Genomic DNA, 57,671 nt, shown 5'->3' on the forward strand with positions numbered 1-57,671 from the left:
CAGTCCTCCGATAAGACGTTTAATCAGGGCGTCTGCACTTTCTTGATTCGTATAATTTCTGTCAGGGAAAGCCGTCCTTATTTCTTCAATTGTCATTCCTTCTGCGTCACCAAAGGACTTTTCCTTAAAATCGTCCATCACAACTAAAGGAACATTTATATAAGTCTTGATAATTTCCGCTGTCTTTTTTGCTCGTTGTAATGGACTGGTTATAATAACATCCCATTGTGAATTTTTTAGGTATTCTCCACTTTCCTCGGCCTGCTTGATTCCTTTCGCGTTTAAGGGGATATCCGATCTTCCTTGTAGTCTTCCTATAGCGTTCCATTCAGTTTCCCCGTGTCGTACGATGCAAATCTTTGTAATGTTAATCCTCACCTTTCAATCATTAATGGGAACTCTTGCTTTAAGCGGCCACTTCTTTAATCCATTCATTTGTTTATTTATATATAGTTTAAAAATCAATTGCTTATACAATTTAACCTTCCAAACTTAGCCACCGCAATCTAATTATATTTTCCTTCAAATTTTTATAATTGTAAATTTCCTTAAGTTATTCAAATGTAAATTGGACTGCTTTTTTACCAATTATAAATACACCTCAAGTCTTAGTTGAAAATAAACCCCTGGTACATCGTGGAAAATCAAAGGATTTCTTATGCTATATATAGAAGATGTATGAAAGATAAGGGGATGGAAATGATGAAGAGAATTTTAATACTACTATTGGTTATAACCGGCTTATATATTGTTTTTAACCAATCCTACACATTCGATGTATTTGGTTCAGGTAAAAATGATGGGCAAGTTGCCATTACCAATGATACGAAGGTGATCAATGTAGATGTGGGCAGTGTCAAGACAACCATTATTCCTGAAGACCGGAAAGATTTAAAGGCGGTTTATGAAGGCAAACAAAAGCTGACTGTTAAGGACAATGGGGATGCTGTAGAGGTTTCGCTAAAGAGCAAATGGTTTACATGGTTCAATTGGGGAAATAACAAAAGCAATCTAAAAATCTACATTCCGGAGGAATACAATAGAGATATGACCATTGATCTTGGATCCGGATATTTAACTTTTTCCGGGGAATCCAAAACTAAACCAATGCAATTACAAAAATTAACTGTTGATATCGGATCTGGATATATAAAGCTTAACAATCTCGATGTGAAAGAGCTTAATCAGAGCGTATCATCAGGAAAGGCAGACATCAATTTTGTTAAAGCTGATAAAGGTATATTTGATCTCAGTTCTGGAGTTCTCGACATTAAGCATTATTCTGGTGCATTAGCTGCCGACGTCAGCTCGGGGAAGTTGGCGGTTCAAGTTGATGAATTAAGGGATTCCGTCAAAATGGATGTCAGCTCAGGTTTAGTTAATCTTGACCTGCCCGATGATGCTGATTTTAAATTAGATGGCGCGTTTAGCAGCGGTTTGATTAAATGCGACTTGCCATTGCAAGAAAAAGTCCAGGATAAAGACAGCATCAATGGTACACATGGGTCTGGAAAGCATGCTGTTGATTTTGATGTTTCAAGCGGGATCATTCATATTTATTAATCACTCTATGTATATGGTTTCCTAACCTTCTAAAAAAGCGGCGCTTGTTAATGAGTGCCGCTTTTTGAATGGTAGTATTCTGCAGCAACCTTCCAATCCTCCAAAAACACTGACCAAAGATTAGGACGGCGCCTGACTGCTAAGGGATGATAGCCGACGGCAGTAGGGTAACCCTTAATTTCATGAATGGCACCACGAAGCAATTTTACCTCTGCTTCCGAATTGCCGAAAAAGGATTGAACCGCTACGTTTCCAAAGCAAAGAATCAGCTTAGGCTGCTTTTCCTCCAGCTGCTGCTTTAGATGAATCATGCATGTTTCACGCGTATGTTCTTTGTCATAGGCTCTTACCGGTTTTCTTTTTAAAATAAAGGTCACGTACAAATCGTCCATGGTGAAACCAACATGATGGGCAGCCTTTTGAAGAGTTTGCCTAGTCCCACATACGAATGGATTTCCTTCCCTGTCCTCGCGGGCTCCCGGGTTATCAAGAATTATCATAATCGGGGCTTCCGGGTTCCCCTCTCCCCAAACCATCCGTGAACCATGCTTATCTAAGCCGCACTCACTGCAGTTTTTTAAGTCTTCCGGAGTTGGCTCTTCCGGCCACAATATTGGACAAAAGTCTGACATGTTATCCCTCCAGCCATTTTAAAAACTAATGGTAGTTTAACCTTTTTCCATTTATATAAATACGAAAAATAGCGAGTGGGTTTCCCCACTCGCTTTTGTTTAATTCGTAAACACAAACTCCGTCCGACTCCCGGCTTGCCCCGCGATAACCTCAAGTCTTGCATCAATTCGTTCCTTTAATTCCGGAACGTGCGAAATGATTCCGACCAAGCGCCCGCTGCTTTGGATATCCATTAACGCTTCAATCGCCTGTTCAAGTGATTCAGGGTCTAGTGTACCGAATCCTTCATCGATAAACATGGTTTCGAGCGAAACCCCGCCGGCATAGTTTTGTACCACATCTGCCAGACCAAGCGCAAGTGACAAGGAAGCCTTAAAGCTTTCTCCGCCTGATAATGTTTTAACGTGGCGTTCCTGGCCTGTGTATTGGTCAAATACCAGCAATTCCAAGCCGCTTTGGGCATTCCCTTTAGCACGGTCTGTTTTTCGCAGCAACTGGAAACGGCCTGACGTCATTTTCTTCAATCTGTGATTAGCTTCTTGTAAAATATCATCCAAGAAAGCTGCCAACACATACCGTTCAAAGGTAATCCGGAAGCTGTTCTGGCCCTTCGTAATCTCGTAAAGATGTCCAATCAGCTTATACCGTTCCTCAAGGACCTTCATTTTTTCATTTAATTTTTCCACACGGTTGAAGATTTCTTCGTTATCCCGTTTTTTCACAAAAAGGTCCGTATAATTGCGGTTTAACGCCGCTATTTCACTGTCAATGGTCGCAAGCTCATTTTTAAGCCCGTCCACATCTGGAGTTTTCACATTCATTAGTTTTTCCGTTAATTCATTCAATCGGTCGGAAACAGAACGTAATTCCTCCCTAAACCCGCGAATCTCTGCTTCGAGGCCGCGAATCACAGCTTCAGAAAGTTTTGACGCATGATAGACATTATAGTTTTCGAAGCCCTGTTCCACCAATTTATTCTTGAAAATCTCACGTTCAGTGGTTAATTCCTGCTGTTTCGAATCAAAGTGCTTCTCGGCGTCCTGCAATCTTGCAGATTCGGCAGCAAGCTTTGCATTTACGGATTGCAAATGCCGTTGTGCCTCTTCTAACTGTTTAATTAGCGCATCATAGCGGTTTTTAGAGATGGTGAGTGCTTTTTCATATGCTGATTCAGAACGGAGATTCTCCGGAATTGTATTCATCATTCTAGTCAGAATTGTCTTCTTCTCAGTATATTGAACTGTCAGTTCCGAAACTTCTTGTCCTAATAGTTGAATCGCCTTTTGCAGCTTTTGTTTTTCTAATTCCTGATTCCCCAGTTCCCTCTTAACCAAATCGAGCTTATTCATTTTTTCCGCTAATTTTCGTTGCGTTTCCTGCAGACTATTTTTCTCAGCAAGAAGCTCCGATTTCAGAAGTGGTAAATCAGGTTCGGAGAACTCAGCACGGTAACCGCGAATTTCCTTTAGGACTTCCTCTACTGTTTCCCTTTGTGTATTTTCTGCAGACTGGCACTGGTAAAGCTTTGCTTCATCAAGAGATTTATCTTTTTCCCATTTAGACGCTTGTACTTTCGCTGCCTTCATGTCTTCTTCACTTGGAACACTTCCATCGTGCAGGACGGCTTTAGCAGGGTGATGTTCAGAACCGCAAACTGGGCAAGCTTCCCCCTCGTGCAATTGTGCGGCTAAAAGAGAAGCCTGTCCATGCAGCCATTTTTGCTCCAGTTCTTCCACAAGGGCCTTTGCATCTTGAAATCTGGCAGCCGTATTTTCATATCGCCCTGTAATTATTTGCAGTTCCTGTTTAGCCTTGTGATGGCGGCCAAGCAAGTTTTCAAATTTGTCAAGACGCTCAAGCTCTGACTGCAGTTTTTCAATCAGCTGTTTATTTTCAACAAATGCCAGCTGGCCTTTTTCAATTTCCTCTTTTTGCTGTTGAAGGAGTTTTAACTGTTGTTCTGTTAATTCAAGATTACGTTCCGTTTTCACCTGGTTGTTTCTTGAGGTTTGCAAGGAGGTTTCTACCTTACCAACCTCTTTCATTAAAGATGCAAATGAATAAACATCCTCTTTCATGTTAACTAACCGGTTTATTTCCTCTTGTGCTGTTTGCCGGTCTGCTTCTCTTTCGAGTTCCATCTGGAGGCTTATTTCTGACTGTGCCTTGAGGCTAGTTAAATTTCCTACCTCCGTTTTTAGTGTAGCAACATTAGCATTTAATCGATCCAATTCGCTCTTCAAACGATGGCATAACTCTTCCTGTTTGGCTAAAAGGGCCGCTTTTTGGGCACGCTGAACCTGTCTTTCTTTTTCCAAGAACAAATCAACCTGAGATTCCAAAAGAACCTTCTTTTCCTTCAGTTCTTCCTTCTTTTGCAGCTGTTTAAGCGTCTCTTCTGCTTCAAACAACATGCCTTTAAGAGCATCCTGCTGCTTTACCTTTTCCTTTAACTCTTCAGACAACTGCCCCAATAATTCCCCCATACCGGCAATTTCAGCTGTCAATAACGGCATTATGATGGTGTCATTGTCACTTCCGGCTGCTACATATTCCCGAAGTTCATCATTGGTCACTGCTTGAATCCGACGAATGGCTTCGTTCCTAGCCTGTACTTGGTCTTCAACGGACTTTTTCAGTTCATTCGCTTCCTCTTTCAGCTTATCCTCAACCATTTTATAAAGCTGCGTATGGAACAGCCGCTGCAATATGACTTCCTTATCTTTACTGTCTGATGTTAGCAGCTTGCGGAATTCGCCTTGAGGTATCATTAAGATCTGCCGGAATTGATTGGAATCAATCAGCATGATTTCTTTAATTTTTTCCTCTACATCGTTGATTTTGGAGGCTAACAGCTTTTTCTCCCCTTCGGCGTCCCACATATATAATTCGGCTTTTGCACCAATTGAAGTGTAGCCGTCACCTTTTTCCTTTGGTTTCAACTGCTGAGGCGAGCGGGTAATGGAATAGACCTTGCCCCTTAATGAAAAATCCAGAGAAACCTCGGTCAGCAAATCATCCTTGGCAAATTGACTCCGGAGTTCGGGACCGTTACGATCCTCGCCGCTTGCCTTACCGTAAATGGCATAGCTAATCGCATCGAAAATCGTCGTTTTTCCAGCACCCGTTTTTCCAGATATGACGAACATCGTCCGATTGCCCAGTTCCGTAAAGTCAATCACTTCCGTTTCAGCATAAGGGCCAAATGCTTTAATCGTTAGTTTTAACGGTCTCATCTTGAGCCTGCCCCCTTCAACACTTTATCGATGATTTCTGACATGGCATCTTTTTTATCCACTGTAAATTCAGACGTTGTCATCTCATTGTAAAATTGTTCAAACAAATCGATTTCCGACTTTTTCTCACTTCGAAGGGCATTGAAGGATTGTTTTTTCTTTAAATCGGTCATCTCAATTTTCCGCTCTAAATGAAGCACGTTCGGGTATACTTGGCGCAGCTTATTAATTGGGTCAATAAGAGCTCCTTCATCTAATAGGTTAATTTTTAAATAGTCTTGAGTCCGTTCTTTTTCATAAAATTGCGGGTCCAGCAGTTGTTCAAGATATCCCTCCATCTCGCGCATATCATGTGATGGAGTAAGAGAACGGTAACGGTGTTCAAAGTTTCCCTTCTCATCCATTTCAATGATGGAAATAGACTTTCTTTGTTTGGCTTCGGAAAAAGAATATTTTAACAGAGAGCCAGAATATTTAACCTTTTCGTGGGTAATCGCATCAGGGCTGTGAAGGTGGCCCAATGCCGTATAAGAAAATGGCTCAAACAATTCTGCGCCGACGCATCCTGAGCCGCCAACGGATAAGATTCGTTCAGAATCGGATTGAACTCCGCCTAATACAAAGGCATGTCCAACCAAAACATTCGGTTCATTCGGGTTTAAAGTTTCTTCGATTTTGCCAATCATCCTCTTCATCGCTTCTTGATGGGAGTGGATGGAGTCATCCTCTAAAAGCTGGCGTACGACCCCAGGCTCTGCGTACGGTACGAGATAAAAGTTTACCCCGTTAATCCGAACTGGATCAAAGCTGTTCGTGAGTTTGCCTGATAAATAAAATTGGCTGTGCTTGTACCATGAACTGCCAAACGAAAGGCGCTCCGCGCTGTCATGATTTCCGGCAATGGCTACAATCGGGGTTTTTAATTCAACATTTATTTTAAAAAGGATTTCGTCAAGAAGTTCAACGGCATCGGTAGGAGGAACAGAACGGTCGTAAAGATCACCGGCAATGACAACTGCATCTGGTTTCTCCTCCCCAACTACGTCCACGAATTGGTATAGGACTTCGCGTTGATTTTCCGTCATGTAAACGCCGTGTACCAATTTTCCTAAATGCCAATCAGCGGTATGGATAAATTTCATCTGCATCACTCCATGTTTTAAATACGTTTATACAATACTATTATTATAGCAAAATATATAGCAGGCTTGCCTTGGAAATGGGTTATGTTTTTTGGAAGATGGGGGGATAATATCCATTGTGTGGGGAGACAATAAAAAACAGTCCGGTACAAGTACCAGACTGTTATAGTTAGTTTGATAAAATTACTTCTTAGTTACGTTAGCAGCTTGTGGTCCACGAGCTCCTTCAACTACTTCGAAAGAAACTTCTTGGCCTTCTTCTAAAGTTTTGAAACCTTCAGTTTGGATTGCAGAGTAATGTACGAATACGTCGTTTCCGTCTTCTCCTTCGATGAATCCGAAACCTTTTTCTGAGTTAAACCATTTTACTTTACCGTTTTTCATAAAAAAAAATCCTCCTATTGGCTTGAAAAAAGCCATGTGTAAAATTCACCAAATTACAACGCAGATAGCTTTACTCATTACTTCATCCAAACTTCGGTCAAAACCTTGATCAAGCATATTACATAAATCTAATCTCGTGCAACGGCTGTTTACAATTTATCATTATTTAGTAGGAAAGTCAAGGAAGGGCAAGACGACATAAACCGACATGATTATTGCCAATCCCATGATTTTTTATTATTCTAACAATAATAATTTACTTTTAATCTATCAGATGAGGAAGAAAACAAGAATCATATGTCGTTTTTTGAAGAAAAATATTTAGGCTTTCCTTTCGGAAAAGTCGTGACTGGTTAACTATTTAAATAGGAAAACCGAAGAATTCAATTCTTCGGCGTAACTGCTGGTACTTCTTCCTCTTCTTTAAACTTATCCAATATGGTGATGGTATCGACCAAATGATTGTTGAAAATCTGTCTTGCTACTGCTAACAGGTCGATAATCATAGGATCCTTTAACGTGTAGATAACTTTGTTTCCATCCTTGGTGCCCGATACGATATTTTTCGCTCTTAGTACCTGCAGCTGCTGTGAAACAGCCGAGCCTTCACTGCCCGCAAGTGTCTGTATTTCATTGACACTTTTTTCTCCCTCGGCGAGAATTTCTAAAATACGAATTCTTAATGGATGAGCCAAAGCTTTAAAAAACTCTGCTTTAAATCGCTGCATTTCTAAATTCAATTCATCATCACCTTTACTGTAAAACTAGAAGGTAGCCGTTAATTTCTGTCTGCTTCCCTCTTTTGCCTCTGTACCGGAAAGCTTCTTACATTCTCTAAATGCAAAATGCTTACAGCCTAGGCATTTATTTTGATTTATTTCCTTCAAAGCATATTGAATGGCTTCACCGGTATGAGCAAAGAAATGTTGTTCACCAACAACCTCGTATAACCCCGTCTTTTTCAATACACTTTCCGGCTGCGGATTTATTCCTGATATTAATACTATACCATTTTTGGAAAAGTGGCGTACAATACTTGCCAAATTCGCTTCCCCTGTTGTGTCCATAAATGGAACCCTGCCCATCCGCAGCAACAGAATCTTGGGACGATAATTGATGGTATTCATGATCGTTTCTTCAAATGTAAGGGCTGCACCAAAGAACAGCGGTCCTTCAATATTAAAGATGCTAACCTGCGGACAGTCGTGTGTGTCGGTCACCATCCCAGTTTCCACCTTGGCCCGATTGGTTTGCGGGTTGGGCAGCGCTTTAGCCGTAATCATGACGTCGCTCATCCGTTTGACAAACAGAATGGCTGACATGACCAAACCTACCTCCACCGCCACGGTCAAGTTCACAAAGACTGTTAATACAAATGTGACGACAAGAACAAGAGAGTCCGTTGATTTTGTTTTAAAAATATGGGCAAAAACTTTTTGCTCGCTCATATTCCAAGCAACGACCATTAATATCGGCGCCATGCTGGCAAGTGGAATAAACGAAGCATATGGTGCAAAAAAGATTAACACAAGCAGTACCACAATTCCATGAAAAATCCCTGATAACGGTGAAACTGCTCCATTTTTTATATTTGTTGCTGTCCGGGCAATGGCACCTGTCGCCGGAATCCCACCAAATAATGGCGTAATCATATTGGCAATACCCTGCCCGACAAGCTCTTTATTGCTGTTGTGACGACCGCCCGTCATCCCATCTGCGACCACGGCAGAAAGAAGCGATTCAATCCCGCCAAGCATGGCTATAATAAAGGCCGGCCTGATCAATTCTAGGATGATATCCATATTTAACTCAGGCACATGCAGAGCGGGCAGCGTACTAGGAATTTGACCATAGGCCGTTCCAATGGTTGCTACCGCACCATGATAAAACAATGAAGCAGCGGCCGTTGATACGACTAAACCGATTAAAGGCCCCGGAACCTTTGGCGCGATTTTTGGTGTTATGATAATCGTTGCCAAACAGATCACTGCTGTTAAAATACTGAAAATATTCGTAGATCCAAGGTGCACAACAATTTCCTTAATGTTTAAAATAAATTCCTCATGCTTTTTGATGCCCTCTAAACCTAGGAAACTAGCAATCTGTCCTGTAAAAATGGTTACCGCAATACCTGCGGTAAAGCCGATGGTAACAGGCCTTGGGATATATTTAATCAGCGAACCAAGCTTAAATATCCCCATTAAGACAAGGATTACTCCAGCCATAAAACCCGCAATCAGCAGGTTTTCATAGCCATACGTCATGACGATTCCGAACAAAATCGGAATAAACGCACCTGTTGGACCGCCAATTTGATACTTGGAGCCGCCGAATAAGGAGATAAGAATCCCGGCAACAATGGTCGTATAGATTCCATACTCTGGCTTCACTCCGGAAGCAATGGCAAAGGCCATACCAAGGGGGATCGCAATCACCCCGACAATCAACCCTGAGAGCAGATCCTTTGGTACACTCTTTAAAGAATAATGATGGAATCTTTTGTCTGTAAACATACTCACCCTTCTTATCACCTATTTTTGTATATCTGATTATTTGAATATATAATAATAGATAAAAATAATCAATAGTAATTGTTAAATGAAAACTCGTCGATTGGCGAGTCCGATAGGACGAAGACAGAGACGTAGTTGAATTTATGCGTTAAGTATAAAAATTGGAAAAATTTTATACTTATTATCTAAAAAATATACAATTGTTTTCTTTTTTTGTTTATGGTACAATAGCATAGCGATGAGCTGAATTGCATAAGACGAGAAAACATTCCTTTTAGGAGCGCACAATGTGGAGTGTGGTTTTTTCGCCGCAATACGCAAAGACGCCTGAATTTTTCAGGCGTCTTTTTTATTTTGTTTTTATTAAAATTAGCACTTTTTTCCTAATTCCTTTAAAATATATTTGGGAATTTATTTTTATAAGTGGAGGAATCCGTTATGAATAACCACGAAATAGATTACAAAATTTACGGCGATGATATGCAGTTTGTGGAGGTGGAGCTGGACCCGCAGGAAACAGTTGTCGCAGAAGCGGGAAGTTTCATGATGATGGATGACGATATTCAGATGGAGACCATTTTTGGTGATGGTTCTGGAGGTAGTGGCAGCGGCCTAATGGGCAAGCTGTTTTCAGCGGGAAAACGCGTGTTAACAGGTGAAAGCTTATTTATGACAACCTTCACGAATGCAGGTGCAGGTAAACGCCATGTATCCTTCGCTTCCCCTTACCCTGGAAAAATCATTCCGATGGATTTAAGTCAGTTTAACGGCAAAATTGTCTGTCAAAAGGATGCATTTCTCGCAGCGGCAAAAGGAGTTCAGGTCGGCATTGAGTTCCAGCGAAAAATTGGCGTTGGCTTCTTCGGCGGCGAGGGCTTTATCATGCAGAAGCTTGAAGGCGACGGAATGGCGTTTGTTCACGCAGGTGGAACGATCATTAAAAAGGATCTTCTTCCTGGTCAAAGTTTGCGTGTTGACACAGGTTGTTTGGTAGCAATGACTCGTGATGTCCATTATGATATTGAGTTTGTAAAAGGCGTTAAAACGGCATTGTTCGGCGGCGAGGGCTTATTCTTTGCAACATTGCGTGGTCCTGGCTCAGTTTGGATTCAGTCGCTGCCATTCAGCAGGCTGGCAAGCCGGGTATTTGCTGCAGCACCATCACGAGGCGGCGGCAAGGATGAAGGCAGCATCGCCCGCGGTCTTTTTGATATGTTTAATGGCGATTAATTAATCAGTGGAATTGCCTTAATTCAGCAGAAAACGAAAATAAACCGGGCCGCCCAGCCCGGTTTTTGTATTGTATTATTTAACATGAAGCTTTCTCAGCTCCATAAATGCCTGCTCTCTTTTTAAATTATAGGACTGCCATGATCTATCCTTTGTTAGGGCCTCCTTCTGCCTGACTTCTAAAATTTGCGTCAAACCTTCAATATTCTTATCTTTTTCGTAAAGGTCGATTAACCCCAGAACGCCAGTATAGGACAGGCTGTCAAAGTGGTGAACATCAATTTTCCCTGCTAATTCATAGCGGTCGAGGTTCTTACTTACGACAATTTGATTAGGATCGATGACAGTCATGACTGTGTAATAAAGCAAGGATGAAATAAAGAAAAAATGAAATAACGACAGCCGCTCTATCCAAACTTTCACCAATGTATAGGTAAAAATAAACACTAAAAATATCATAAACGAGTGTGCCATGACTCTTATAAAGGTAAACCCATAAGCAGCTTCATACATACTTAACCTGATAAAAGCCGAGCATAGCATCACAGCACTTGAAAACACCAAAAGTGTCAGCAGGATTTGCGTAAATCTTTTTATAAAATGAGATGTCAAGCCCACGAAAGTCAACACAACCACAATGATCGATAAATTAATGATGGTGACGAATAACAGTTCAAAAAAGCCCTTCCTAGCGTACTCCGCATAGGTATAATCACCCTGAAGGGTTCCACTGAAGAAATATTTAAACTGAACTACGGTAAATAATAGATAAACGATATTTATTAAACAAAGAACCGTTATGGTGATAATCGCATCCACTTTCAATCCCTGTTGGAACTCAGGCTGCTTGATCACCTCAATTTGCTTTTTAATCAAGATTTGCATAAACCCAAAGAATGCTGCCGTAAAAATAAGAATGACAATTAACCTTATTATGCCTTCCGCATCTAATACCTCGAACCAATTCGGAATTCCTCCCATAATCCGTTCAAACTGAGTATCCGCCGACATAAGAAGACTTAAAACCACAAATAGGACTGGGATTGAGATTAGAATACCGATGAAAACCTTTTTCCAGATGATAAATTTATCTTCATCCACACCACGTTTTACACCGCTTCCAATCAACTTAGTCATTGCCGCATTATACTTGATTGCATCTAACAGTCTAAAAAACAAATAAGGTATAAACCAGATTTTATTCCACTGCATACTTTTCGGACTTGTTACAATGACTATATGAAAAACAACTAGCACAGGTATCACTAAAATGTTTAATACATTAAAAAATTTATTATCATTTAGAAAGTAGCTTGCGGCCAGAAGCCAGATGCAGCATAGAACCAGGTAACCGAAACGTTGGTGGGTAAACGTAAAGCGTCGGTACCGCCAAAAAAATACTCCATAAAAAGCCATCAGAAACACCAAATATGAAATCCCTACTTGCCCACGAAAAAATGATTCTTCAGCTAAAATCCCTAGCAACAAGCACAAACCTAAAAACAGCCAATCCGTTTTTTCCATTTTGCTTTCCATATTCATCCCTCATTTACATTGTTTTTCTATATACATCGTATTACTAGGTAATATCGCAAAAAAAACTGCTTATATCGACGCTTTCCTCCCCCAGCGATAGCCAAGCATACTTATTGGGTACAGAAATATCGTAAAAATGATACAAGCAATAATAAATGTTTTTGTTAACAAAGGAGCAAACCATGAATGTGGTATGATTTCGAAAACAGTTAACGTCATTAAAATTAAGTTAGGTATGAGCGATAAAAGAAATGTTTTTCTAAGCAGCTTTCGGCCGCCATGTCCAAAGCCTTTGCCGATTTCATACCCCAATAACGCCCAAAAAAACATATACAAGAAGGCAATTAAAGTGGGAATGGATGTTAGATGATTCCAAATTGATGTCAGCCACGACCATTGGTACAAATTATGTATAAGCGTAAGAAAACTGCCTCCTGCAAAAAAAATAATATTGAGGAGAATAAACAGCCATTTCATATTGCTAGGAGTGACGGAAAGTTCTTCCTTCCAAGCGGCAGCTAGTTCTTCCGGTCTGCCGAGCCTTGCAAATAAAAGGTCCTCAAGCTTCCCATGAGCGGTATCTTCAAAGGATTCCAAGATGATTTCATCAATATGGGTCTCGTATTCGCGAAGAATATTTTCTTTATCTTTGTGAGTACCGAGTTCTTGGGACAGTTCATTAAGAAACTTATTCTTCAGCTGTTCCATGCTTCGATCTCCCAATAACTTTATTCATTACTTTTACAAAGTCCTGCCATTCTTGTGTTTTTTCTGCGAGCACTTCTTTTCCAGCGTCAGTGATGCAATAATACTTACGGGCCGGTCCCTTCTCCTGCTCCTGCCAATAGCATTCAATGTATTCCTGCTTTTCAAGCTTATGGAGAGCGGGATATAATGTCCCTTCCTTTACACTTAAACCATTTTCACTGCGCTGCTCTAATTCCTTTACCAGCTCGTAGCCATACATGTCACGCTCGTTTAATAATTGTAATAAGATTAACGATGTGCTTCCCTTTACCAGTTCGCGGTTAAACATTTTTTTCACCTACCTAGATTTATTAGGTATATAGAAATTCTACAAGACAATTTTTGCCTTGTAAAGGGTTTTTACATAAAAAGTGGCGATTTTTAAAAAAAATCGCCACCCCCTTGAGTCTTTTTATTTCATTTTGAAATCATCCTGCTGACGCTCAATATACTCATCACGTTCGCCGCCATCAGACAATTCCTCGGAAAATCCATAACCCGTGTCACTCTGCACCAAGTTGCTTGTCCTGATTGTTTTTGGATGTAAATTGTTATTAGGTGCAGCCTGCTTATTCCACTTTCCCATCGATATCACCTCATTTTTATTATTTGGTGATTTTAAAAGATTATCCACGAAAAAAACGCTTGGATGCCCAAGCGTTTTTGAAAATTAAATAACCATTTTTTTATCATTTTGAAGTTGTAGTTCTTGTTCTTCTGTTCCGTCCTGCTCGCGGTTCTTTTTAATTTTAAAATGATAAATCAAGTAGCAGGCGATAACAAATGGAACACCAAGATACAATGCCAAGCGCTGCTCTGAGTCAAATGCCAAGCTGGACAATACCACAATGTTTAGGGTTAATCCAATAATTGGCAGGATTGGAAATAGTGGTGTTTTAAATTTCAAATCCTCCACTTTACCGCCCTCACGGATAAATTTACGACGGAAGGCAATTTGTGAAGCAGTGATGGAAATCCAGCCCACCTGTGCTCCTAATCCAGCTACTGACAAAAGCCAAACAAAGACAGTTTTTTCAGCAAAAAAGCCTGATAATAAAGATAGGAGTGCAATCCCAAGTGTTAACAGAAGCGCATTAAATGGAACACCATTCTTGGTTACTTTTGTTAAAGCAGGGCTGGCCATCTTTTCCTTGGACATTGCATACAACATCCGAGTTGCAGCGTAAAGACCTGAGTTTGCTACAGAAAGTAAAGCTGTTAGGATTACAAAGTTCATAATATCAGCAGCATATGGAATACCGATGCTGTCAAATACCACAACAAACGGACTTTCCACGACACCTGCTTTTTCCATTGGAATTAAACCGGCCACGACAAAGATTGCTAACACGAAGAAGAATAGAGTACGCCAAACTGTTTGTTTAATCGATTTTGGAATGGTTTTCTCCGGCTCTTCACTTTCTCCGGCAGCAATCCCGATTAATTCGGTTCCCTGGAACGAGAAGTTAACTGCAATCATGGTAATGATTAAAGCAGTAAAGCCGTGCGGCATGATACCATGAGCTGTAAAGTTCGATAAGAATGGGGCAGCATGTCCGCCTTTCATATGAATCAGGCCAAACATGGCAGCGCCGCCTAGTGCGATAAACATGATAATAGCTAAAATTTTTATACTTGAGAACCAAAATTCTGCTTCACCAAAAGCTTTAGCAGATAAAGCATTTAGAGCAAATAATACGATGGCAAAAATTGCACTCCATACCCAAACATCTACATGCGGAAACCAACGCTGCATCAGCTGTCCTGCTGATAGTAGTTCAAGAGCAACAGTAACAGCCCAGCCTAACCAATATAACCAACCAAGAGCAAATCCTGTCCCAGGTCCAATAAATTTAGTAGTATAAGTTTGGAACGATCCCGATACTGGCATGGCGACAGATAATTCACCAAGACAAAGCATTGTTAAAAACATTATGAAACCGCCGACGATATACGAAAGAATTGCTCCTGTCGGCCCTGCCTGGCTGATCGTATAACCAGATCCTAAGAACAAACCTGAACCGATGACTCCGCCCAGCGAAATCATGAACAGATGGCGGGACTTCATCGTTCTTTGCAGTTCATGGGTTTGATTGTTTTCAGGTAATTGCATGAAATTTCCCCTCTTTCCCATTGAAGTATACGCTTTCAAATTAATGGTGATTGTAAAAATAGGAGAAAATGTGACTGGCTAGCTGCCTTCACTTTTCTGTCACACAAGAAAGAATAAACGAATTTTAAATTTTATACAACCGGCAAATCTTTCTAAAATTATCACTATTTTTACGTTATATTTATTTGCAATTTTCATGCCAAAATAAAAAGCTTAAATTTTGAACATTTTTCGAAATTATAGCGCAAAAATTTTTGGCATAATATTAAATATTTTGCGCTCCATATGCAAAAATACTCTTCCCAGCAAAATGGGAAGAGTATTAAATGGATGTAAAATGAACTATTTTTATTAATCGCAGCCGGTAATTTGTAAATCATCTTGGATGATTCCTAACTTGGTTTGCGGATCGACCTTTTGTCCCTTCTTTACATAAATGGATCTTACATAGCCGCTTATACCGAACGAAATCTCTACAATGGCACCGTTCTCTGCTCTTACTAGAAATAGTTTCTCCCATTCATACACGTGGCTGTTTTCTTTTGTGACAATTTTTTCAACAGTGCCAGAACAAGGACTATAAATAGTTTCATCCTTAAAAATCAATTTTGTTCTCTCCTTATCTAAGATTTCGTCCGATTTTGAAAGCTTCTTACACCCAGCCGCGGAATTGTGCTGCTTCCGCCATTTTTCTAATACCTGTCATGTAGGCGGCCAAACGCATGTCAACTTGATATTCATGCGCTGTCCGATAGATTTTTTCGAAAGAGTCAACCATTACTTTTTTAAGTTTCTCGGCTACTTCCTCTTCAGTCCAATAATAGCCTTGATTATTTTGCACCCATTCAAAATAGGAAACTGTTACACCGCCTGCACTTGCCAAAATATCAGGGACAAGCAGGACTCCGCGTTCAGTCAGAATATTCGTTGCTTCAAGAGTTGTCGGACCATTGGCAGCCTCCACTACGATTGCTGCTTTAATATTGGCTGCGTTTTCCGCAGTGATTTGATTTGAAATGGCAGCAGGAACAAGGATGTCACACTCTAATTCAAGCAGTTCTTTATTGGTAATTGTCTCCTTAAAGAGCTGTGAGAACGTACCAAAACTATCCCTTCTATCAAGCAAGTAGTCAATGTCAAGACCATTTGGGTCATGGACTCCGCCATAAACATCGGAAACAGCAATAACCTTTGCACCGGCATCATGCATGAATTTAGCTAAATAGCTGCCCGCGTTTCCGAAACCTTGGATAACTACCCGAGCACCTTGCAGTTCAATACCTTTTTTCTTGACCGCTTCTTCGATGCAAATGGTTACGCCGCGTGCCGTTGCTGTTTCACGTCCTTGGGAACCGCCCAATACGATTGGTTTACCGGTAATAAATCCTGGTGAGTCGAACTCGCGAAGACGGCTGTATTCATCCATCATCCACGCCATAATTTGGGAGTTCGTATAAACATCTGGCGCCGGAATGTCTTTTGTCGGACCAACAATCTGACTAATCGCACGAACATAGCCGCGGCTCAATCTTTCAAGCTCTCTAAAAGACATCTTCCGCGGGTCGCAGATGATGCCGCCTTTACCGCCGCCATAAGGAAGATTGGTGATCCCGCACTTTAAGCTCATCCAGATGGACAATGCTTTTACTTCTTCTTCATTCACTTCCGGATGGAAGCGAACGCCGCCCTTTGTTGGACCAACCGCATCATTATGCTGGGAGCGGTAACCGGTAAACACTTTAACAGAACCGTCATCCATTCTGACTGGAATACGGACTGTCAACATTCTTAATGGTTCTTTTAATAAGTCAAACATCTCGTTTTGGTAACCCAATTTTGCCAAAGCCTTTTGTATTACTGTTTGTGTAGAGTAAAACAAATTTAATGACTCCTGCTCCTTTTGCTGCTCTTTTTTCATTTCATTTACCACTGCATTAACAGACATGGAAGACACCTCGTCAAATTTTTAAAATATTAATATTAATTAACCTAAAATCTTTTGAATTTTTGCAACTGCCCAATCAATTTCTTCTTTGGAAATGATCAGCGGCGGTGCAAAACGAATAACTGTATCATGCGTTTCTTTACATAACAAGCCTTCTTCTTTCAACTGTTCACAATATGGTCTTGCTTCCTCTGTTAGTTCCACCCCGATAAACAATCCTTTACCGCGGACTTCCTTAATCATCGGATTGCTGATTGTCTTCAATTGATCTAGGAAATATTTTCCTAATTCAAGTGAACGTTCAGGCAGTTTTTCCTCTTCGATGACATCAAGTGCTGCAAGGGACACGGCACAAGCAAGCGGATTCCCGCCAAAAGTGGAACCGTGCGATCCTGGATTAAATACACCTAAAACATCGGAATTGGCAACCACGCAGGAAATTGGGAATACCCCGCCGCCTAATGCCTTACCTAAAATAAGCATATCTGGTTCAACTTCTTCCCAATCGCAGGCAAACATTTTACCAGTACGGGCTAAGCCAACTTGAATTTCATCAGCAATAAATAAGACATTGTTTTCTTTACATAGTTCAGAAGCAGCCTTTAAAAATCCGTCAGGAGGTAAAATGATTCCTGCCTCACCTTGAATCGGTTCCATTAAGAATGCTGCAGTATTTGGAGTAATAGCTGCCTTTAACGCCTCAAGGTCACCGTAAGGAATTAATTTAATGCCAGGAAGCATCGGGCCAAAACCGCGCTTATATTCTGGGTCGGAAGATAAGGAAACCGCACCCATGGTCCGGCCATGGAAATTGCCTGTGCATGCAATGATTTCTGCCTGATTTTCTGCAATGCCTTTCACATCATAACCCCAGCGGCGTGCAGCTTTTAACGCTGTTTCAACTGCTTCTGCACCAGTGTTCATTGGAAGCGCCATGTTCTTGTTGGTCAGTTTGCAGATTCTTTCATACCAAGGGCCGAGCTGGTCGTTATGGAATGCGCGTGATGTTAGAGTTACGCGGTCTGCCTGGTCTTTCAAAGCTTGAATGATTTTTGGATGACGATGGCCCTGGTTTACTGCGGAATACGCACTAAGCATATCCATGTAGCGTGTTCCTTCAGGATTTTCCACCCAAACCCCTTCTGCCTTGGAAATGACGATTGGCAGCGGATGATAGTTATTGGCTCCAAATTTATGTGTTTTTTCAATAATTTCAGTAGATTTAGTTGATGTCATAGTCATTTTATGTCCTCCCTTTATAGTTGCAAGAGAGCTTGTGAGCCCCCTTGCTATCCTCTTAAAATTACAGCGTTTCTGAAGTCGTTTTTGCTTGCATATGAAGAATTAAATAATCAGGGCCGCCTGCCTTGGAGTCCGTTCCTGACATATTAAATCCGCCAAATGGCTGATAGCCAACAATGGCACCTGTACAGCCCCGGTTGAAATAGAGATTACCTACATGGAATTCGCGGCGCGCTCTTTCAATATGCTCGCGATTATTGGAAACCAATGCACCAGTTAAGCCATAATCGGTGTTATTGGCAATCTGCATCATATGGTCAAAATCACGTGCTTTAGCGATAGCCAATACCGGCCCAAAAATTTCCTCAAGCATAATGCGGGCATTCTCATCAACATCCGCAAAAATGGTCGGCTGAATGAAGTAGCCCTTAGAATCGTCCCCTTCACCGCCGGTCATAAGTCTGCCTTCTTGTTTGCCAATTTCAATATAGCTCATGATTTTTTTGAAGGATCTTTCATCAATGACAGGTCCCATATAAGTATCGGCTGATTCAGGGCTTCCAAGCGTTAAAGTCTTGGTAAGGGCAACCACTTTTTCAAGAACTTCATCATAAACATCTTGGTGAATAACAGCACGTGATCCTGCGGAACATTTTTGACCAGAGAATCCGAAAGCTGAGTAAACGATAGAAGACACGGCTAAATCTAAATCTGCATCTTTATCGACAACAACTGTATCTTTACCGCCCATTTCGGCTATTACACGCTTCAGCCAAATTTGGCCTGGGTTAACTTTAGCTGCGCGTTCGTAAATGCGGCAGCCCACTTCACGGGAACCTGTGAAGGATACGAAACGTGTTTTTGGATGGTCAACAAGATAATCCCCAATTTCAGCCCCGCTGCCTGGAACATAGTTCAATACTCCATTAGGAAGTCCAGCTTCATGCATCAGCTCTACAAATTTTGCAGCAATGATTGGCGTTGAGTTTGCCGGCTTTAAAAGCACAGTGTTTCCGGCAACAATCGCAGCAACTGTAGTTCCGGCCATGATCGCCAATGGGAAGTTAAATGGTGAAATGATAATACCCACTCCAAGCGGAATATAACCGAACTGATTAAATTCACCGGGACGGCTGTATACTTGAACACCGTCTTTGATTTTCAGCATTTGACGGCCATAGAATTCTAAAAAGTCAATCGCTTCTGCAGTATCAGCATCTGCTTCCTTCCATGGCTTCCCTGCTTCCTTCACCATGTAGCTGGAAAATTCATGCTTGCGGCGGCGCAGAATGGCTGCAGCGCGGAATATAATGTTGGCACGATGTTCAGGGGCCCAGTTTTTCCATGTTTCAAACGTAGTTAATGCTGTTTGCATAGCACTTTCAGCTAATTCTAGGTCAACCATCGATACGGTACCGATAACTTCTTCCTTATTTGCTGGATTGATAGACGCAATCTTTTTGTCAGTTGTAATTAGCTCTCCGCCAATGACGACTGGATAGTGCTTGCCAAGTTGTGATTGAACAAAGTCAAGTGCATCTTGAAATGCTTTTTTATTTTTTTCTTCAGAAAAATTCGTAAGTGGTTCGTGTGTATACGGTTGCATGTAATTAAGCCTCCTTTGTTTGTAACACACTTTTAATATGCAAGTTCCGTGCCAACTGTTTTTTTGCAGTTTAACAACGTTTCAATATAAAAAACACGCCAATTTTTTTTGCTATTTTGCATATATTTAAGAATTTACGCAAAATTATTTTGCATTACAGTCTGATTTTTGATTAAATTAGTGCATAAGGGATTTGCAAGGAGAGAAAACGTCATGGAAAATACAAAAAGAACAATCCAACAGCTGCAATATATAAACAGTATGTACAAAAGGATATTGGACGAGGTCGACGTAGGTGTCCACGCCGTCGATAATACGGGGAAAACAATCGTTTACAATAAAAAAATGATGCAAATAGAGTCGATGGATATTCAGGAAGTAATCAATAAGAATTTGCTGGATGTCTTTAAATTTAAAGATAATCAATCTAGTACACTAGTAAAAGCTCTACAGGATGGGAAAGAAACCAGCAATGTCAAGCAAACCTATTTTAATAATAAGGGCCGCGAAATTACGACCATCAATAATACGATCCCGATTTATCAAAATGAAAATCTGCAAGGTGCAGTAGAAATTGCCAATGACGTGACGAAACTCGAACGCCTGATAAAAGGAAATACCAATAAAAGCGGCACCAGATATACGTTTGATAATATTATCGGGAATAGCCCTGCCCTTAAAGAAGTGATCGAGGCAGCGAAACGTGCGAGCCGGACTGCATCCTATGTATTAATCGTTGGGGAAACAGGTACAGGGAAAGAGCTTTTTGCACAGAGTATTCATAATGCCAGCACTCGGCTTGCCAGTCCATTTATTTCGCAAAACTGTGCTGCCTTGCCTGATAATTTAATCGAAAGCCTTCTTTTCGGAACGAAACGCGGAGCTTTTACGGGCTCTGTTGATTCACCGGGATTATTTGAACAGGCTGAAGGCGGCACACTGTTACTTGATGAAATTAACTCTTTAAATTTGAATCTTCAGGCAAAGCTGCTTCGGGTTCTACAGGAACGAATGATCCGTAGAATCGGCGATACAAAGGATACACCTGTTGATGTCAGGGTGATCGCCAATATCAACGAGGATCCGATTGATGCCGTCGCCAATAACAATCTTCGAAAGGATTTATATTATCGGCTGGGGGTGGTAACAATTTTCATCCCGCCATTAAGAGAAAGAAAAGAAGATATTCCATTATTGGTGGAGCACTTTATCGAAAAATATAATGAACGTTTTCAAATGAATGTAAAAGGATTATCTGATGAGGTTAAGCAATCATTTTTTGAATATGATTGGCACGGTAACATCCGCGAGCTTGAACATATCATTGAAGCTGCGATGAACATCATGATGGATGAAGAAATCATCAAGTACTCCCATTTACCGTATCAATACCGCAATAAAATGCAATTGAAGGAAAGAATGCTGCCGCTTTCCACAGTTGATACCTATATTAATGAACAGGCAGATATTGCGATACCACTTAAGGAGCAACTGGAGCTATTTGAAAAATCCTACATCGAGCATGTGTTGAAAAAGAATAATAACAATATTTCAAAGAGTGCCAAATTGCTAGGACTAAGCCGGCAAAGCCTGCAATATCGGATAAAAAAACTAAATCTCAGCATTTAATATTCAAAAAAAAAAGCGGTAATGAACAGGATTACCGCTTTTTTGCATTCACAAACAGGGCTTGTTTTACATAAAAATATTATTATATAAAAGTATTTGCAGCAGCTGTTACCTTTTTAAAAATAAAAGCATAATTATTCCATTTTTACCCCATACTAAATAAAAACGTTGAGGTGAAAAAAATGGGACTACTCAGCTCATTCAATCAATGGAGAGAAACACGCTATCAAAATCATCTCTCCAATATGAAAGACCAAGGCAAATGTCCAGATTGTTTTGGCCGAGGCTACACCGTTTACCCTTACAATGAATTTGCATATTTTAATTCGTTTGAATGTCCGGGATGTCAAGGCAGCGGCCATTACACGGATTGGGAAAGCTATCAATAAACTAGTCCAAAATAGAAAGAGGCAGTCTCACATGGATTCTGATCCACTAGCCTTCGAGACTGCCTTCTTATTTACTTGATTGGAGGTAATGCAATGGCGGTTATTGTCCACCAGACATTCACGATAAAACAGGATAAATTTAAAGAAGGCATTGAAAATTTACGAGAAATAAAAAAATTTAGAATGGAAAATTATAACCATAAGGTTGAGATTCTAACGCCAATTTCCGGGAACGATCATACATATGCATTGCTCTCTACTTACGACGGGTTAGCGGAGATGGAATGGCAAAATAAGAAAATGTTTGATGATGAAGAATATCTGGAATTAATTGGACCATTTTTTCTTGAAAATATAGCAGAAGGCAGCATGTATACGCAGATTTATCGCACGCTTAAAGATAAAAGCAATGAGAAGAAAAATGACAAATAACAGTAGAAAGCGTGCAAAAATTCTTTGCACGCTATTTTCTATTAAAATCATATAGTTGTCGATGGCTGTTTTTCTTTCCAAATCTGTTCAAGTAAGATAGCCATAAAAGTCCCGACTAATAAACCATTTTTTCCCAGAATTTGAATCGCGTACGGAAGTCCATTTAAACCATCAGCAGGTAAAAACATTGTTCCAATCCCTAATAGGAGTGACACTCCAATAATGGCTATATTCCTATCGTTTAATGGGTGCTTTGTCAATGACCTGATACCAATTGCCAGCATATCGATTAGTGTTGCTAAAAGTGCAGCACTTGCAACAGATAATGGCAGCGATGCCAACAAACTCACTGAACCAGGAAAAAAGGAAAAGGCCATTAAAACCCCACATGCTGAAACGAATGGAAAAATCCTGTATTGTTTGGTTATCTTAACAAACCCTGCAGTTGCCGGAAGCGGTACAACGGCAATGGTTGAAAGTACAGCTGATAAAATATGAGAAAGTCCTCCAGCACATGTTCCTTTATAAAGCCTAACTTCTAATGATGTTTGTTGATTTGGAATTGTATCCGTTGCAGCACTAATAGCAGCAAATGTGTTTGAAATAAGTAAAAAGGTAAATAGGATCGATGTAATCAAAATACCACTTGTCATATGTGGATATCCCCATGGAAATATCTCAGGAAGTTTAACCCATGATGTTGAATATGATATAGACTGTGAACTCTTACCGAAGATTAATAACAGCCCCCAACCGCATAATATACCTATTAAAATTGCGTAACTTTTCAGCCAGCCCTTTCCTTTTGTGGAAAGGAAGATGATAAGGAAAAATACTAGTATTGCTGCAAAGAAACTCAGTTTGTCAATTTGGCCTGTAAGAGGATTTAAGGAAACCATTCCTTTTATAAATACACCACTTAGCTGGATAGCCAAAATAAAAAGAAAACAACCAGTTACCAATGGAGAGAAGAGGAATAGCAAATGACGTACCCATTTCGACACGCCTAATAACAATAGCAGCATTCCTGCTAAAATTAATCCAGCCTCAAGAGTCTGTAATGTTTCTTTCATTGTCAATCCCTGCTCCGCACCAACTCCTGCGAAAATAACAAAAATGCTTACCCAGGACCCAGCAGGTCCGTCTGCAATTGGAAATCGATGACCAAATTTCGCCTGAATAAAAGAGCTTAATCCGACAATAAAAAACGTTCTTTGCATAAGGTCCGAAATTGCTGCATCAGAAAGGTGAAATACATTTCCAATCACAATCGGAAGCGCAATCGAATTTGCGAGTAAATAGATAAACCATTGAATGGTACTAAAGAAGTTATTACTTTTACTCATTTGCAAAGCAGCTTACCTCCAAAAAATTTTATTAAAATTCAAGGTCCCGTACCATCTAAAGAAAAGTGCCGGACAATCCATTAAAATATTCTTTATTACGTAACAACAAAATACTGGAAAGCTAATCAGTGTCCCGACATCTTGGCTATATGTTCATTTTAGACACATTGCACAAATCCGTCTTTGTACCATTAATCCAAAATATCAGTATTTTTGTTAGGCAACATACACAATGACTTTTTTTACATACTTTGATAAACTTGGCACGTTCTCAATACTTCATGATTGGACGTGCAAATTGATGAAGCAAACAGTTATATATAAGCAGAATGATTCCTTTGAACTAAAAGCAGATTACTATGGAACAAATCGAGAGCATGCACCTGTTGTGGTTTATATTCACGGCGGGGGATTAATTTGGGGAACAAGAAAAGAAATTAGTGACGATATGATCCGGTTATATACCGACAATGGGTTCGCGTTGTTTTCCATCGATTATCGCCTGGCTCCAGAAACGAAGCTGCCGGAAATTCTCGAAGACATTCAAGATGGAATCGATTGGATTATCACAAAAGGGGCCGAACAGTTCTCGATTAATCCCCAAAAAGTCGCTGTAGTCGGCAGTTCCGCTGGCGGGTTTTTAGCACTAAGTACCGGCACCTTTAAAAATAAACCAAGCGCAATTGTCTCCTTCTATGGATATGGCGACATTTTAGGTAAATGGGCAACTTCACCAAGCAAATATTATTGTCAAAAAGACATGGTTCCACAAAATGTAGCAAATACTCTTTTTTCAGATAAGACACTTACCGAAGCCTCTGTAGAAAAGCGGTTCCTTCTTTATGTACATGGCAGACAGCAAGGCACTTGGATTAATTTAATCACTGGCACGATGCAAGAAAGCAACAAAGAAGAACTCAAGAAATATTGTCCAATTCACAATGTTACCAAAGACTATCCCCCAACACTATTGCTGCACGGGACAAAAGACATGGATGTTCCATACGAGCAGTCTGTGTTTATGAGAGCAGCCATCATCAAAGAATCTGTCGAAGCAAAGTTAATCACAGTATTAAATGGCGAGCATGTATTTGATCAAGAATTTCATGATCCTAAAGTTCAAAACGCCCTTCTACAAGTTGCTGATTTCCTGCATGCCCACCTAAACACGTAGAATAATGAAAAAAGCCCGGTGCTGAAATTTCACAGACCGGACTTTTTTCGCTTATTTATTACTTCTCGTTAAGCTTATGAAAATGCTCAAATAAGTTATCGCAATCATCTCTTTGTTCTACTTTAACCATTTTTATAACGCTATCATCTTCACCTTTTAAATATTTGCGCAGGTGCATGTCGGAGAACCCATGCTTATCAGCATCTTCTTTTGTATTAACGTAATATACCTCTTTAATCCCGGCCCAAATCATGACAGCCACACACATTGGACATGGCTCACAAGTTGCATACATTACGCAATCTGATAAATCAAAAGTCCCTAATTTTTTACAAGCTTCTCTAACCGCAACCAATTCTGCATGTGCAGAAGGGTCAGTATCTCTCATCATCGTATTACTTACTGCAGCAATGACTTCACCATCGCGTACAATTGTGGCACCAAATGGTCCGCCGATCTTATTGTTCATACCTTCAATCGTTGCATCAACAGCCATTTTAATGTATTTTTCCATAGCCAAATTCCTCCAAGCTTTGTTTATAACACTTTCACTTTTACTCTGTAACAGGTCCAATATTTTCTTTCTTATTTACATAAAGTTTATAAGCTAAAAATGCTGCAATTAGTAGATATCCCACTACGAAAGGCATTGCAATATCTTGTGCAAATCCAATAGTGCTTGTATGAATTGCACCAACAAAAGTTAATAGGGCTCCTAACACTGCAGCTATTATGCCTCCAATAGGCGTGTTACGGATTGTAAATACCGCGATGCAACCCCAAATAACACTAGAAATCGGCGCGCCATTACCTAGAGCAACCAAGCCATCGTAGAATAGTCCAGCATTATGAAGGGCAAGTGAAGAAACTTGATTTTCAGCTGTCCCTACCGATGTACCAGCAGCCGAAAGTGCATTATTAACAGCTACAAGTGCCCAGTTGGCAACCCATGGGAAGAAACAGACAAAGATTGCCGGAGCTTCAAATTTCGGACTTTCTTTAACCACTTGATGTCCTGTTACGATTGCAATAAATACCAGCATCGGAACAATAGCAGCAATTGGGACTACAGCAAGCAACAGACCCATAAGACTGAAAATTGATATAAAGAAAATGGCTGCAGAGCTAGCAATAGAATAACCTAAACCTGCACCAACTTCTTTCCAGCCAGCATGACCTACATATACTGTTACTGGGAATGGGTTACCACAAAGGTTGCCTATTAAAGTACAAAAGCCGTTTGTAAGCATAACATCTCTAGTTTTGTACTCATCCCCTGAAACAGCAGCAGCTTCAACGTTTTCTAAATTAAAAATGTAGTTAGCCAATCCAAGTGGTACAGCAGTTAATAAATATGGCAAAGCAGCTTGAAAACTGTCGGCAAAACCAGTTAAATGCAACATAGGAGGGTTAAAGCCAAATGATTTCAGCGCTTCTGTTACATCAGCAGGATTTTGATATCCAGCTATCCAAGCAATTGCAGTTCCAACTACGATCAATAATAAACCCGTAGGTATTTTCTTAAATACTGGATGTTTACTTAACCAGTTCATGAAGATGATTATTAATGCAACAAATGCTACTAAAGGCATTTCAAAAGATTGTAGCATTGGGTTCATGCCCAAGAATACAAATGCCAGACCTGCCAAGGCTGCCAACAAGACAGTTCTTGGAACGATCTTTCGAATAGTTTCACCAAGGAATGCTCCTAGGAATAAAATGCTTGACTCAACAAAACCCCAAAGGATAGCAACTGTTGTTGTGAAAACAGGGTCCTGTGTTTGATGATACAGAGGAAGCATAATCACAAAAACGATAAGAAAAATACCAGGTGAACTAGAGCCTGATGGTAGTGCGGTAACATCAGTTCTGCCAGTTTTCTTAGCTAATTTATAAGCAAAAAATGCAAATACAATACCAGATAGTAATACAGCAAATCCAAAGCCAGGAACAATCCGTTCAAAAACAAACTCTTTTGGCATCCCAACCACACCAATTAATAATGAGATCATAACCAAAAAGTCTGTCAAAACATTAACGAATAAACCGAAGGAAGCAGCAAAGTCTCCTTTTTTCCATAAAGAAATATTTCCCATGTGAAATTCTCCTTAAGACCGTCTTAGATGGTCATGAATTGTTTTTTTTAACAATATGGGTACCTGCTTTTTCTTGAATAGCATCCTTTAGACTCTCAGGGTTTGTGATGATGACCCTGGAACCTCCCTTTTCCAAGAAGTTTAAACTTGCTTCAATTTTGGGAAGCATGCTGCCTGGAGGGAAGTGACCTTCTGCAACATACTGTTTTGTTTCTTCAATTGAAATATTTTCGAGTGCCTGTTGATTTGGCTGGCCAAAATGAATGCAAACTTTGGAAACACCTGTTGTAATGATTAATGTATCCGCCTGAACTTGTTCTGCTAACAAACTTGTTGCAAAATCTTTATCAATAACCGCATCAATGCCTACATATGAACTTTTTTCTGTTTTAACAACAGGAATTCCGCCCCCGCCAACAGCAACGACAACAAATCCTGCCTCTATTAATGTTTTAATTGCATCTTTTTCAACTATATTTATTGGTTTCGGCGAAGCAACCACCCTTCTATAGCCGCGGCCGGAGTCTTCAATAAAGATCCAATCCGGATGTTCTCTCTTCATTTCTTCTGCTTGTTCAAGCGTAAAGAAGGAACCTACAGGCTTTGTAGGGTTTTTAAAATTAGGGTCATCAGGATTTACCTCTACCTGTGTAATAACAGTTGCTACTTTTTTGTTCATACCTCTTTTGGCAAATTCATTAATCAAAGCTTGTTGAATTTGATAACCTATTCCGCCTTGAGTTTCAGCGCCGCAATTGACTAGGGGTACTTCTGGCATTCCGGCAACTTCATTCGCAATTTCCGATCTTCTAAGACCGAACCCTACCTGTGGTCCGTTACCATGTGTAACAACCACGTTTAAGCCCTCAGCAACCATATCAGCGATATTTACCGCCGTTTCGCAAACAGCCTCATATTGATCTTGAACAGAATCACGTCCATTTTCCCGGACTAAAGAATTCCCCCCGATTGCTACAATAACTAATTTTTTCACTGCTTCTTCTCCTATCTAACTTCTTGTTTTATTTAATAATTCAATAGATTGCTCTTTATGAAGATGATATAAAGAGTTCGACGGGTCATGTTTAATAGCATTCTCAATTGCTTCAATCGCTTCCTCATGTCTCCCTAAAGATCTTAGACTGTTAGCCTTGTGGAAGGAGAAATCATAGCGATGCGTCTGCATTGCAAGCAGCTTATCCATTTCCCGTACTGCTTCCTCATGTCTGCCCAATTCTCTTAAATAATTGGATTTATGATAACGATAAAATGTTTCGTCAGGGTTTAATTCACAAGCCTTATCATATTCTGTAAGCGCTTCCCTAGACTTGTTCATTAATCTCAAGCAGTTTGCTGTATAGAAGTAAAAATCTAGATCATTGGGATTAATAGCTAAAGCTTTGTTGTACTCTTCCAGCGCTTCTTCGTACCGCTTTAGTTCTTGCAGGTTATATCCTTTGTAGAAATAGTAATCAAGATTGTTCTGGTCCTCTGAAAGAGCTTGATTGATTACTAGGATAGCTTCTTCAATTCTATTTTCTTTATATAGCTTTTTGGCTGTTTGAATTGTTTGGTTATTTTCCTGATATTCTTTTTTAAGAATTTTAACTACTTTTTCCTGATTTAATTCTACTGCATGTTGAAGAGATGATTTTCCATCTCGATCCTGCAAATTCACATCAGCTCCAGCTTCTACAAGAACTTCTGTAATATTCGAGTATAAACGGCCCCCATTGCCCAAAATGACCGCTTCGAGAAGTGCTGACCAGCCTAAATTATTCACATGATTGACAGGAACCCCTGCATCAAGGCAAACTTGTACTGTTTTTAAATAGCCTTTCTCACTAGAGGGCAAAAGGGCTGTACCGCCAAAACGATTGACACTGTTTAGGTCTGCACCATATTGCAGCATCTTAGCTAAGATTTCATGAAAACCATTTGCACCAGAACAAATGAAAGGTGTTAGCTGTGTAATATCTCTGGTATTGACGTCACTGCCTGCTTCTAACAACAGTTTTACTGTATCAAATTGATTTCTTTGAGTCGCAGCCATTAATGCTGTCCGGCCGTTTTCATCTTTAAAATCTACACTTGCTCCCTCTTCGAGCAATCTTTGAACAGAATTGACATCTCCCCGTTCACTTGCAAAGATCAATTCCAAATTTAAAGACTTATTGTCCATCAACAATCGCTCCTGTTCTTATATCCTGTTACACAGTTTCCAATGGAGCTTTCGGGGAAAGGTTTCCCAAACCAAGGATTAAGGCTTGGGATATCCCCCTCCCCAAAAAGCATATTTGATTAATGAATATTTTCGCTTAAAGTCAACATTGCCTTTTCGAAAGCTTCTACCGGCGGATAAGTGATACCCGCGCCAATCATTCCGATTCCAGCTTCTTTATGGGCAATGGCAGTATTAATGACTGGCATTATTCCTGTTTGGACAACTTTTCTAACATCAATTCCAGTTGGAAGACCCATAAAATCAAGCAATGGGATTGTTACATTCGGATTCTGAGTTGTTGTGATTTCCTTCATTTTTGTAGAAAAGCCGATTGCTTCTTCAACTGTGCCGCCTACTAATGCAACAATCGCAGGAGCAGTAGCCATTGCAAAGCCGCCGAAACCATATGTTTCAGTAATCGCACTGTCACCGATATCAAGTCCTGAGTCTTCCGGCTTGTAGCCAGCGAACATTGGGCCGATAACTTTTTGTGCAGGACCAGTGAACCATGTATTACCAGGCATGCCGCTGACACGGATTCCGAATTCCACACCATTACGGGCCATAGTGGTTACGATTGTACTATTTTCAATACCGTGTGCGGAATCAAGAGCACATTTCGCCATTGCCATCCATGTTGGACCTGAGAAATAATCACTGCTGGCTACGAAATCAAATACTTCTTTTTTCTGAGCGATTGTATAATCAGTTTGTAAAATATAAGGTGTTAAGGCTTGGATTAAGAGAGTTGTTCCAGCAACATTGCGGTTGTGGCACTCATCACCCATGTGAAGTGCTTGAGCTAGCATTAAACGCAAGTCAATGCCATCCGGATTAAGTTTCATTGCATCTCTTAAAATAGGTCCAAAAACATCGCGCATCCATACTAATCGGTCGATTACGCTTTGGTCATTGGCACCCATACGAAGAATTTTCGCTAACTGTTCACTTAAGTTTGTATAGGCAATATTGCCATATGTTTTGTTCTCAACAATATGCATGAACATTGATGCAGAAGTCACACCTGCCATAGAACCAACACAATTGTGTTCATGACATGGCGAGAAGGTAATTTCACCAGATGCTGCAAGTTCAGCGGCCTCGTCAATATCCTTTGCAAGGCCTTCGAATACTAGCGCACCGGTGACAGCACCCTTCATTGGGCCATTCATTTTATCCCAAGTGATTGGCGGGCCGGCATGAAGAATGGTTTTCTTTGTCATACCTGGCACACAGTTAATCGCTTGGTCATAACCGATTAGAACCGGATGAGATTTAATAATTCTTTCCACCGCCAACTTATTTGCTTCTTCAATTTTTTGCAAAATGGCAGGGTTTTCAAACTTATCAAGCGCTGCAATTAACGCAGGATTTCCTCTTCCTGGTGGTGTCCATTCTAAATGAATGACTTCTGCACCTTGTTTTGCTAAATCCTCTTTGAAAGATTCAATGCCTACGTTAATAACATTTGGTTTACCTTTAAAAAGTTCGTTAATTTTACTCATGGCTATTCTCCTTTCACAACAAATTCTCTTGCTAATAAACCTGCGTTCTGGCTGCTGCTTGCATGAGTCACACCTGCAGCCAATAATTTATTGATTTGCTCTTCATAATCTTGCGGATCTAATTCTGTACCAAGAACATATCCAATAATCTCCAAATGTCTTCCTTCTTGTTCTGCCAGCAGTTTAGCTTCCATGATTGCAGGAAGGAATGCTCCAACCGGATCTTCGTGAGCACCGTAACCTAATACAAAGTCCATTACAATAACACCAACGGATGGATCTTTTGCTTCTTGCATAAATCTGTCAAGACGTGTAGAAGGATCAATCATTGGATGTGGCTTGCCTTGTGTATATTCGTCATCACCAAAGTCGATGAATGTATGCTCTTGACTTGTATAACGATCTTTTAAACGATACTCAGGATCTCTTGCGATATTGCTGTAAACATTATCGAATTTCTCCATAGCTGCGTGCATCGCCTCATCGCAAAGTGTACCGCCGCTGAATAAACCGCGAATATATCTTTGCTCTGGCTTTAATTTAGTACGAACTTCTTCAATAAGCGGAATGTTTAATGCACGCTTATTAAGTTTGCTCTCATCTGCACCAGCAAGTAAAACTGCTTTAAGTGCTGCTTCCTTTGACATTTTGGCAAAATGACCGCCAGCTGCAGTAATTTTCTCCTCATTGCCGCCAATAAACCAAACAACAACAGGCTTTTTACATGTTTTAATTTTCGCTAGCACTTTTTCTTCCACACTTGGTGCAGGCGGCTTCGAAACAATTACAATAACCTTTGTTTCCTCGTCATCTTCTAGCGCTTGGATTCCATCAAGCATCATGATTCCGCCAACTTCTTCTTTAAGGTCTCTTCCGCCGGTGCCAATCAACTGAGAGATCCCGCCGCCAAATTCATGGATACGAACACTCACTTCTTGGGACCCGGTACCAGATGCAGCAACAATCCCGATATCTCCTTTTCTAACTGCATTTGCAAAGCAAAGGGCAGTATTACCGATAATTGCTGTACCACAATCAGGACCCATCATTAATAATCCTTTTTCATGAGCCAATTTCTTTAAAGCAATTTCGTCCTGGACGCTGACATTGTCACTAAACATCATGACATGCAGGCCATTTTCAAGAGCTTTTCTCGCTTCTCTAGAAGCGTAAGCCCCATTCACAGCAATAATCGCTAGATTTGCATCCGGATTATTTTCTGCAGCTGAGGAAATAGTAGAGTATTTAATATCACTTTTTCCTTTTTTACCTGAATCCCTTTTAGTGAATAATTCATTTATGCTCAAGAAAGCGTTTTCGAAGAGCTCCTCAGTTTCAGCTTTCACAACAATAATTAAATCACTTGCGCCGGCTTCCTCGACTTCCGGTGTCATTAAACCGACATTTTTCATTACCTCTTTGTTCATTTCAGTACCCATTGCGATAATCGCTTGTTCAACACCATCAATTTGATTCGCTTTAGTAGATAGCGACATTAATGATACCGAATCGAAATACGTGTTAGGTTTAATCAATGCTTGTACTAACATATACTTTTCCTCCTGCTTTTATATTGGCCTCCAATCCGCCGACAAGACCTAAGGCGATGTCTGTTCCGGATGAAGAACCTATGTCTAATAATTTATTTAAAGAGAGAATTAAGTCTTCTTCATCCTCTACGAGCAAGGCGTTGAGTAACGATATGATTGACTCTCTCACTTTACCTATGGATGCTTTTTGTAATGCCATCCAGCTAATGTCATTCGTTAAGGTTTTGGCCTTGCTAACGACATCTTCACAGAATGACCTTCGTGGATATAATGGACCGTTCAACATACTAAAAGAGGTAAATAGCCCAACTAAAAAATCGTCCCCTGATGGTGTGAGTCCTGGTCCTAGACCAATAATCGAAATGGCATGTTCAAAGGCAGATGACATTCGATCTTCCGCTAAATCGTCTAAAAGGAGGTTAGTTCGTTGTTCGAGCATGCTGGACATTTTAGCTTCAAATAGGCTATTGGGTAATTCGTGTTTTTTTATTCCGCCGCTTTTACCATGAATGTCGATAAATTTTTTCATCTTCTTTAAATTTTGATTTAAAATTTCTTCATTCAAAGGATATCCGGGTACTACACTGGACCATTTAGTAACGCTTTCAAAAGAAATGGCAAGCTTATTTCCAATGTGCAAAATATTTTTTTTAGTAAATACGTGATCACTTACTGCAATTTCCATCGGCCTAATATTATCAACATTGATAATTAAGGTATTGGGTCCATTATCTACGTTTCTGCAAGCAATGGTGTATAACTCACCATTTTGATGACATTTAATATTAAATGTCCGATTAAATGTACTATGAACACTGCCTGTGAATTTTGAGCTATTCAACTTCTGTAAAAATTCAACATCACCCGATACTGTTTTTAACATTTAAAGCACCTCATAAATCTGACTCAGGGAGCCTAATTTATAATTGGACAAAACTTGCCTCCTTTTAAATAATGAACTTAGTCTTGAGAAAGCTTTATACAATTTTCATTTGACAAAGTATGAAGCTTACATGATTATTCTAGATATAATGCATAACACCGTCATCGTTTATAAAATCCAAAAAGCCATCTATTCAATTGTGCAACTTGCATAATGGATTGTGTTTAAATTTTGACAAAGGAGCGAGAGAAGTTTGCTTACGGTTAAAGAACTATTTAATATAAAAGCGATTGATGGCATAAAGATTGTTGCGGGAGAAAAAGGAATTAACAATGAAATTTCAATTGTAAATATTATTGAAAATCCCGATGCTTTCGACTGGCTTTCACCAAATGAATTGTTGCTATCGACTGGTTATATTTTCAAGGATAATGAGGAATTACAAAACAGAATCATTAAAGAGCTTGCTGAAATTAACTGTGCTGGACTGATCGTGAAAATGAAACGTTACTTCGATACACTTCCGAAAAATATGATTGATAAAGCGAATGAGTATGGTTTTCCTCTTATAGAGCTTCCCTATCAATACACCCTTTCAAGGGTCATTTCGATTATCAATGAGAAAGCATCAGGCAGGTATGATTTATTAAATCGAAAAACATTAGATATGCATAGTTTGTTCTTCAGAATTACACTTGAAGGCGGAGGAATAGAGCGGATTTCCTCCATGTTGTCAGAGACAATTGGTAATCCGGTAATCATAGTCGATCAAGATTGGAAGCTGGTGAACGCAATTGAGCACATCAACAACAAAGTACCGCTTTCGTATTGTTTTGATTTAATTAAAAATAGACCTTCCTTTCCTAAAGAGTTCATAGACGCTATACCTGAAGATATAAGTGATATGAAAAGATCAATTAAAAGACTATTCCGTTTGGAGGATATTGAAGTTAAATGCCGTATCTTGCCTGTAGCTGCCGCAAGTAATATTTACGGGTATATAATCGTTTGGGAAACTGTACGTGAGTTAACCGAGTTTGACTTTATCATTTTGGAACAAGCATCAACGAACATTGCCCTGGAAAGAATTAAAGCGAAGGAAATCGAGGAAGTGAAGTTAAAAATTAGGCAGGACTTTTTTGATGATTTGCTCACCGGAAAAATCGCCTCAACTGAATCCATTCAGACTTTAAGTGAAATGCATGGATTAAATTCACAATATAAGTACCATAGTATGGTGATTAATATAGATTCCAATGATCAGGATCAATTTGAGGATTTGGTCGCCAGAAGGGTTCAAGTGGAGAACAGATCCAAAAAATGCGTGGATTTAGTTTATGAGCATTCTAATTATTCCAATGGAGAAGTTACCTGCTTTCACCGTAATAACCGAATTATTATTTTGATTGGACAGCATGAAAATAGAGCACCGATTTCCGTTTATGAAGCGAAACAATATGCCCAAAAAATATACGATGTTCTAGGGAAACATATTAAGAATACGACTTTCTTAATTGGAATTGGCAGACAGTATGAAAGAATACAGTCCCTGCATAAGAGCTTCTCAGAAGCCAATGAATCCATAAGACTAATGCAAAAGTTCGATGACCGTGGGGGTATCTCGCATTTTGAAGACCATAGCATCTATCACTTTTTGGATTCAAATGTAAAAGATATGGAGCTTGAAGACTTCTTCATGAAACGTCTCGGGAAAATATATGAGCATGATAAATTCCATGGTACCGGCTATATTAATACCTTAGAGAATTATTTTCACAATAACCTTAATATTAGTGAAACTGCAAAAGCAATGTTTTTGCACCGTAATACTCTCATATATAGAATTGAAAAAATTAAAGAAATCTTGAACAGTGATTTAAAAAATGCAGAAGAACTGCTTCAAATCCAATTAGCATTAAAAATATACAGACTGCTCAACAAAAAACTTCAAATAGATTCATAAAAAAAGTATTAAACTCTCTCCCTGCTTTGCAAGCAGAATTTATACTCCTTGCAAAGCAGGGATTATTTTTTTATTTTGCATGCAACTTCAAAGTTCTTTCACAAACCTTTGTACGGAATGCATAAGCATTATGGTTGTTTTTTAGTTGCTATATCTAAAGACCGTTAAAATTTTCCACTTTAAAATAAGAATAAGGATCCTAAGAAAACGCTTTAAACAAGTAAAGGTGGTGAGAATGACGCAACTAAAAATAAACCAACATTATATCTACTAGGAGGAATTGTATGTCTACTAATAAAAAGGAAAATATGCTTTTGGATCCAGAATTTGAAACCACTCCTGTACCAAAAGAATATAGAAAATCACTGGCTTCCGTTGCAGCCGTTTGGTTTGGATTTCCAATGGTTTTAACAAGTGCTGTAATTGGCGGCGTAATTACTGCCATGCTTGGATTTAAAGTTGGTGTTACTGCAATTCTGACCGGAAACTTGCTTTTGTGCCTGATTGTCGGCTCATTAAGTTATTTGGCGGGAAAAACTGGAGAAAACTTTGCAATGGCCGCTCAGAAAACCTTTGGACGACTTGGATATATAGCTGTTTCAGGATTACTTTCAACAGTTGTTGTTGGATGGTTTGCCTTAATGACTGGCCTTACAGGGGATACCATGGCCCGCTCATTTGGTGCTCCGATGCTATTAATGACCTTACTAGGTGGGGTTCTTTATGTAGCCGCAACGTTTATTGGAATTAAAGCGTTAACCATATTAGGCTGGATTGCGGCACCGCTATATCTCATTTTGGGCTTTGTTGCAATAGGTTTCTCGATTAAAACGGGAAATTCAGATATTTTTAATTATGAACCAATTGCCGGTGCGGGCCTAATGTCATTTGGCGCAGCAGTCACTTTGGTATTTGCCACATTCGCTGATTCTGGTACGATGACCGCTGACTTTACTCGTTGGTCCAAAAATGAGCGTGAAGGATTTTTGGCAGCATTTACTGCCTTCCCATTTGGGAAGTTCATTGCCGAAGTGGTTGGTGCAATTATCGTTGCGACAGGTGTCATTCAAAACCCTGTAACGAACGGCGGGGACTTTATGCCAATTTTATCTGGACAAGGACCGCTGCTTTCCATGTTGGCTATCATATTCGTGTTTATTAATCTGGGAGTTGGATGTACACACTGTTTATATAATGGAGCCGTCGGTTTTTCCCATATGACCGGAAAGAGTATGAGATTGCTGACAATTATTCTAGGAATTATTGGAATAATTGCAGCTGTATCCGGGATTTGGAGTGCATTCCAAAGCTGGCTGGAGCTTTTAGGCCTCATTGTTCCACCAATCGCCACAATCATCATTATGGACCAACTTATCCTCCGCAGGAACCAATCTGTTGATTCGGCTAAATGGAAACCGCTGGCGTTTGTTGCATGGGGAATGGCAGCCATAGTTGCACTGGTGGTCAATTTCTCCGCTCCACAGCTTTCCGTTGTGGCATTTGGTATAGGTTCAGCTGCATTGTTCTACTACTTTGGCAGTCTTTTAGTGAAATCCAAGAATTCAGAAAGTGCCAAAAAGAATGCTGTCTAGGTAATTATACGAGATTGCACACTATAGGGATTTAGCTTCTTCACACAAAGAATTTTTAATATGATTTATTATAAGAAAGAGCGAGCACTTTTAATTAAAAGTCTCGCCTTTTTTGTAGATGAGTATTCTCAAAAACTATTGCCTTTCTAGCGTTTTGCACCCGCTTGAAGGAGAATTTTTTCAATTTCAGAAAAATTTCTTTCTTTTGCCTGTTGCAGCGGTGTGACACCCTCAGAATCCGGTATGTTCACGTTAGCCCCATGTTCTATTAATAGCTTAATGGTTTCCTGTTGTTTCCTACCCCCGTCGTTTAGAACAATAGCTTCCATTAAGGCTGTCCAGCCTAAATTATTTACATGATTAACATCTATTTCTGTATTTTCTAGGAGTTCTTTAACAACTTCAACAAACCCGTGCTCAGAGGCTGGGATTAAAGTTGTGCCGCCATATCGGTTAAGGAGTTTGGGATTAGCACCTGCTTCGATTGTCAGTTTCAATATTTCAATATACCCTTCTGCTCCAGAATAAAGGAAGGAATTATTTTTCATATTATCCTGAATATTAACATCAGCCCCCTTTTCAATTAAGGCTTTGGCTGTTGCAACATCATTAGCATAGGCAGCAATCATGATTGCTGTCCTGCCCAAATCATCCTGGCTATTTATATTTACTCCCTTATTTAGTAAGTTATTAATCTCGGCTATATCCCCCTTTTCTACAGCATTAAAAAATTGTTCTTTCATGTTATCCACCTTTACAATCTGATTTTTAATTGAATTTTCCGATGTTACTGAGTTTTGACAACCTACTAAAAAAAATAACATTATACAAATAGATCGTTTTATAAGTATCATAATCATATCCTATCAAATATTTCTGAAAAAAATTAAAGTCAACCTTCGATTAAACCGACATCATATATCCCGCACCCCAAACAGTTTCAATAAATTGAGGATTCGAGGGATCCTTTTCGATTTTACCGCGAATCTTCCTGATATGAACCGTGATAGTGGTAATATCCCCAGATGAATCCAATCCCCAAATGCTTTCGAAGAGATCTTCTTTACTAAAGACCCGGTTTGGGTGCTGAGCTAAGAAAAGTAATAAATCGAATTCTTTTGCAGTTAAAGAGATCTTTTGATTATTCACATAAACCTTTCGCGCCATTTCATCAATGACAAGCCCTCGGATTCTTATTTCCTTTTTGGCTGTATTCATATTTCCTATTAAACGCTCATATCGTGCTAAATGGGCCTTTACCCTAGCAACTAGCTCACTTGGACTGAAAGGTTTAATAATATAATCATCGGCACCAAGCCCTAGGCCTCTTATTTTATCAATATCTTCTTTCTTGGCCGAGACAATTAAGATCGGGATATTCTTTACAGCTCTTACTTGTTTGCAAATTTCGAACCCATCCACCTCTGGAAGCATGATATCGATAATTAATAAGTCATACTCTTTATTTAGTGCACGTTTTAATCCTTCCTTTCCTGAGGTTTGTAATTCAACATCATATCCATTAATCTCAAGGTAGTCTTGTTGCAATTCCCCAATATCAAGATCGTCTTCAATGATTAAAATTTTTTTCAATGTACTCACCACTCTAAATTGACTTCTTCAATGTAAAAAAGATACTCGTTCCTAGCCCTAATTGACTTTCCACCCAAATATCTCCGTCATGCTCCGTAATAATCTGCTTTGCAATTGCAAGTCCAAGTCCGCTGCCGCCGGTTGATTTATTTCTTGATGTATCCACGCGATAAAAACGATCAAAAATATATGGGAGTGACTGCTCCTCGATTCCGGAACCATTATCACGGACTTCAATTGCAACAAAATCTGCTTCTTCATTTATATTAATACATATATTTTTTTCAGACTTTTTCATATGTTTTACCGAGTTATTAATGATATTTGTCATTACCCGCCTTAATTTATCGCGGTCGGCAATCACCATCACTTCATTTTTCGTCCTATTTTCAACATTAACTTGAATACCTTTTTCCTCTAAATCAAAACTTGCTTCCTCAACAAAATTTATGATAAAACGGTTAATTTCAATGTCTTCGAAGTAAAATGGAAACTTCTTTAAATCTAATTTAGAAAAAAGGAATAAATCATCAATTAATTGATCCATATCTGTCGCTTTTCGTTTGATTGTTGAGAGGTATTTCTCCATTTTCCCTTGCGAATCTGCAACACCATCCTGTATTCCTTCAATATAACCTCTGATAGCCGTTATCGGAGTTTTTAAATCATGTGAGATATTGGAAATTAACTCCTTTCTGCTTTCTTCATATTGAAGCTGAAGCTCTATGGAATCCTTAAGCTTTTTCCTCATTTTGTCAAATTCATAGCTAAGCTGACCAATTTCATCCCGCCTCGCAAGATTAATCTTCACGTTTAAATTACCTTCACCCATTTGTTCTGTTGCAGTTTTCAAAGAAAATAATGGCTTAATAATACTCTTAGAGACCAAATAACTTAATAAACCATTTACAAGAATTAAAGAAAGAAATAGTAACCCAAATATTAATGGAAATAAGCTTCTTGACAGTTCAACAAAAGGACTCACTTCCCTCATAATGATAACACTGCCTTTTTCCTGATCCGGAAAATAAAAATCGAACTTTACATATAAATAAAATTGATGACCTATACTGATCGTCTCTCGTACTTTAATATTTTCCGGTTCAAAAGAAGGAAGTTTTTTTTCATCCTTTATAGAATTTAAAATTTTTGAAGAGTGGACAATTCTTTTTCCTTTACGGATGATTAATCCAGAGGAAACTGGATCTAACTTTTGATCAAATTGTTTAAGTGTGGTTTCATTTAATAATTGACTTGGTTGTTTTTTCGCTAAATATTTAACATCTAGGAATACATTTTCCTCTGGTTTTGTTAATGGCTTAAGCGCATATTGACGTGTATACAAATCTTTAATACTTCGAATATCCCCTGTAATTGCCACTGGAATCAGCAAAGCGCTTATTAAGAAAAGTACTAGCGTCACGATTAGCATCGTTGTATGTGAAATGAATAATCGCCACCGAATGGACATGAGAGTGCCTCCTGCCGAGGTACAGTTTTTTTACTTTACCGTAAAGGAAACAAGGTTGTCACCTTTTTGTAGACAACCTTGCTTTTAATTCATTTATTTCCCATCCATTTATATATTAACTGCTTTTAAAAACTAAATTTAGGTTTAAAATCACCTTTATAAGGTTCATGTTCAACGAATATAGTTATGTCCTTGCCATCTTTGTCTTTACCAATTCTTTTATAAGTAAATTTATTTTTATTAAGCTCAGTAATTTCAAGAGCGGCACCATACTTATTAGCTCCAATTGAAACATGGGCTCTTATCTTATTTTCGTGTACCACATCGAAGTATCCATAATCACCGCGGCTTTTGCCAGTTTCTTCATTGAAAAACTCATATTTATTCGTCTTATCATCAAATTTTGCCAGACTTATAAACATGGAATTATATTGTGTTACATCATTGCCGTTTTCATCCAATACCTTTGTTCCGTGCCAAAGGGTGCAGCCTAAAATTTTATCTCCATCAATGTTTTTAACAATATCTCCTGTAGTAGTATCCAACTGCCTGTCCGGATCAGTAAATGACAGCTCTTTGTCTTTATATGGAACATGTTCAACGAATACTTCTACTTCATTGCCATTAGCATCTTTTCCCATTCTTTTATAAGTAAAAACATCTTTATTTAGTTTTGTCATATTAACAACTGCTTGGTACTTCATTGATTCAGAAATTAAAATTCTCTTCTTCCCATCGTTTGTGATAAAAAAAGTTCCTTTATCCCCACGACTGTTACCCGTTTTAGCATCAAAAAATTCATATCTGCCTGATTTCGCATCATATTTCGCAAGGCCGATGAAATTTGCATTCTCTTTTGTTAAGTCATTATTATTTTTGTCGTATACTCTTGTACCTTGCCAATTTGTGCTGCTAAGAATGTTAGCCATTTTCTGACCTTTAGTCATTTTATTTTCGGTTTTGTTTTTTTTATTTGAATCTTGGGCAATATTTGTTTTCGTTTGTACTATTTTTGTTGCATTCTTTTGTTCACTTGCGTTGACGTGTGTACTTATGCCACATACTGTTAATGCTAATGTCAATCCGAGTAAAGGTGTTAATATTTTTGTTTTCTTGATCATTTTTACATCCCCTAATTCAATAATATTATTTACTGGCCCTAAAGGGTATTATTTCATTTGTATGCTTGATTTATGACTTCGTCGACGTACATTGATTGTACCTGACAGAACTTAACTCCTCGTATAAAAAACATTATCAAATTATTAACTTTTTAGTTTGATTTATAAAGTTAAAGGTTTCCATATTCCATTTAAAAAAGCCCATTACGGGGCTTTTTCTTTTAGAGAATATTATCTTCCATGAAGGATTAAATTTGACCCGAAACGACTTTCCCTCTAAAAATAACAGCTTCTCGTTTTGGTGTTCTTGCAACCGCTTCTGCCGTACAAGATGCATTAACAAGAACAAGGTTGGCCTCGTCTCCTGCAAGCGGCCAAGCCACTTTCCCATCTTTCGTTAATGCTGTTGGTCCTCCAGTTGCAAATTTTAACGATTGAGAAAGAGACAGTTCATCGCTTTTGCGATATAACTCTCCATAGCGAGTCACCTTTTCAAGTACATCACCTGTTCCAAACGGTCCCCATGAATCATAGAAACCATCACAGCCTAAATAGACATTAACCCCTTTGCGGTCTAATAAATCAATTGGAGGAAGCGTTCTATTAATTGGAATCGTGGACATAATCGACATCCCTAAATTGCTAAGCTTTTCAGCGATCTCTTCCTGCTGCGGGACCGGCACGTCCCCTAAACTAAAGGCATGACTGACGGCTGCACGATTATGCCATTTTGCCTCTTCAACCAATTCAGCTAATTTATCTACCGTATAATAGCCAACATGACCGCCGTCATGCAAATGGATATCGACGTCAGCATCAAATTCTGTTGCTAGGTTCATAACTTCATATAAAGATTTTTCAATATTACGATCAATCCCTGCTGGGTCCAGCCCGCCAACAATATCTGCGCCATTTCTCATGGCATCCTTCATTAGGGAAATAACATTGTCCTTTAAAAGTCCGTGCTGAGGAAATGCAACAATTTCATAGGTTAGTTTATCAGAATAGTTCTCAAGAGCAGCTTTGACACCTTCCAAGTTTTTCAACCCGATATATGGATCAATATTCACATGAGAACGAATATGCGTAGAACCTTGGGATAGTAGCAGTTCAATCATGGCACTTGCCCGCTGTTTAGTAGATGGAGCCAATGCATCCAGTTCCATTGCTTCTAAACGTAAACGTTCAGTCAAATTTTTTGCTGGAATGGGTGCCTTCCAGTCAAGAGAAAGATAAGTTTTATCAAGGTGGTTATGCATCTCCTTAAATGTCGGAACCGCTAATAATCCTTTTCCATCTACCTTTGTTTCCCCAGATGGGATAACAAAACTGGCGTCCTTTTTCTCAATAATTTTCCCGTCCGCTATTTTTAAATGGAAGAGTGATGTTTTCGTTTCATAAACACCCTTCTCATCTTGTTGATATCCAGTTTCTAATCGAACGTTTGTCAACCAATATGAAGCAGTCATTCTTCATTCCCCCTCATTTACACTCTTACTTCATTTGTTTCCGTTAGCTTACTTTCGACCTTTTTCCCTTTAAAAAATAAGGCTTCTACAGTGGCCCGCCTTGCGATTGCTTCTGCTGAACAAGATGCATTTACTAACATCATGGTTGCGTCATCGCCAACATTTGGCCAGACACGTTCCCCTTTTTCATTAAGTGGCGTTATACCGCCAGTTCCATATTTTAAGACAGTTGATAAAGAGTATTCATCGCTCAATCGGAATCTCTCTGCAAGGGTTCCAAGCTTTTGAATGGTATTTCCAGTGCCAAATGGAGACCAGTGGTCCGTGATGCTATCATGGCCTACGGAAACCGGAACAGCCAATTTATCAAGAGTCGGAATTGGTATAGTAGGACGATTAACCGGTACAGTTGTTGTCACATCAAGCTCTTGTTCTCTTAAAATAGCCGCCATTTCAACGAGTGCTTCCCCCGATAAATCGCCTAGTGCTATCCCATGGCTGATGGTTGCTCTTCCCTTTAACCCGGCTTGCTCCGTATAGTGAGCCATTCTTTCAAAAGTAAATGTACCTAATGTGTTAGGATCATGAAGGTGAATATCGACACCCTTATCGTTTTCAACAGCAATTTCAAAAATCGTCGCTAATGATTTTTCAATATTTCTATCAACCGTTGCCGGGTCAACACCCCCTACCAGGGTAGCTCCATTTTTCATCGCATCGCGAATTAATTGAACAGAATCACTCCTGAGAAGACCGTGCTGCGGGAAGGCGACGATTTCATAGGTTAGGACATCCTCATATTTTTTCAAAGCATTCACAGTTGCTTCCAAATTTTTTAATCCTATGACCGGATCGACGTTACAATGGGTGCGGATATGGGTATGCCCATTTCGAATATATAATTCAATCATTTTTTCAGCGCGTTCCTGTGCAGTTGGTAAAAGCTTTGGCAAAAGCACCTTTTCTTCTTCTAATCTGGTAAAGATCCCTTTTGTGATTGGAGTACACGCTTTCCAAGGTCCGCCATAATAGGTTTTATCGATGTGAATATGCATATCTCGTAAGGATGGCAGTAATAGCTGCTGCTTCGCATCAACCTGCTTTTCACCCAAGTTAGGAGATTCACTAGTGATTTCGGTGATTTTGCCTCCTTCAATTTTCAAATGGCAAATTTCTGTTTCAGTAGCGGCAATACGTTCATTTTCATATTTGAAGCCTTTTTCTAAACGAACATTTGTTAACCAAAAAGTCGTCATTTCATTTCCTCCTATGAAAAAAAATTAGGAAAAGCACTTTTGTAAAAAAGTACTTTTCCTTCATCAACATTCAATCAAGCTTTTTACTTAATAACTACATCATCAATCATTAGGTAGTTTGAAGCGTTTAACCAATAGCCGCTTACATTTTTATTACTTACTGCTAAGTACTCGTAATTGCGGATTGGAATATAAACTGCATCGTCAATTTCTTTTTGCATAACTTCCTCATACAGTTTTAAGCGTGTTTTCTCATCAGTTTCTCTACGCGCATCTTCAATCAATTTGTCTACTTCAGGATTACTATAGTAGAAATGGTTCCCTGCAGGTCCTTGTGAAGAAGAATGGAATAAGTTGTATTGGTTATAATCTCCATCGCCAGTGGCATTTCCCCATCCGTTGATGACCATTTCATGTTGTCCCTTATTAAGAGTTTCAATAAATGCACCATATTCCATCACTTGAATCTTCACATTTACCCCAATCCCTTTTAACTGAGATTGAATAACTTCAGCCATATTTATACGTTCTTTACGATCGCTGGTAACTAAGGTAATCTCTAACCCTTTTTCATAGCCTGCTTCTTTTAACAATTTTTTGGCTTCATTTAAATCATAATCATACGGCTTTACCTTGTCGCTATAACCGAATACTTTAGGGCTCATGGCAACGTTAGCAAGAGTCCCCACATTATTATAAACACCTTTAATGATGGCTTCTCTTTCAATCGCATGGCTGATTGCTTTACGGACTCTTACATCATCAAATGGTTTTTTCTTTACGTTAAAGCCGAGGAATTCAACAGCAAGTCCTTCGGTGCGATAAAGCTCCATGGTATCTGAAGCTTCGATCCGTTCAATTTCAGTGACAGGGACTTGATCGTTGATATGCGCTTCGCCCGTTTCAATCATGGCTAGACGAGTTGCATCTTCTGGAACAACTTTAAATACTACGCCATCGATATTTGGCTTTTTCCCCCAGTAATTTTCATTTTTCGTAAGTGAAATTTCTTGACCGCTTTTCCATTCTTTAAAAACAAATGGGCCAGTTCCAACTGGATGTTCAGCTAGTTTTTCTGGATTTTCAGCCAACGCTTTTGGACTAATGATGCTTCCTTCTTGGCTAGCTAATATAGATAGAAGTGGAGCATATGGATAGTCAAGCAAGAATTGAACGGTATAATCATCAACAATTTTTACTTCTTTAATCATGGCAAATTTCGTACGCTGTGGCGATCCAGTTTTTGGATCTAATAAACGATCAAATGTCGCCTTCACAGCTTCTGCATTAAATGATGCTCCATCATGGAATTTAACACCTTCTCTTAATTTAAATTCCCAAGTTGTATCATTTACGACCTTCCATTCTTTTGCTAACAGTGGTTGAATTTTAAAATCTTTGTCTGGTACAACCAGTCCCTGATATACCTTTTGATAAACAACATTAGCAGAAGGAATATCGGTTATAAAATGTGGGTCTAATTTCGTTGCATCAGAAAGACGAACTACAGTAAGAATTCCACCTTTTTTAACTTCATCTTTCTTCCCAGCTGTTTCGTTGGTATTAACTGATTTTGTTGAACAAGCTTGAGCAAACAGCAGCATTAATCCTATTAAAACAAATAGAATGCCATTTTTCATGGTGCGTCTTTTTTTCTCCATAACTCTTTCCCCTTTATGATGTTATTTAAATTCTGTATCTACGCTATATCCGTTTTTTCACCTGCCTCTAAATTTGCTTATCTGCATTATAGAAGATGATGATTTGAAATATTTACAGAATATTTACTTAAATTTTAACTATTTTGACAAACAATTTAAAAAATATTTACTTTCGCTTAAATTTTGATAATTTTGTACATATTCCACTTAAAAAAATTAGCTTTCATAAGGAGGAACATGACAACCAGAAACTACAGCATTCATTCAAATAAAATAATTAAGGAGGGTTTTGCATGACACTTGAAGCAAAAACAAAACAAACAGTTGCAGTAACACAAACTATGAATCATCCAAAAGAATCTAAACTGAAAGATTTTCTTTCCATTTTAATGCAGAATAAAGCGGCAATGGTTGGTGCTATCATTATACTTTTCTATATAATAGTTGCACTCTTCGCACCATTACTTGCTCCTTATGATCCATACGAAATTAAATTGGAAAATAAATTAATACCTCCATCCCCAGATCATTGGATGGGAACAGATGATAAAGGAAGAGATATTTTAAGTCGGATTCTATTTGGATCAAGACTGTCAATGGGGATTGGAATCACCGCCGTAATCTTCGGTGCCTTTTTTGGTATTATTTTTGGACTTGTTGCGGGCTACTATGGAAAATGGATTGACTCTACGATTATGAGAATCATGGATATCCTGCTAGCTTTCCCTGGAATTTTACTAGCATTGGCAATCATCAGTGCACTTGGACCTGGCTTAACAAATGTAACCATTGCAGTAGGAGCATACTCGATTCCGTTATTTGCCCGAATTGTTCGCGGTTCGACTTTAGAAGTAAAGCGGCTTGAGTACATTGATGCCATCCGTTCGCTGGGAGCGAATGATATAACAATTATTTTTAAACATATATTACCGAATATCCTGTCACCTATCATTGTACAAGGGACACTAAGACTAGCAACAGTCATTCTCTCAGCAGCTGGCCTATCCTTCCTTGGGCTTGGTGCCCAGCCTCCATCTCCAGAGTGGGGGACGATGCTAAGCAATGGAAGGGATTTCTTATTCTCAGCACCTTATATCGCTATTTTTCCAGGGCTGGCCATTTCCATACTAGTTTTAGGTTTTAATATTTTTGGTGATGGATTACGAGATGCATTTGATCCAAGAATGAAGAAATAGGGAGGTTGACCAACGATGTTAATGTTTATCTTACGCCGTTTAATGCAAACAATTCCTGTGGTTATTGGGGTAACGTTTGTAGTGTTCATTATTATGCAGCTTGTTCCGGGGGACCCCGCTGTATTGCTTGCTGGCGAAGGTGCTTCAAAAGATACCATTGAAGCCATTCGGGAGCAATTAGGGTTAAATAGACCACTATACGTACAGTATTTTGATTACTTGATGAACGTTTTTCGTGGTGATTTTGGAGTATCCCTTAAAAATAGCCAGCCTGTTCTAGAGGAAATATTGGTTAGATTACCAATAACTATGGAGCTTGCCTTATTCAGTATTATCATAACGATCGTTTTAGGGATGGCTGCTGGCATCATATCTGCAGTTAAACCATATTCCCTAACAGATACAACGGTTATGATTGTCGCTTTATTAGGGATTTCATTACCAAGCTTTTGGTTTGGTTTAATGATGATGTATTTCTTTTCTGTAAAATTGCAGATACTGCCAGTCGCCGGATGGGAAAGCATTCTTCACGTGATCCTTCCAGCTCTTACATTAGGTGCTGGCGGCGCAGCTATTGTTGCCCGAATGACGAGGTCAAGTATGCTTGAAGTTATTCGTCAGGATTATATTAGAACTGCTCGTGCTAAAGGTCTTCGTGAGCGAGTAATCGTATATAAGCATGCATTACGTAACGCATTAATTCCTGTAATCACCGTTGTTGGCCTACAGTTTGGCGCATTGCTTGGCGGAACCGTTTTAGTCGAGTCGATTTTCGCTATTAATGGATTAGGAAGGATGATCGTAGATTCTATCAGGATGCGCGATCTTCCAATGGTACAAGGAGGAGTATTAGTAGCCTCGCTAGTTTTCGTTATCGTGAATTTATGTGTTGATGTACTATATCGATTCTTTAATAAACGGATTGAACTAAATTAAAAGGCGGTGAACGGTCATGAATGCTGAAAACAGACCGATTTTAGAAGTGAAAGGTTTAAAAACACATTTCCACACGAAGCGTGGTGTCAGTAAAGCCGTTGACGGCATCGATTTTACACTAAGGAAGGGCGAAACATTAGGGATTGTAGGTGAATCCGGCTGTGGAAAAAGTATGACATCCCTTTCCATTCTTAGGTTAATCCCCTCCCCTCCCGGAAAAATTGCCGGTGGGCAGATTCTGTTTAAAGGTAAAGACTTAGTCTCCCTTTCAGAAGATGAAATGAGGAAAATTCGTGGAAATGAAATCTCGATGATTTTCCAGGAACCGATGACCTCGTTAAACCCTGTCATCCCTGTTGGAGAACAAATCGCCGAAGCATTAAGACTCCATCAAAAGATGGGTAAAAAAGAGGCATGGGACAAGGCAGTAGAAATGCTGAAGTTAGTTGGTATACCCTCTCCTGAAAAAAGAGCAAAACAGGAACCTTTTCAATTAAGCGGCGGCATGAGGCAGCGTGTCATGATTGCAATGGCACTAGCTTGTACTCCTGAGGTGTTAATTGCGGATGAACCGACAACAGCCTTGGATGTAACTATTCAGGCGCAAATCTTAGAATTGATAAAAGATTTACAAACAAAGCTCGGGATGGGCGTTATTATGATTACCCACGATTTGGGAGTTGTTGCTGAAACCTGTGATACAGTTGCCGTCATGTATGCCGGTAACATTGTAGAACATGCGCCAACTAATAAGATTTTTTCAGATCCAAAACATCCTTACACGCAAGGTTTAATAGCCTCATTACCTAAAATCCATGAGGATCAAGATGAATTGCGAACCATTGAAGGCAGTGTCCCAAGTCCCTATAATATGCCTCCTGGGTGCCGATTTGCATCCAGATGTCCCTTTAAACAGCCAATTTGCCATGAGCGTCTACCAGAACTGGCGGCACAGCCGGATGGTGTAAAGGTCCGTTGCTGGATGTATACCAGTCAATGGACAGAATTCCAACAACAGGAGGCTGTAAAATAATGCAGGCACAAGCTGAGAAAAAACTATTATTACAAGTAGAAAATTTAAAGCAGTATTTTCCTGTCAAATCAGACTCCCTTTTTAAACCAAAGTCTTATGTAAAGGCAGTTGACGATGTTTCTTTCCATCTTTTTGAAGGTGAGACTTTAAGCATTGTCGGCGAATCCGGCTGCGGCAAATCTACCACCGGGCGGGCAATTTTAAGACTTGATGAACCTACAGATGGAAAGGTTTATTATTCAGGACAAAATATTTTGGATTTAAATAAAAAAGAAATGCGAAAGTTAAGAGGAGACCTGCAGGTAATTTTTCAAGATCCTTTCGCCTCTCTTAATCCAAGACAAACAGTAAAACAAATTTTGAATGAAGCGATGGCCATTCAAGAGGTCGTTCCAAAACCAAAAAGAATGGAAAGAATGTTAGAATTACTCGGGTATGTTGGTCTCCCGCCAGAAGCATTAGATCGATATCCTCATGAGTTCAGCGGCGGCCAACGTCAGAGGATTGGGATTGCCAGGGCACTGGCGGTGAATCCGAAATTAATCATTTGTGATGAAGCTGTCTCAGCTTTGGATGTATCGATTCAGGCACAAATTCTTAACCTATTAAAAAAGCTGCAAAATCAGTTTCAGCTCACTTTTCTTTTCATCTCACACGATTTAAGTGTGGTACGGCACATTTCTGACCGAGTCATGGTGATGTATTTAGGTAAGGTAGTCGAGATTGCTGAGAAAAAGGCTTTGTTTGATTCACCGCTCCACCCTTATACCAAAGCATTATTATCATCAATTCCGGTACCTGACCCGGAGTTAAAAAGAGAGCGGGTCATATTAAAAGGTGATGTCCCCTCCCCTATTAACCCGCCAAGCGGATGCCGGTTCCATACACGTTGCCCGTTTGCAACAGAAAAGTGTAATAATGAGGAACCAGCCCTTAGAAAATTAGGGGAAAATCATTTTGTCAGCTGTCACTACGCCGAGGAACTTGCAAAATAAAAATATTTTCAAATAATAAAAAATATGTATAAAATATTATATTAAAAAAGGGAGTGAGTCATACTCCCTTTTCGACATGTAAAGGAGAATTACTTTATATGCTTTCGATGGATGCTTTCTCCCTTTATATTATGTTTTGTGTGCTAGCACCTTTATTAGGTGCATTCACACTGCTGTTTTTATTCATTTTCGAAAAACGGATTGACCTTTTGGAAAAACAAACACGGGAAATTGCGTTGCAAAGAGAACTTCAAACTGCCCTATATAATCAATTAAACCAGGAAATACAGCCGCATTTCCTTTTTAACACATTGAATTCCATATTAAGTTTGGCAAGGCTCGAACGTAAAACTGAATTAATACGTTCTATTGAAGCTCTTTCAAGGCTGCTTAAATTTAAGTATCAAACGAATTCTCCCTTAATAACGATCAACGATGAAATGACTTATATTAAATATTACTTAGAAATTCAAAAGATAAGGTTTCGGGACAGACTCCATTATGAAATCGCTTTGGATCCTTCTGTTGGACAGGCCGTTATTATCCCCTTTTTAATCCAGACATTTGTGGAGAATGCATTTAAGCATTCATTTGAAAAATATGCAGGAGAAGCGTTCTTAAAAATAATTGTTGAGAAAAAAGAGAAGTATGTACATGTAACGGTATGGAACAGTTCCAGTGAAAAACATGAAGACCAGCCTCATAAGGGGGGGCTGGGGTTAGAAAATATCGCCAAAAGACTGGAGCTTTTATTTTCACCTGAACATACTTCTATTCAATTAACATCGTTAAATGATAAAACCAACATTTTGGCTGTTTTTCCATTTGTAAATAAGAACGAAAATCAAGGAGATAAACGATTATGAATATCATGTTAGTTGATGATGAGCCGCTAGAGTTAGAGCAGCTTGAATACTTAATCCAAAAAAGATTTCCAACATGGAAATTTTTCAAAGCACAAGATGCATCCCAGGCTGTTCAAATTCTGAAACAACATGATATCATGCTTGCCTTTTTGGATATTCAGCTTCCGGGAAAATCAGGATTAGAATTAGCCGCGGAACTAACTCGTTCTCATAAAATGGATATCATTATGGTTACAGCTTTTCAAAATTTTGAATATGCTCAAACTTCTATACGACTTGGTGTTGTTGATTACATTACTAAGCCGGTTATTGAAGATGAATTACTTGAAGTGTTAAAAAGATACGAACGTATTGGACGTTACTCTGAACCAATCATGAACGCCCTGCAAATTATTCACCAAGAATATAGTGAGAAATTGACATTGAATTATTTGGCTTCGAAAATTCATATAAATCCAGCTTATTTTAGCAGAAAATTTCATGAGGAAGTTGGGATGGGGTTTTCAGAATATTTAAATGACTATCGATTAAAGGAAGCTCAAAGAATGTTAATTGAAAATCCCGAACTAAGTATTAATACTATTTCAGACAGATGTGGATTTAACAGTCAGCATTATTTTAGTCAAATTTTTCGTAAAATAACTGGATATTCCCCACGTGACTACCGACTGAAGGAGACATTGCGTTGAGTAGGAAGGATTATCAATTTTACATTAGTGGTGCTGTAAAATTAGGAGTAAGCTTCGGAGTTGTCAGCTTATTGGCACGCTGGATTACCGGAAATACGATACTTTCTGCACCGGAAACACTAGTAAAATACGGAATCACCGGTGCCATCGGTTATTCGTTAATGGGGGCTCTTGCTCTCGTCTTATTTGGATTTTTAGCAAAAAAAATCCGAAAGAATTTTCCCAATGAACAAACGATTGGGGATGTGATGCGGCAAAAGCTGACTCCTAGCGGATATTGGTATATAATGTTTATTCTTTTGGTGACGAGCTTTTATTCGCTTTTTATTCAAGCAATGGGTGCAGGGATTCTCATACATATTATTTTCCCTATTCCCGTATTTATCGGGATGATACTGTTTATGGGCTTTTGTTTTTTTGTAGGTGGAGTAAGCGGAATGCAGAGAATTCATCAGTTTTCCGGCGTTAATGTGGCTTTGATATTTGGCGCAGTCCTCCTGATTCCTGTCTATTTTTATATTCAAGAAGGGGTCCATCCCGTATATGACGGAATAAAGCTTTACCATCCCTATATTTTATACTTTAAAAATATGGATGCGATATGGTTTATATTTACCGCCCTTTTAATCTTCTTTGGACAGATTATGATGGACCGTGCCACCTGGCAAAGAGTATTTATAATTCAAAAAGAAAAGGTAACAATGACCTTTTCTTTAGCGGGGGGGATCTGGGCAACCATCCCTCTAGCCTTATCATCTTTATTAATGATTATTATGTTCGGTAGAAGCTATAAGAATATATATTCGCTTTTGTTTGAATTAGTTGACAAAATTCAGTCCACAATGCTGATTATATTATTTGTATTATTTTGCTTTAGCGCAATTTCTTCTGCGATAAATGCTGAATTGCACGCAACTACTACCTTGTTTGTAAAAAATGTGTTGGAATTGTTTCGGCCATTAACGAACCATGAAAGATGGAAATACTCCTATATTTTTTCTGGAATAGTTTGTGTTTGTTTGCTAGTAATTGTCAGTATTCTTACGCCGAATCCATTGAAATTATTGTTCTTTTTCGGAAATATTTATGCCTCGATAATTATTCCAATGCTGTACATCATTCTTAGCAGCAAACCCATTCCCATGGTCATACCATATTCCTCATTGATTGGAGCCGCGGGGGGCTTTTTATTCATTCCGTTCACCAATGACCTTAAAGCGGTTTGGATTAGCTTTGCGATATCGGGTGTCATCTGTTTGTTTGTATACATTTTTAAAAAAGCACCTATAGAATCTTAGGTATTTTACGACTTTTGGAGGGAGCAGCATTGAGACAATCACAATCCCTATTCGAAGATTTATCCATGTTAAGCCATGACCTATTACCAACACAACCTGAAGCAAGAACATGGAAAAAAGGACATTTTTTCTCTATTTGGATGGGGTCGGTCCATAACATCCCTTCTTATGTTACAATTGGCGGCTTCTTCGCGTTGGGTTTAACAATATGGCAGGTTTTTTTTATCATCATGATTTCATCTGTACTTCTTGCAGGTATGTTAGTTTTGAATGGTCATGCCGGTGCTAAGTATGGAATTCCGTTCTCTATTCTGCTTCGGTCAAGCTTTGGAGTTAGGGGAGCAGTTTTTCCGGGAGTGCTCAGAGGTATCATTGCCGCCATCATGTGGTTTGGACTGCAAACCTATGCCGGCAGTTTGGCCGTTTCCATATTAATTGGGGAATTTTGGCCAGGTTTTTTTTCACTGGGAGGAAATTGGAGCTTTTTAGGGTTAAATTTAACCAATTTTCTTTCCTTTCTCCTCTTTTGGTTCATTAACGTCTTTTTTATTTTTGCCGGTATTGACTCATTAGGAAAACTAAATAAAATCATTTCTCCATTAGTTTTCGTTGTTTTTGGCGGAATGTCTGTTTGGGCGGTTAACCTCGCCGGCGGGATTATTCCCATTTTGAACTATAGTCCAAAAGGAATTGAAGGAAGTCCCGTATTGATTTTCATTAGTTGCATTTCTGCAATATTGGCAACCTGGGTTGCCCAAATTGTAAGTGTTTCCGATGTCACCAGATTTGCACGCTCGAATGGAGACCAGTCAATTGGGCAGATAGTGGGATTAATTCTTACCTATTTTCTTTTTGCTATTGCGAGTATTACGATTATTATTGGTTCGGAAATTGCTTTCGGGGTTCCCATCTGGAATGTGTTAGAAGTGATAGACAAATTTGATAGTACATTTGCCATCGCAATCTCCTTGTTGACGCTTTGCTTATCCACCATATCTGTCAATATTGTTGGGAATATTATTCCGGCAGGCTATCAGTTGGCCGCACTCTTCCCCAAAAAATTAGGCTTTAAATCTGGTGCTTTAATTAGCACCATTATCGGAATTCTAATCATGCCTTGGAAGCTGATGGAAGATTCAACGAGTATTTTTTCATTTTTAAATCTAGTTGGTGGCTTGTTAAGTCCTGTAATTGGGATTATGCTGGCTCATTATTTTTTTATAAGTAAGAAAAAAATTAATTTACAAGACTTATATTCTTCAAGGCAAACTACAAAACCAGTGAATATTCCTGCATTATCTGCTACACTTTTAGCTGGGATTTTTAGTTTAATAGGGAATTTTCTCCCTATTCTAAAACCGCTTTATAGCATTTCTTGGTTTACAGGAATATTTTCAGCAGTCATATTATATCTATTTTTCAATTGGGTAAACTATCGGACAATAAAAGCGGCAAAGTATTTTCCAGGAGCTGCAAAAAGGGGATGACCGCGTCATCCCCTTTTTGTTAGGTTTCATTTTGTGTTTTAAAGTGAGCCAGATACGATATTTCCATTATAAAAAACCGCTTTCCGCTTGGCTCTTCTTGCAACAGCATCGGCCGAGCAGCTCGCTTCAACCAGAATCATATTGGCGGTGCTCCCTGGTTTTGGCCAAATCTGATTACCTTCTTTGTCCAACGGTGTTAAACCGCCGGTAATATATTTAAGTGCCTGCCCTAAGGAAACTTCATTTGTCCAGCGGCTTCTTTCTACTAATCTGCCCACTCTTTCAAGTACATCCCCGTTACCAGTTGGCCACCATGAATCAAAGATATTATCATTCCCCACAGCCACTTCTACACCACATTCAGTAAGAAGCGGAACAGGAGGTATGTTGCGGCCAATTGGTAGACTGGTCACAATCGATATTCCTGCATCCTTTAAAATCTCAGCCATTTCTACGGCCTCTCCCTGCGAAACATCGCCAAGGCCAAATGCATGGCTTATGGCAACTCTTCCCTCCCAGCTTGCCTGCTTCGTTAAATAGGCTAGCCGTTTCATCGTGAAGGTTCCTAAGTGTCCAGGGTCATGTAAATGCAAATCGATATCGGCATTTGCCTCGACTGCCAAATCCATTAACTGTACTAATGATGCTTCGATATTATTATCAACAGTTGCAGGATCGACAGCACCCACAATCCCGGCACCATTTCTTAATGCTTCTTTTACGAGTTCAACTGTCCCTGGCCGCAGCAAGCCGTGCTGAGCAAAGGCAACAATTTCTGAACTTAATTTATAGGAATATGTTTCTAAAGCTTGTTTTACTCCTTCTAAATTTTGCAATTTTACCTCAGGATAAATATCCACGTGGGTTCTAACATGAGTGGATCCGAACGATAATAACACCTCAAGCAGCGCTTCTGCACGTTCCTGCGTACTGGATGATATCGAAGTAAGAATGTTTTTTTCTATTTCACACCGTTCAATCACACCTGATGCTGGTATACAGGCCCTCCAGCGATCTCCCATATAGGTTTTGTCTAAATGAACATGCTTTTCAACAAAGGATGGGATGAGAAGCAGGCCTTCCGCGTTCATCACGGGTAATTCATTCAAGAGTGTCTCTGATGCATCGATTATTCTAGTAATCTTGCCATTTTCAATTAATAACTGAAATAGCCCTGTTTCTGTCCCTGCAACTCTTCCGTTCTCTTTAATGTAACCTGTTTCCAAACGAACATTCTTTAACCAAAAACTTCTATTCATTCTCTAACTTCCTTTCTTTTCAGAGCAAAAGATAAAAGGGGGTACCCCACAGAGATATCCCTTTTATCTGTTTTAAAGTTATTTAATAGATACATCGTTTATTTCTAAATAGCCTGATGGGCTAATCGCAAAGCCTTCTACATTTTTTGAGACAGCTGCTAGGTTTTCTATCACACGGACCGGAATATAAACTACATCCTTCATTTCTAATTCTTGTGATTGCGCATAAAGCTCCTTGCGTTTTTCTTGATCCTTTTCTCTCCTAGCTGCTTCAATTAAACTATCAACCTCTTTGTTGCTGTAGAAAAAGGTGTTTCCTGCCCCACCTTGGGAACTTGTATGGAAAAGATTATATTGATTATAATCAGCATCTCCAGTAGCATTTCTCCAGCTGATAATAAACATTTCTGAATCACCTTTGTTTACTTGCTCTACAAATGTTCCATACTCCAATACTTGAATATTAACCTTAACGCCGATCCCTTTTAATTGAGATTGAAGAACTTCGGCCATATTGATTCGCTCTTTGCTATCCATCGTTTTAAGAGTTATTTCCAATCCATTCGAATAGCCTGCTTCTGCAAGCAGCTTTTTCGCTTCATTTAAATTATATTCATAGGCCTTCATTGCATCATTGTAGCCAAATACTTTAGAGCCCAATAAGGAATTCGCTTTTTTCCCAACATTGTTATAAACACCTTTAATAATGGAATCCATTTCAACAGCGTAGGATATAGCCTTTCGAACACGAACATCGTTAAAAGGTTTCTTCTGAACATTAAAACCAATATACTCTGTTCCATATCCTTCACTGCGGTAAACATCGATTGCCTTTGAAGTTTTTACTGTATCCATCATCGGTACGGAAAGCGGTTCAGCTATATGAGCTTCTCCCGTTTCAAGCATCGATATTCTTGTCGTTTCTTCAGGAACAACCTTGAATACAACTTTATCCACCCTTGCTTTTTCTCCCCAATAATCGTTGTTCTTTTTTAAGACAATTTCTTGACCCGGTGTCCAGGATTCGAATACAAATGGACCTGTTCCATTTGGCTCTTGGATAATTTTCTTGCCATATTTCTCAATCGTTTTTGGATTGATAATACCGCCTTCATGGCTCGCTAAGATAGAGAGTAACGGAGAGAACGGCTCAGATAAGATAAACTGAACGGTATAATCATCAATAACCTTTACTTCCTTGACCATTTTAAATACAACTGCTCTCGGTGAACCAACGTTTGGGTCTAATAAACGATCAAAGGTAGCTTTGACAGCATTTGCCTTAAATTCAGTTCCATCATGGAACTTTACACCTTTTCTTAGGGTAAACTCCCAGGTTGTATCGTCCTTTTGCTCCCACTTTTCCGCTAGCAAGGGCTTTATTTGAGCATTTTTATCACGGCCAACTAAACCCTCATAAATCTTCCGATGAGTAATACTTGCGGCATTAATGGTAGACATAAAATGGTGGTCCAAATTTTCAGCATCAGATAAGCGTGCAATGACCAGAGTTCCCCCTTCTTTAGCGGCTGAGTCACTTTTTTTGGTGTCACTGCTAACATCTTTTTTTGTTGAACAACCCGCCATGATTACCATCATCATTAGCATGACAATAAAGAATCTTCCTAATCCCCTATTTCTCTTCATCAATCTTACCTCCTGAATATTTTTTAAAAGGGTTTAACCTTTGTCTAATTATAAAAAATATTCAGATAATAATATTTCAAATATCTTTACTTCCTTTTTTAATATCTTTACTACTTTCTTTCATTTTTAATAGATTCTACAACTCTAAAGGATGTTGGAAATAATTGTCGTTCCGGAAGCTGCTGATAATCTCTTTCCATATATCCCTTTCTCATTTTATTAAAATATTGTTGCCCTTTGAATTTAATTTCTTCTAAATTAACGTTTGGAATTTGCTGATCCTTCATGACAATCCTGCCATTGATGACAGATAATTTCACATCTCTTCCAGTTCCGCCTGCTACCATCGTGCGAATTGGGTCATCCAGAACCCCCATGTGAAATCCATCCAAATCAATGGCAATAATATCAGCTTTCGCACCAACAGCGAGCCTGCCGAGATCGGCCCTGCCGAGGAATTTAGCACCACCGAGTGTTGCTGCCCTAAAGAAATCAGCGTATGTTGAATCTTTGACTTCTTTTTCAATAAAACGAGCAAACATGCTTCCGGTCCGGATGTTTTGGAAAATATCCGGAGGGAAGGTATCCGTTCCGAGGGCTATATTAATTCCTGCTCTTTTATATTTCGCAAATGACTCTAAAGCTGACATGTGCCTGCCAATAATTAACGGACAATGAATCACTGTCGTCCCAGTTTCTTGCAGAAGTGCGATATCGTTCCCTTCACCAACTTTCGCTTCACTATATCCGGCAATATAGTGAGCGTGTGGGATCCCAGTTTTGGGCCCTAAGAAGCCAAGGTCGTATAAGAAGCGAATCGGAGTAACCCCATATTTTTCCACAATAGTATGATATTCAAAGGTTCCTTGTGCCGCATGGAGTTTAATTGGAACTCCCAGCTTTTCGCTAAAATACTTCGTTTGTGACAAGCTATCGATTGTTTGGCATTCTATCCGTTCAGGTGCAAGCATGCCCCGAACTAGTCCATCAAAAGCACCGTCAAATTCCTCCACAAATCTAA

At 39.2% G+C, this 57,671-nt stretch carries 50 protein-coding genes (1 of these 50 cut by a window edge); 16 read left to right on the plus strand and 34 right to left on the minus strand.

The window, feature by feature from the left end; all coding sequences use genetic code 11:
* Nucleotides 1-366, minus strand: a 366-nt coding sequence (locus tag KHB02_RS00880) for a histidine phosphatase family protein (protein ID WP_420848057.1), incomplete at its 3' end; no start/stop codon positions are given.
* 333 nt (nt 367-699) lie between these two features.
* Here KHB02_RS00880 and liaG point away from each other — a divergent pair.
* Nucleotides 700-1,563, plus strand: coding sequence for a LiaG family protein (gene liaG / locus KHB02_RS00885; protein WP_241113641.1), 864 nt, complete (start codon nt 700-702; stop codon nt 1,561-1,563).
* Between the two features lie 47 nt (nt 1,564-1,610).
* Here the strand turns inward: liaG and KHB02_RS00890 are convergent, their stop codons facing one another.
* The 6 genes from KHB02_RS00890 to KHB02_RS00915 all read right to left on the minus strand — a co-directional run bounded on the left by KHB02_RS00890 (nt 1,611) and on the right by KHB02_RS00915 (nt 9,471).
* Nucleotides 1,611-2,195, minus strand: coding sequence for a uracil-DNA glycosylase (locus tag KHB02_RS00890; protein WP_213140473.1), 585 nt, complete (start codon nt 2,193-2,195; stop codon nt 1,611-1,613).
* 99 nt (nt 2,196-2,294) lie between these two features.
* Entirely contained in the window at nt 2,295-5,432 is a 3,138-nt protein-coding gene (locus KHB02_RS00895; RefSeq protein ID WP_213140474.1) for an AAA family ATPase, read from the minus strand.
* Nucleotides 5,429-6,574, minus strand: coding sequence for an exonuclease SbcCD subunit D (locus KHB02_RS00900; RefSeq protein ID WP_213140475.1), 1,146 nt, complete (start codon nt 6,572-6,574; stop codon nt 5,429-5,431). Before KHB02_RS00900 ends, KHB02_RS00895 begins: the two co-directional genes overlap by 4 nt.
* A 183-nt stretch (nt 6,575-6,757) precedes the next feature.
* Nucleotides 6,758-6,958 (minus strand): cold-shock protein, encoded by a 201-nt coding sequence (locus KHB02_RS00905; protein WP_042463935.1) that lies wholly within the window; start codon nt 6,956-6,958, stop codon nt 6,758-6,760.
* Between the two features lie 383 nt (nt 6,959-7,341).
* A complete protein-coding gene (locus KHB02_RS00910) occupies nt 7,342-7,698 on the minus strand; it encodes an ArsR/SmtB family transcription factor (RefSeq protein WP_213140476.1) in 357 nt (118 codons plus the stop codon).
* 24 nt (nt 7,699-7,722) lie between these two features.
* Nucleotides 7,723-9,471: a SulP family inorganic anion transporter gene (locus KHB02_RS00915; RefSeq protein ID WP_213140477.1), complete on the minus strand. Its 1,749-nt coding sequence runs from the start codon at nt 9,469-9,471 to the stop codon at nt 7,723-7,725.
* 438 nt (nt 9,472-9,909) lie between these two features.
* Between KHB02_RS00915 and KHB02_RS00920 the strand changes: the two genes are divergently transcribed.
* Nucleotides 9,910-10,701 carry a TIGR00266 family protein gene (locus KHB02_RS00920; RefSeq protein WP_213140478.1) on the plus strand — a complete coding sequence of 264 codons (792 nt, stop codon included), beginning with the start codon at nt 9,910-9,912 and terminating at the stop codon, nt 10,699-10,701.
* 75 nt (nt 10,702-10,776) lie between these two features.
* Here the strand turns inward: KHB02_RS00920 and KHB02_RS00925 are convergent, their stop codons facing one another.
* From KHB02_RS00925 to pruA, 9 genes are all read right to left on the minus strand, one after another.
* Nucleotides 10,777-12,237, minus strand: coding sequence for a DUF4153 domain-containing protein (locus tag KHB02_RS00925; protein ID WP_213140479.1), 1,461 nt, complete (start codon nt 12,235-12,237; stop codon nt 10,777-10,779).
* A 69-nt stretch (nt 12,238-12,306) separates the two neighbouring features.
* Nucleotides 12,307-12,945, minus strand: a complete 639-nt coding sequence (locus KHB02_RS00930; protein WP_213140480.1) for an HAAS signaling domain-containing protein — start codon at nt 12,943-12,945, stop codon at nt 12,307-12,309.
* On the minus strand, nt 12,926-13,273 hold the full coding sequence (locus KHB02_RS00935) for a PadR family transcriptional regulator (protein WP_213140481.1): 348 nt from the start codon (nt 13,271-13,273) through the stop codon (nt 12,926-12,928). Before KHB02_RS00935 ends, KHB02_RS00930 begins: the two co-directional genes overlap by 20 nt.
* A 123-nt stretch (nt 13,274-13,396) precedes the next feature.
* Nucleotides 13,397-13,570, minus strand: coding sequence for a hypothetical protein (locus KHB02_RS00940; RefSeq protein WP_213140482.1), 174 nt, complete (start codon nt 13,568-13,570; stop codon nt 13,397-13,399).
* 84 nt (nt 13,571-13,654) lie between these two features.
* Nucleotides 13,655-15,097 (minus strand): amino acid permease, encoded by a 1,443-nt coding sequence (locus KHB02_RS00945; RefSeq protein ID WP_213140483.1) that lies wholly within the window; start codon nt 15,095-15,097, stop codon nt 13,655-13,657.
* Nucleotides 15,098-15,448: 351 nt separating this feature from the next.
* The gene (locus KHB02_RS00950; RefSeq protein WP_213140484.1) at nt 15,449-15,703 is read right to left on the minus strand and encodes a biotin/lipoyl attachment domain-containing protein; all 255 of its coding nucleotides are present in this window, start codon (nt 15,701-15,703) and stop codon (nt 15,449-15,451) included.
* Nucleotides 15,704-15,749: 46 nt separating this feature from the next.
* Complete coding sequence (locus tag KHB02_RS00955; protein WP_213141276.1) at nt 15,750-17,015, minus strand: Glu/Leu/Phe/Val family dehydrogenase; 1,266 nt, start codon at nt 17,013-17,015, stop codon at nt 15,750-15,752.
* A gap of 66 nt (nt 17,016-17,081) precedes the next feature.
* A complete protein-coding gene (locus KHB02_RS00960) occupies nt 17,082-18,278 on the minus strand; it encodes an ornithine--oxo-acid transaminase (RefSeq protein WP_213141277.1) in 1,197 nt (398 codons plus the stop codon).
* 67 nt (nt 18,279-18,345) lie between these two features.
* On the minus strand, nt 18,346-19,890 hold the full coding sequence (gene pruA, locus KHB02_RS00965) for an L-glutamate gamma-semialdehyde dehydrogenase (protein WP_213140485.1): 1,545 nt from the start codon (nt 19,888-19,890) through the stop codon (nt 18,346-18,348).
* Between the two features lie 213 nt (nt 19,891-20,103).
* Between pruA and KHB02_RS00970 the strand changes: the two genes are divergently transcribed.
* The 3 genes from KHB02_RS00970 (at nt 20,104) to KHB02_RS00980 (ending at nt 22,340) form a co-directional block, all read left to right on the plus strand.
* Nucleotides 20,104-21,519, plus strand: a complete 1,416-nt coding sequence (locus KHB02_RS00970) for a sigma-54 interaction domain-containing protein (RefSeq protein ID WP_213140486.1) — start codon at nt 20,104-20,106, stop codon at nt 21,517-21,519.
* Between the two features lie 182 nt (nt 21,520-21,701).
* Nucleotides 21,702-21,908: a methionine aminopeptidase gene (locus KHB02_RS00975; protein WP_241113643.1), complete on the plus strand. Its 207-nt coding sequence runs from the start codon at nt 21,702-21,704 to the stop codon at nt 21,906-21,908.
* A 93-nt stretch (nt 21,909-22,001) separates the two neighbouring features.
* Nucleotides 22,002-22,340, plus strand: a complete 339-nt coding sequence (locus KHB02_RS00980; protein ID WP_213140487.1) for a hypothetical protein — start codon at nt 22,002-22,004, stop codon at nt 22,338-22,340.
* Nucleotides 22,341-22,387: 47 nt separating this feature from the next.
* On the opposite strand, the gene KHB02_RS00985 is transcribed toward KHB02_RS00980, so the two are convergent.
* A complete protein-coding gene (locus tag KHB02_RS00985) occupies nt 22,388-23,686 on the minus strand; it encodes a purine/pyrimidine permease (protein ID WP_213141278.1) in 1,299 nt (432 codons plus the stop codon).
* A 301-nt stretch (nt 23,687-23,987) separates the two neighbouring features.
* Between KHB02_RS00985 and KHB02_RS00990 the strand changes: the two genes are divergently transcribed.
* Entirely contained in the window at nt 23,988-24,860 is an 873-nt protein-coding gene (locus KHB02_RS00990) for an alpha/beta hydrolase (RefSeq protein WP_213140488.1), read from the plus strand.
* Between the two features lie 58 nt (nt 24,861-24,918).
* On the opposite strand, the gene KHB02_RS00995 is transcribed toward KHB02_RS00990, so the two are convergent.
* From KHB02_RS00995 to KHB02_RS01025, 7 genes are all read right to left on the minus strand, one after another.
* Nucleotides 24,919-25,374 (minus strand): nucleoside deaminase, encoded by a 456-nt coding sequence (locus KHB02_RS00995; protein ID WP_213140489.1) that lies wholly within the window; start codon nt 25,372-25,374, stop codon nt 24,919-24,921.
* 40 nt (nt 25,375-25,414) lie between these two features.
* A complete protein-coding gene (locus KHB02_RS01000; RefSeq protein WP_213140490.1) occupies nt 25,415-26,956 on the minus strand; it encodes a xanthine permease in 1,542 nt (513 codons plus the stop codon).
* A 31-nt stretch (nt 26,957-26,987) separates the two neighbouring features.
* Nucleotides 26,988-27,950: a carbamate kinase gene (arcC, locus tag KHB02_RS01005; RefSeq protein ID WP_213140491.1), complete on the minus strand. Its 963-nt coding sequence runs from the start codon at nt 27,948-27,950 to the stop codon at nt 26,988-26,990.
* Nucleotides 27,951-27,965: 15 nt separating this feature from the next.
* Nucleotides 27,966-29,138, minus strand: coding sequence for an ankyrin repeat domain-containing protein (locus tag KHB02_RS01010; protein WP_213140492.1), 1,173 nt, complete (start codon nt 29,136-29,138; stop codon nt 27,966-27,968).
* A gap of 119 nt (nt 29,139-29,257) precedes the next feature.
* Nucleotides 29,258-30,685, minus strand: coding sequence for a YlbE family protein (locus tag KHB02_RS01015; RefSeq protein WP_213140493.1), 1,428 nt, complete (start codon nt 30,683-30,685; stop codon nt 29,258-29,260).
* 2 nt (nt 30,686-30,687) lie between these two features.
* The gene (gene fdrA / locus KHB02_RS01020) at nt 30,688-32,235 is read right to left on the minus strand and encodes an acyl-CoA synthetase FdrA (protein WP_213140494.1); all 1,548 of its coding nucleotides are present in this window, start codon (nt 32,233-32,235) and stop codon (nt 30,688-30,690) included.
* Nucleotides 32,213-33,118: an oxamate carbamoyltransferase subunit AllH family protein gene (locus KHB02_RS01025; protein ID WP_213140495.1), complete on the minus strand. Its 906-nt coding sequence runs from the start codon at nt 33,116-33,118 to the stop codon at nt 32,213-32,215. The genes fdrA and KHB02_RS01025 overlap by 23 nt, the downstream gene beginning before the upstream one ends.
* A 253-nt stretch (nt 33,119-33,371) precedes the next feature.
* Here KHB02_RS01025 and KHB02_RS01030 point away from each other — a divergent pair, with 253 nt between their 5' ends.
* Together KHB02_RS01030 and KHB02_RS01035 are read left to right on the plus strand one after the other, a co-directional pair.
* Nucleotides 33,372-35,081 carry a PucR family transcriptional regulator gene (locus tag KHB02_RS01030; RefSeq protein WP_213140496.1) on the plus strand — a complete coding sequence of 570 codons (1,710 nt, stop codon included), beginning with the start codon at nt 33,372-33,374 and terminating at the stop codon, nt 35,079-35,081.
* A 284-nt stretch (nt 35,082-35,365) separates the two neighbouring features.
* A complete protein-coding gene (locus KHB02_RS01035; RefSeq protein ID WP_213140497.1) occupies nt 35,366-36,673 on the plus strand; it encodes a cytosine permease in 1,308 nt (435 codons plus the stop codon).
* Between the two features lie 146 nt (nt 36,674-36,819).
* On the opposite strand, the gene KHB02_RS01040 is transcribed toward KHB02_RS01035, so the two are convergent.
* From KHB02_RS01040 to KHB02_RS01070, 7 genes are all read right to left on the minus strand, one after another.
* Nucleotides 36,820-37,527, minus strand: a complete 708-nt coding sequence (locus tag KHB02_RS01040) for an ankyrin repeat domain-containing protein (protein ID WP_420848054.1) — start codon at nt 37,525-37,527, stop codon at nt 36,820-36,822.
* Nucleotides 37,528-37,576: 49 nt separating this feature from the next.
* Nucleotides 37,577-38,266, minus strand: a complete 690-nt coding sequence (locus KHB02_RS01045) for a response regulator transcription factor (RefSeq protein WP_213140499.1) — start codon at nt 38,264-38,266, stop codon at nt 37,577-37,579.
* A gap of 13 nt (nt 38,267-38,279) precedes the next feature.
* Nucleotides 38,280-39,737 (minus strand): sensor histidine kinase, encoded by a 1,458-nt coding sequence (locus tag KHB02_RS01050; RefSeq protein WP_213140500.1) that lies wholly within the window; start codon nt 39,735-39,737, stop codon nt 38,280-38,282.
* A 125-nt stretch (nt 39,738-39,862) separates the two neighbouring features.
* Complete coding sequence (locus KHB02_RS01055; protein ID WP_213140501.1) at nt 39,863-40,858, minus strand: DUF4822 domain-containing protein; 996 nt, start codon at nt 40,856-40,858, stop codon at nt 39,863-39,865.
* Between the two features lie 248 nt (nt 40,859-41,106).
* Nucleotides 41,107-42,327, minus strand: a complete 1,221-nt coding sequence (locus KHB02_RS01060) for an amidohydrolase (RefSeq protein WP_213140502.1) — start codon at nt 42,325-42,327, stop codon at nt 41,107-41,109.
* Between the two features lie 17 nt (nt 42,328-42,344).
* A complete protein-coding gene (locus KHB02_RS01065; RefSeq protein WP_213140503.1) occupies nt 42,345-43,583 on the minus strand; it encodes an amidohydrolase family protein in 1,239 nt (412 codons plus the stop codon).
* An 83-nt stretch (nt 43,584-43,666) separates the two neighbouring features.
* Nucleotides 43,667-45,223, minus strand: coding sequence for a glutathione ABC transporter substrate-binding protein (locus KHB02_RS01070; protein WP_213141279.1), 1,557 nt, complete (start codon nt 45,221-45,223; stop codon nt 43,667-43,669).
* A gap of 362 nt (nt 45,224-45,585) precedes the next feature.
* Here KHB02_RS01070 and KHB02_RS01075 point away from each other — a divergent pair, with 362 nt between their 5' ends.
* The 8 genes from KHB02_RS01075 to ncs1 all read left to right on the plus strand — a co-directional run bounded on the left by KHB02_RS01075 (nt 45,586) and on the right by ncs1 (nt 53,744).
* Complete coding sequence (locus KHB02_RS01075; protein WP_241113662.1) at nt 45,586-46,440, plus strand: ABC transporter permease; 855 nt, start codon at nt 45,586-45,588, stop codon at nt 46,438-46,440.
* Between the two features lie 15 nt (nt 46,441-46,455).
* Complete coding sequence (gene nikB / locus KHB02_RS01080) at nt 46,456-47,376, plus strand: nickel ABC transporter permease (protein ID WP_213140505.1); 921 nt, start codon at nt 46,456-46,458, stop codon at nt 47,374-47,376.
* A 16-nt stretch (nt 47,377-47,392) separates the two neighbouring features.
* Nucleotides 47,393-48,409, plus strand: coding sequence for an ABC transporter ATP-binding protein (locus KHB02_RS01085; RefSeq protein WP_213140506.1), 1,017 nt, complete (start codon nt 47,393-47,395; stop codon nt 48,407-48,409).
* On the plus strand, nt 48,409-49,404 hold the full coding sequence (locus tag KHB02_RS01090; RefSeq protein ID WP_213140507.1) for an ABC transporter ATP-binding protein: 996 nt from the start codon (nt 48,409-48,411) through the stop codon (nt 49,402-49,404). The genes KHB02_RS01085 and KHB02_RS01090 overlap by 1 nt, the downstream gene beginning before the upstream one ends.
* A gap of 98 nt (nt 49,405-49,502) precedes the next feature.
* Nucleotides 49,503-50,270 (plus strand): sensor histidine kinase, encoded by a 768-nt coding sequence (locus KHB02_RS01095; RefSeq protein ID WP_213140508.1) that lies wholly within the window; start codon nt 49,503-49,505, stop codon nt 50,268-50,270.
* Nucleotides 50,267-50,959, plus strand: a complete 693-nt coding sequence (locus KHB02_RS01100) for a response regulator transcription factor (RefSeq protein WP_213116054.1) — start codon at nt 50,267-50,269, stop codon at nt 50,957-50,959. Before KHB02_RS01095 ends, KHB02_RS01100 begins: the two co-directional genes overlap by 4 nt.
* Complete coding sequence (locus KHB02_RS01105; protein WP_213140509.1) at nt 50,956-52,257, plus strand: SLC5/6 family protein; 1,302 nt, start codon at nt 50,956-50,958, stop codon at nt 52,255-52,257. The genes KHB02_RS01100 and KHB02_RS01105 overlap by 4 nt, the downstream gene beginning before the upstream one ends.
* A gap of 29 nt (nt 52,258-52,286) precedes the next feature.
* Nucleotides 52,287-53,744, plus strand: a complete 1,458-nt coding sequence (gene ncs1 / locus KHB02_RS01110; protein ID WP_241113645.1) for an NCS1 family nucleobase:cation symporter — start codon at nt 52,287-52,289, stop codon at nt 53,742-53,744.
* Between the two features lie 38 nt (nt 53,745-53,782).
* Here the strand turns inward: ncs1 and KHB02_RS01115 are convergent, their stop codons facing one another.
* The 3 genes from KHB02_RS01115 to KHB02_RS01125 all read right to left on the minus strand — a co-directional run.
* A complete protein-coding gene (locus KHB02_RS01115; RefSeq protein ID WP_213140510.1) occupies nt 53,783-55,003 on the minus strand; it encodes an amidohydrolase in 1,221 nt (406 codons plus the stop codon).
* A 78-nt stretch (nt 55,004-55,081) separates the two neighbouring features.
* Nucleotides 55,082-56,650 carry a glutathione ABC transporter substrate-binding protein gene (locus KHB02_RS01120; protein WP_213140511.1) on the minus strand — a complete coding sequence of 523 codons (1,569 nt, stop codon included), beginning with the start codon at nt 56,648-56,650 and terminating at the stop codon, nt 55,082-55,084.
* A 110-nt stretch (nt 56,651-56,760) separates the two neighbouring features.
* A protein-coding gene (locus tag KHB02_RS01125; RefSeq protein WP_213140512.1) for an amidohydrolase family protein crosses the window boundary here: on the minus strand, nt 56,761-57,671 show its 3' portion. 574 nt of this gene lie beyond the right edge of the window; the window shows 911 of its 1,485 coding nt (coding positions 575-1,485); its start codon lies beyond the right edge, outside the window — the gene reads right to left on this strand; the stop codon is at nt 56,761-56,763.

The sequence above is a fragment of the Neobacillus citreus genome (assembly GCF_018343545.2).
In the GTDB taxonomy this organism is placed as follows: domain Bacteria; phylum Bacillota; class Bacilli; order Bacillales; family Cytobacillaceae; genus Neobacillus; species Neobacillus citreus.

Bases quoted from the DNA above. Each gene is read 5' to 3' on its own strand.
- liaG (WP_241113641.1), top strand. From the start codon at position 700: ATGATGAAGAGAATTTTAATACTACTATTGGTTATAACCGGCTTATAT.
- KHB02_RS00890 (WP_213140473.1), bottom strand. From the start codon at position 2,195: ATGTCAGACTTTTGTCCAATATTGTGGCCGGAAGAGCCAACTCCGGAA.
- KHB02_RS00895 (WP_213140474.1), bottom strand. From the start codon at position 5,432: ATGAGACCGTTAAAACTAACGATTAAAGCATTTGGCCCTTATGCTGAA.
- KHB02_RS00900 (WP_213140475.1), bottom strand. From the start codon at position 6,574: ATGAAATTTATCCATACCGCTGATTGGCATTTAGGAAAATTGGTACAC.
- KHB02_RS00905 (WP_042463935.1), bottom strand. From the start codon at position 6,958: ATGAAAAACGGTAAAGTAAAATGGTTTAACTCAGAAAAAGGTTTCGGA.
- KHB02_RS00915 (WP_213140477.1), bottom strand. From the start codon at position 9,471: ATGTTTACAGACAAAAGATTCCATCATTATTCTTTAAAGAGTGTACCA.
- KHB02_RS00920 (WP_213140478.1), top strand. From the start codon at position 9,910: ATGAATAACCACGAAATAGATTACAAAATTTACGGCGATGATATGCAG.
- KHB02_RS00925 (WP_213140479.1), bottom strand. From the start codon at position 12,237: ATGGAAAGCAAAATGGAAAAAACGGATTGGCTGTTTTTAGGTTTGTGC.
- KHB02_RS00930 (WP_213140480.1), bottom strand. From the start codon at position 12,945: ATGGAACAGCTGAAGAATAAGTTTCTTAATGAACTGTCCCAAGAACTC.
- KHB02_RS00935 (WP_213140481.1), bottom strand. From the start codon at position 13,273: ATGTTTAACCGCGAACTGGTAAAGGGAAGCACATCGTTAATCTTATTA.
- KHB02_RS00940 (WP_213140482.1), bottom strand. From the start codon at position 13,570: ATGGGAAAGTGGAATAAGCAGGCTGCACCTAATAACAATTTACATCCA.
- KHB02_RS00945 (WP_213140483.1), bottom strand. From the start codon at position 15,097: ATGCAATTACCTGAAAACAATCAAACCCATGAACTGCAAAGAACGATG.
- KHB02_RS00955 (WP_213141276.1), bottom strand. From the start codon at position 17,015: ATGAAAAAAGAGCAGCAAAAGGAGCAGGAGTCATTAAATTTGTTTTAC.
- KHB02_RS00960 (WP_213141277.1), bottom strand. From the start codon at position 18,278: ATGACATCAACTAAATCTACTGAAATTATTGAAAAAACACATAAATTT.
- pruA (WP_213140485.1), bottom strand. From the start codon at position 19,890: ATGCAACCGTATACACACGAACCACTTACGAATTTTTCTGAAGAAAAA.
- KHB02_RS00970 (WP_213140486.1), top strand. From the start codon at position 20,104: ATGGAAAATACAAAAAGAACAATCCAACAGCTGCAATATATAAACAGT.
- KHB02_RS00975 (WP_241113643.1), top strand. From the start codon at position 21,702: ATGGGACTACTCAGCTCATTCAATCAATGGAGAGAAACACGCTATCAA.
- KHB02_RS00980 (WP_213140487.1), top strand. From the start codon at position 22,002: ATGGCGGTTATTGTCCACCAGACATTCACGATAAAACAGGATAAATTT.
- KHB02_RS00985 (WP_213141278.1), bottom strand. From the start codon at position 23,686: ATGAGTAAAAGTAATAACTTCTTTAGTACCATTCAATGGTTTATCTAT.
- KHB02_RS00990 (WP_213140488.1), top strand. From the start codon at position 23,988: ATGAAGCAAACAGTTATATATAAGCAGAATGATTCCTTTGAACTAAAA.
- KHB02_RS00995 (WP_213140489.1), bottom strand. From the start codon at position 25,374: ATGGAAAAATACATTAAAATGGCTGTTGATGCAACGATTGAAGGTATG.
- KHB02_RS01000 (WP_213140490.1), bottom strand. From the start codon at position 26,956: ATGGGAAATATTTCTTTATGGAAAAAAGGAGACTTTGCTGCTTCCTTC.
- KHB02_RS01010 (WP_213140492.1), bottom strand. From the start codon at position 29,138: ATGGACAATAAGTCTTTAAATTTGGAATTGATCTTTGCAAGTGAACGG.
- KHB02_RS01015 (WP_213140493.1), bottom strand. From the start codon at position 30,685: ATGAGTAAAATTAACGAACTTTTTAAAGGTAAACCAAATGTTATTAAC.
- fdrA (WP_213140494.1), bottom strand. From the start codon at position 32,235: ATGTTAGTACAAGCATTGATTAAACCTAACACGTATTTCGATTCGGTA.
- KHB02_RS01025 (WP_213140495.1), bottom strand. From the start codon at position 33,118: ATGTTAAAAACAGTATCGGGTGATGTTGAATTTTTACAGAAGTTGAAT.
- KHB02_RS01035 (WP_213140497.1), top strand. From the start codon at position 35,366: ATGTCTACTAATAAAAAGGAAAATATGCTTTTGGATCCAGAATTTGAA.
- KHB02_RS01040 (WP_420848054.1), bottom strand. From the start codon at position 37,527: ATGATACTTATAAAACGATCTATTTGTATAATGTTATTTTTTTTAGTA.
- KHB02_RS01050 (WP_213140500.1), bottom strand. From the start codon at position 39,737: ATGTCCATTCGGTGGCGATTATTCATTTCACATACAACGATGCTAATC.
- KHB02_RS01055 (WP_213140501.1), bottom strand. From the start codon at position 40,858: ATGATCAAGAAAACAAAAATATTAACACCTTTACTCGGATTGACATTA.
- KHB02_RS01060 (WP_213140502.1), bottom strand. From the start codon at position 42,327: ATGACTGCTTCATATTGGTTGACAAACGTTCGATTAGAAACTGGATAT.
- KHB02_RS01065 (WP_213140503.1), bottom strand. From the start codon at position 43,583: ATGACGACTTTTTGGTTAACAAATGTTCGTTTAGAAAAAGGCTTCAAA.
- KHB02_RS01070 (WP_213141279.1), bottom strand. From the start codon at position 45,223: ATGAAAAATGGCATTCTATTTGTTTTAATAGGATTAATGCTGCTGTTT.
- KHB02_RS01075 (WP_241113662.1), top strand. From the start codon at position 45,586: ATGAATCATCCAAAAGAATCTAAACTGAAAGATTTTCTTTCCATTTTA.
- nikB (WP_213140505.1), top strand. From the start codon at position 46,456: ATGTTAATGTTTATCTTACGCCGTTTAATGCAAACAATTCCTGTGGTT.
- KHB02_RS01085 (WP_213140506.1), top strand. From the start codon at position 47,393: ATGAATGCTGAAAACAGACCGATTTTAGAAGTGAAAGGTTTAAAAACA.
- KHB02_RS01090 (WP_213140507.1), top strand. From the start codon at position 48,409: ATGCAGGCACAAGCTGAGAAAAAACTATTATTACAAGTAGAAAATTTA.
- KHB02_RS01095 (WP_213140508.1), top strand. From the start codon at position 49,503: ATGCTTTCGATGGATGCTTTCTCCCTTTATATTATGTTTTGTGTGCTA.
- KHB02_RS01100 (WP_213116054.1), top strand. From the start codon at position 50,267: ATGAATATCATGTTAGTTGATGATGAGCCGCTAGAGTTAGAGCAGCTT.
- KHB02_RS01115 (WP_213140510.1), bottom strand. From the start codon at position 55,003: ATGAATAGAAGTTTTTGGTTAAAGAATGTTCGTTTGGAAACAGGTTAC.
- KHB02_RS01120 (WP_213140511.1), bottom strand. From the start codon at position 56,650: ATGAAGAGAAATAGGGGATTAGGAAGATTCTTTATTGTCATGCTAATG.